This window comes from Synechococcus sp. WH 8109, from assembly GCF_000161795.2.
GTDB lineage: Bacteria > Cyanobacteriota > Cyanobacteriia > PCC-6307 > Cyanobiaceae > Parasynechococcus.
Genome location: NZ_CP006882.1, coordinates 1,688,134 through 1,742,724, shown reverse-complemented (window position 1 = coordinate 1,742,724; position 54,591 = coordinate 1,688,134). Strand labels below are relative to the sequence as shown.

The 54,591-nt window shown below is 58.1% G+C and carries 63 protein-coding genes (2 of these 63 cut by a window edge); 34 read left to right on the top strand and 29 right to left on the bottom strand.

Annotation, left to right across the window (positions count from 1 at the left end; all coding sequences use genetic code 11):
- Positions 1-550: the 5' portion of a thermonuclease family protein gene (locus tag Syncc8109_RS11920; protein ID WP_232202418.1), read on the bottom strand. 134 nt of this gene lie to the left of the window's left edge; only the first 550 of its 684 coding nucleotides appear in the window; its start codon is at positions 548-550; the stop codon falls past the left edge of the window.
- 27 nt (positions 551-577) lie between these two features.
- On the opposite strand from Syncc8109_RS11920, the gene Syncc8109_RS09445 reads away from it, so the two are divergent.
- From Syncc8109_RS09445 to Syncc8109_RS13110, 3 genes are all read left to right on the top strand, one after another.
- Positions 578-1,258: a tyrosine-type recombinase/integrase gene (locus Syncc8109_RS09445; RefSeq protein ID WP_369792012.1), complete on the top strand. Its 681-nt coding sequence runs from the start codon at positions 578-580 to the stop codon at positions 1,256-1,258.
- A gap of 670 nt (positions 1,259-1,928) precedes the next feature.
- Positions 1,929-2,183 (top strand): hypothetical protein, encoded by a 255-nt coding sequence (locus tag Syncc8109_RS12405; RefSeq protein WP_156915526.1) that lies wholly within the window; start codon positions 1,929-1,931, stop codon positions 2,181-2,183.
- A gap of 302 nt (positions 2,184-2,485) precedes the next feature.
- Positions 2,486-2,614, top strand: coding sequence for a hypothetical protein (locus Syncc8109_RS13110; protein WP_006850196.1), 129 nt, complete (start codon positions 2,486-2,488; stop codon positions 2,612-2,614).
- Positions 2,615-2,700: 86 nt separating this feature from the next.
- Here the strand turns inward: Syncc8109_RS13110 and Syncc8109_RS09440 are convergent, their stop codons facing one another.
- Positions 2,701-3,015, bottom strand: a complete 315-nt coding sequence (locus Syncc8109_RS09440) for a hypothetical protein (RefSeq protein ID WP_025362506.1) — start codon at positions 3,013-3,015, stop codon at positions 2,701-2,703.
- A gap of 179 nt (positions 3,016-3,194) precedes the next feature.
- Here Syncc8109_RS09440 and Syncc8109_RS12965 point away from each other — a divergent pair, with 179 nt between their 5' ends.
- Positions 3,195-3,428: a hypothetical protein gene (locus tag Syncc8109_RS12965; protein ID WP_006850116.1), complete on the top strand. Its 234-nt coding sequence runs from the start codon at positions 3,195-3,197 to the stop codon at positions 3,426-3,428.
- A gap of 862 nt (positions 3,429-4,290) precedes the next feature.
- Here Syncc8109_RS12965 and Syncc8109_RS09425 read toward each other — a convergent pair.
- Positions 4,291-4,470, bottom strand: a complete 180-nt coding sequence (locus Syncc8109_RS09425; RefSeq protein WP_006851944.1) for a hypothetical protein — start codon at positions 4,468-4,470, stop codon at positions 4,291-4,293.
- Between the two features lie 35 nt (positions 4,471-4,505).
- On the opposite strand from Syncc8109_RS09425, the gene Syncc8109_RS11915 reads away from it, so the two are divergent.
- Entirely contained in the window at positions 4,506-4,757 is a 252-nt protein-coding gene (locus Syncc8109_RS11915) for a site-specific integrase (protein ID WP_071823085.1), read from the top strand.
- Positions 4,758-5,505: 748 nt separating this feature from the next.
- Here the strand turns inward: Syncc8109_RS11915 and Syncc8109_RS12960 are convergent.
- Complete coding sequence (locus Syncc8109_RS12960; RefSeq protein ID WP_025362504.1) at positions 5,506-5,919, bottom strand: zinc ribbon domain-containing protein; 414 nt, start codon at positions 5,917-5,919, stop codon at positions 5,506-5,508.
- A gap of 338 nt (positions 5,920-6,257) precedes the next feature.
- Complete coding sequence (locus Syncc8109_RS09415) at positions 6,258-6,500, bottom strand: hypothetical protein (protein WP_006849938.1); 243 nt, start codon at positions 6,498-6,500, stop codon at positions 6,258-6,260.
- On the opposite strand from Syncc8109_RS09415, the gene Syncc8109_RS09410 reads away from it, so the two are divergent.
- Positions 6,474-6,863 (top strand): DUF1651 domain-containing protein, encoded by a 390-nt coding sequence (locus Syncc8109_RS09410; RefSeq protein WP_232202416.1) that lies wholly within the window; start codon positions 6,474-6,476, stop codon positions 6,861-6,863. The two genes, Syncc8109_RS09415 and Syncc8109_RS09410, sit on opposite strands and share 27 nt — an antisense overlap.
- 16 nt (positions 6,864-6,879) lie before the next feature.
- On the opposite strand, the gene Syncc8109_RS09405 is transcribed toward Syncc8109_RS09410, so the two are convergent.
- Together Syncc8109_RS09405 and Syncc8109_RS09400 are read right to left on the bottom strand one after the other, a co-directional pair.
- The gene (locus Syncc8109_RS09405; RefSeq protein WP_006850128.1) at positions 6,880-7,107 is read right to left on the bottom strand and encodes a hypothetical protein; all 228 of its coding nucleotides are present in this window, start codon (positions 7,105-7,107) and stop codon (positions 6,880-6,882) included.
- Positions 7,107-7,580: a hypothetical protein gene (locus tag Syncc8109_RS09400; protein ID WP_006850719.1), complete on the bottom strand. Its 474-nt coding sequence runs from the start codon at positions 7,578-7,580 to the stop codon at positions 7,107-7,109. The genes Syncc8109_RS09405 and Syncc8109_RS09400 overlap by 1 nt, the downstream gene beginning before the upstream one ends.
- Before the next feature lie 2,327 nt (positions 7,581-9,907).
- Between Syncc8109_RS09400 and Syncc8109_RS09395 the strand changes: the two genes are divergently transcribed.
- The 6 genes from Syncc8109_RS09395 (at position 9,908) to Syncc8109_RS11900 (ending at position 17,909) form a co-directional block, all read left to right on the top strand.
- Positions 9,908-10,438, top strand: coding sequence for an NfeD family protein (locus Syncc8109_RS09395; protein WP_025362503.1), 531 nt, complete (start codon positions 9,908-9,910; stop codon positions 10,436-10,438).
- Between the two features lie 41 nt (positions 10,439-10,479).
- A complete protein-coding gene (locus Syncc8109_RS09390; protein ID WP_006851384.1) occupies positions 10,480-11,802 on the top strand; it encodes a flotillin family protein in 1,323 nt (440 codons plus the stop codon).
- The gene (locus Syncc8109_RS09385) at positions 11,802-13,073 is read left to right on the top strand and encodes a flotillin family protein (protein ID WP_006852096.1); all 1,272 of its coding nucleotides are present in this window, start codon (positions 11,802-11,804) and stop codon (positions 13,071-13,073) included. Before Syncc8109_RS09390 ends, Syncc8109_RS09385 begins: the two co-directional genes overlap by 1 nt.
- A gap of 226 nt (positions 13,074-13,299) precedes the next feature.
- The gene (locus Syncc8109_RS13185; RefSeq protein ID WP_071823084.1) at positions 13,300-13,686 is read left to right on the top strand and encodes a DUF4189 domain-containing protein; all 387 of its coding nucleotides are present in this window, start codon (positions 13,300-13,302) and stop codon (positions 13,684-13,686) included.
- A 430-nt stretch (positions 13,687-14,116) separates the two neighbouring features.
- Entirely contained in the window at positions 14,117-15,991 is a 1,875-nt protein-coding gene (locus Syncc8109_RS11905; RefSeq protein ID WP_006852113.1) for a S8 family serine peptidase, read from the top strand.
- A 1,312-nt stretch (positions 15,992-17,303) separates the two neighbouring features.
- Complete coding sequence (locus Syncc8109_RS11900) at positions 17,304-17,909, top strand: methyltransferase domain-containing protein (protein WP_006850910.1); 606 nt, start codon at positions 17,304-17,306, stop codon at positions 17,907-17,909.
- A 1,080-nt stretch (positions 17,910-18,989) separates the two neighbouring features.
- Here the strand turns inward: Syncc8109_RS11900 and Syncc8109_RS11895 are convergent.
- Together Syncc8109_RS11895 and Syncc8109_RS12955 are read right to left on the bottom strand one after the other, a co-directional pair.
- Positions 18,990-19,154 carry a DUF4278 domain-containing protein gene (locus tag Syncc8109_RS11895; RefSeq protein WP_006851447.1) on the bottom strand — a complete coding sequence of 55 codons (165 nt, stop codon included), beginning with the start codon at positions 19,152-19,154 and terminating at the stop codon, positions 18,990-18,992.
- A gap of 97 nt (positions 19,155-19,251) precedes the next feature.
- On the bottom strand, positions 19,252-19,599 hold the full coding sequence (locus Syncc8109_RS12955; protein WP_232202415.1) for a hypothetical protein: 348 nt from the start codon (positions 19,597-19,599) through the stop codon (positions 19,252-19,254).
- Positions 19,600-19,868: 269 nt separating this feature from the next.
- Here Syncc8109_RS12955 and Syncc8109_RS09370 point away from each other — a divergent pair, with 269 nt between their 5' ends.
- The gene (locus Syncc8109_RS09370) at positions 19,869-20,078 is read left to right on the top strand and encodes a hypothetical protein (protein WP_025362500.1); all 210 of its coding nucleotides are present in this window, start codon (positions 19,869-19,871) and stop codon (positions 20,076-20,078) included.
- Between the two features lie 418 nt (positions 20,079-20,496).
- Complete coding sequence (locus Syncc8109_RS09365; RefSeq protein WP_232202414.1) at positions 20,497-20,916, top strand: DUF2808 domain-containing protein; 420 nt, start codon at positions 20,497-20,499, stop codon at positions 20,914-20,916.
- Positions 20,917-20,926: 10 nt separating this feature from the next.
- Here the strand turns inward: Syncc8109_RS09365 and Syncc8109_RS13105 are convergent, their stop codons facing one another.
- Both Syncc8109_RS13105 and Syncc8109_RS09360 read right to left on the bottom strand, forming a co-directional pair.
- Positions 20,927-21,061 carry a hypothetical protein gene (locus Syncc8109_RS13105; RefSeq protein ID WP_006851633.1) on the bottom strand — a complete coding sequence of 45 codons (135 nt, stop codon included), beginning with the start codon at positions 21,059-21,061 and terminating at the stop codon, positions 20,927-20,929.
- Between the two features lie 118 nt (positions 21,062-21,179).
- Positions 21,180-21,488 (bottom strand): Nif11-like leader peptide family natural product precursor, encoded by a 309-nt coding sequence (locus Syncc8109_RS09360; RefSeq protein WP_232202413.1) that lies wholly within the window; start codon positions 21,486-21,488, stop codon positions 21,180-21,182.
- Between Syncc8109_RS09360 and Syncc8109_RS09355 the strand changes: the two genes are divergently transcribed.
- Positions 21,480-22,196, top strand: a complete 717-nt coding sequence (locus Syncc8109_RS09355; RefSeq protein ID WP_025362499.1) for an SDR family oxidoreductase — start codon at positions 21,480-21,482, stop codon at positions 22,194-22,196. The genes Syncc8109_RS09360 and Syncc8109_RS09355 overlap by 9 nt on opposite strands.
- Here the strand turns inward: Syncc8109_RS09355 and purB are convergent.
- Both purB and Syncc8109_RS09345 read right to left on the bottom strand, forming a co-directional pair.
- The gene (gene purB, locus Syncc8109_RS09350) at positions 22,154-23,449 is read right to left on the bottom strand and encodes an adenylosuccinate lyase (protein WP_006849688.1); all 1,296 of its coding nucleotides are present in this window, start codon (positions 23,447-23,449) and stop codon (positions 22,154-22,156) included. The genes Syncc8109_RS09355 and purB overlap by 43 nt on opposite strands.
- Before the next feature lie 224 nt (positions 23,450-23,673).
- Positions 23,674-24,012, bottom strand: coding sequence for a P-II family nitrogen regulator (locus tag Syncc8109_RS09345; protein WP_006851285.1), 339 nt, complete (start codon positions 24,010-24,012; stop codon positions 23,674-23,676).
- A gap of 125 nt (positions 24,013-24,137) precedes the next feature.
- On the opposite strand from Syncc8109_RS09345, the gene queF reads away from it, so the two are divergent.
- The gene (gene queF, locus Syncc8109_RS09340; RefSeq protein WP_006851779.1) at positions 24,138-24,527 is read left to right on the top strand and encodes a preQ(1) synthase; all 390 of its coding nucleotides are present in this window, start codon (positions 24,138-24,140) and stop codon (positions 24,525-24,527) included.
- On the opposite strand, the gene Syncc8109_RS09335 is transcribed toward queF, so the two are convergent.
- From Syncc8109_RS09335 to Syncc8109_RS09320, 4 genes are all read right to left on the bottom strand, one after another.
- A complete protein-coding gene (locus Syncc8109_RS09335) occupies positions 24,515-25,798 on the bottom strand; it encodes a cytochrome c biogenesis protein ResB (RefSeq protein ID WP_006850873.1) in 1,284 nt (427 codons plus the stop codon). The two genes, queF and Syncc8109_RS09335, sit on opposite strands and share 13 nt — an antisense overlap.
- A gap of 5 nt (positions 25,799-25,803) precedes the next feature.
- Positions 25,804-26,517, bottom strand: a complete 714-nt coding sequence (locus tag Syncc8109_RS09330) for a cytochrome c biogenesis CcdA family protein (RefSeq protein WP_006849940.1) — start codon at positions 26,515-26,517, stop codon at positions 25,804-25,806.
- 54 nt (positions 26,518-26,571) lie between these two features.
- A complete protein-coding gene (locus tag Syncc8109_RS09325; protein WP_369792011.1) occupies positions 26,572-27,813 on the bottom strand; it encodes an FtsW/RodA/SpoVE family cell cycle protein in 1,242 nt (413 codons plus the stop codon).
- A 109-nt stretch (positions 27,814-27,922) separates the two neighbouring features.
- Positions 27,923-28,123, bottom strand: a complete 201-nt coding sequence (locus Syncc8109_RS09320; RefSeq protein WP_025362497.1) for a hypothetical protein — start codon at positions 28,121-28,123, stop codon at positions 27,923-27,925.
- A gap of 95 nt (positions 28,124-28,218) precedes the next feature.
- Here Syncc8109_RS09320 and Syncc8109_RS09315 point away from each other — a divergent pair, with 95 nt between their 5' ends.
- Complete coding sequence (locus Syncc8109_RS09315) at positions 28,219-29,025, top strand: TlyA family RNA methyltransferase (RefSeq protein ID WP_006850501.1); 807 nt, start codon at positions 28,219-28,221, stop codon at positions 29,023-29,025.
- Between the two features lie 57 nt (positions 29,026-29,082).
- Here Syncc8109_RS09315 and Syncc8109_RS09310 read toward each other — a convergent pair whose 3' ends face one another.
- The 4 genes from Syncc8109_RS09310 to Syncc8109_RS09295 form a co-directional block, all read right to left on the bottom strand.
- Entirely contained in the window at positions 29,083-29,283 is a 201-nt protein-coding gene (locus tag Syncc8109_RS09310) for a phycobilisome linker polypeptide (protein WP_006851140.1), read from the bottom strand.
- A gap of 5 nt (positions 29,284-29,288) precedes the next feature.
- Positions 29,289-29,777, bottom strand: a complete 489-nt coding sequence (apcB, locus tag Syncc8109_RS09305; protein WP_006849956.1) for an allophycocyanin subunit beta — start codon at positions 29,775-29,777, stop codon at positions 29,289-29,291.
- Positions 29,778-29,816: 39 nt separating this feature from the next.
- Positions 29,817-30,302 (bottom strand): allophycocyanin subunit alpha, encoded by a 486-nt coding sequence (locus Syncc8109_RS09300; protein WP_006849995.1) that lies wholly within the window; start codon positions 30,300-30,302, stop codon positions 29,817-29,819.
- A gap of 409 nt (positions 30,303-30,711) precedes the next feature.
- Entirely contained in the window at positions 30,712-33,666 is a 2,955-nt protein-coding gene (locus Syncc8109_RS09295) for a phycobilisome rod-core linker polypeptide (protein ID WP_025362496.1), read from the bottom strand.
- 146 nt (positions 33,667-33,812) lie between these two features.
- Here Syncc8109_RS09295 and Syncc8109_RS09290 point away from each other — a divergent pair, with 146 nt between their 5' ends.
- The 14 genes from Syncc8109_RS09290 (at position 33,813) to Syncc8109_RS09225 (ending at position 43,476) form a co-directional block, all read left to right on the top strand.
- Positions 33,813-34,982: a bifunctional 2-polyprenyl-6-hydroxyphenol methylase/3-demethylubiquinol 3-O-methyltransferase UbiG gene (locus tag Syncc8109_RS09290; RefSeq protein WP_006850277.1), complete on the top strand. Its 1,170-nt coding sequence runs from the start codon at positions 33,813-33,815 to the stop codon at positions 34,980-34,982.
- Between the two features lie 46 nt (positions 34,983-35,028).
- Complete coding sequence (locus Syncc8109_RS09285) at positions 35,029-35,367, top strand: hypothetical protein (RefSeq protein WP_006849693.1); 339 nt, start codon at positions 35,029-35,031, stop codon at positions 35,365-35,367.
- Positions 35,368-35,391: 24 nt separating this feature from the next.
- On the top strand, positions 35,392-36,117 hold the full coding sequence (gene atpB / locus Syncc8109_RS09280; RefSeq protein WP_006852023.1) for a F0F1 ATP synthase subunit A: 726 nt from the start codon (positions 35,392-35,394) through the stop codon (positions 36,115-36,117).
- Positions 36,118-36,287: 170 nt separating this feature from the next.
- On the top strand, positions 36,288-36,536 hold the full coding sequence (atpE, locus tag Syncc8109_RS09275) for an ATP synthase F0 subunit C (protein ID WP_006851467.1): 249 nt from the start codon (positions 36,288-36,290) through the stop codon (positions 36,534-36,536).
- A 69-nt stretch (positions 36,537-36,605) separates the two neighbouring features.
- A complete protein-coding gene (locus tag Syncc8109_RS09270) occupies positions 36,606-37,070 on the top strand; it encodes a F0F1 ATP synthase subunit B' (protein ID WP_006851720.1) in 465 nt (154 codons plus the stop codon).
- Positions 37,070-37,552, top strand: coding sequence for a F0F1 ATP synthase subunit B (locus Syncc8109_RS09265; RefSeq protein WP_025362495.1), 483 nt, complete (start codon positions 37,070-37,072; stop codon positions 37,550-37,552). Before Syncc8109_RS09270 ends, Syncc8109_RS09265 begins: the two co-directional genes overlap by 1 nt.
- The gene (gene atpH, locus Syncc8109_RS09260) at positions 37,552-38,100 is read left to right on the top strand and encodes an ATP synthase F1 subunit delta (protein ID WP_006850267.1); all 549 of its coding nucleotides are present in this window, start codon (positions 37,552-37,554) and stop codon (positions 38,098-38,100) included. The genes Syncc8109_RS09265 and atpH overlap by 1 nt, the downstream gene beginning before the upstream one ends.
- A 57-nt stretch (positions 38,101-38,157) precedes the next feature.
- On the top strand, positions 38,158-39,678 hold the full coding sequence (atpA, locus tag Syncc8109_RS09255) for a F0F1 ATP synthase subunit alpha (protein ID WP_006849812.1): 1,521 nt from the start codon (positions 38,158-38,160) through the stop codon (positions 39,676-39,678).
- A gap of 13 nt (positions 39,679-39,691) precedes the next feature.
- On the top strand, positions 39,692-40,642 hold the full coding sequence (locus Syncc8109_RS09250; protein ID WP_006850398.1) for a F0F1 ATP synthase subunit gamma: 951 nt from the start codon (positions 39,692-39,694) through the stop codon (positions 40,640-40,642).
- Positions 40,643-40,744: 102 nt separating this feature from the next.
- Positions 40,745-41,455, top strand: coding sequence for a TIGR02466 family protein (locus Syncc8109_RS09245; RefSeq protein ID WP_006850972.1), 711 nt, complete (start codon positions 40,745-40,747; stop codon positions 41,453-41,455).
- 32 nt (positions 41,456-41,487) lie between these two features.
- The gene (locus Syncc8109_RS09240) at positions 41,488-41,817 is read left to right on the top strand and encodes a 2Fe-2S iron-sulfur cluster-binding protein (RefSeq protein WP_006850728.1); all 330 of its coding nucleotides are present in this window, start codon (positions 41,488-41,490) and stop codon (positions 41,815-41,817) included.
- Positions 41,818-41,858: 41 nt separating this feature from the next.
- Positions 41,859-41,999, top strand: a complete 141-nt coding sequence (locus tag Syncc8109_RS09235; RefSeq protein WP_232202411.1) for a hypothetical protein — start codon at positions 41,859-41,861, stop codon at positions 41,997-41,999.
- On the top strand, positions 41,996-43,048 hold the full coding sequence (locus Syncc8109_RS09230; RefSeq protein WP_006851684.1) for a DUF3326 domain-containing protein: 1,053 nt from the start codon (positions 41,996-41,998) through the stop codon (positions 43,046-43,048). The genes Syncc8109_RS09235 and Syncc8109_RS09230 overlap by 4 nt, the downstream gene beginning before the upstream one ends.
- A complete protein-coding gene (locus Syncc8109_RS09225; RefSeq protein WP_006851259.1) occupies positions 43,048-43,476 on the top strand; it encodes a YchJ family protein in 429 nt (142 codons plus the stop codon). Before Syncc8109_RS09230 ends, Syncc8109_RS09225 begins: the two co-directional genes overlap by 1 nt.
- Here the strand turns inward: Syncc8109_RS09225 and ald are convergent.
- The 5 genes from ald to Syncc8109_RS09200 all read right to left on the bottom strand — a co-directional run bounded on the left by ald (position 43,473) and on the right by Syncc8109_RS09200 (position 49,232).
- Complete coding sequence (gene ald / locus Syncc8109_RS09220; RefSeq protein ID WP_006849837.1) at positions 43,473-44,612, bottom strand: alanine dehydrogenase; 1,140 nt, start codon at positions 44,610-44,612, stop codon at positions 43,473-43,475. The two genes, Syncc8109_RS09225 and ald, sit on opposite strands and share 4 nt — an antisense overlap.
- Positions 44,613-44,685: 73 nt before the next feature.
- Positions 44,686-46,359 (bottom strand): NAD+ synthase, encoded by a 1,674-nt coding sequence (locus Syncc8109_RS09215; RefSeq protein ID WP_006851990.1) that lies wholly within the window; start codon positions 46,357-46,359, stop codon positions 44,686-44,688.
- On the bottom strand, positions 46,359-46,940 hold the full coding sequence (locus Syncc8109_RS09210) for a nicotinate-nucleotide adenylyltransferase (RefSeq protein ID WP_006850048.1): 582 nt from the start codon (positions 46,938-46,940) through the stop codon (positions 46,359-46,361). The genes Syncc8109_RS09215 and Syncc8109_RS09210 overlap by 1 nt, the downstream gene beginning before the upstream one ends.
- 1 nt (position 46,941) lies before the next feature.
- Positions 46,942-48,237 carry a GTP-binding protein gene (locus Syncc8109_RS09205; protein WP_006849714.1) on the bottom strand — a complete coding sequence of 432 codons (1,296 nt, stop codon included), beginning with the start codon at positions 48,235-48,237 and terminating at the stop codon, positions 46,942-46,944.
- Positions 48,234-49,232: a CNNM domain-containing protein gene (locus tag Syncc8109_RS09200; protein WP_006851287.1), complete on the bottom strand. Its 999-nt coding sequence runs from the start codon at positions 49,230-49,232 to the stop codon at positions 48,234-48,236. The genes Syncc8109_RS09205 and Syncc8109_RS09200 overlap by 4 nt, the downstream gene beginning before the upstream one ends.
- Before the next feature lie 87 nt (positions 49,233-49,319).
- Between Syncc8109_RS09200 and Syncc8109_RS09195 the strand changes: the two genes are divergently transcribed.
- Positions 49,320-50,645, top strand: coding sequence for an aminopeptidase P N-terminal domain-containing protein (locus Syncc8109_RS09195; RefSeq protein ID WP_006850849.1), 1,326 nt, complete (start codon positions 49,320-49,322; stop codon positions 50,643-50,645).
- Positions 50,646-50,686: 41 nt separating this feature from the next.
- Here the strand turns inward: Syncc8109_RS09195 and Syncc8109_RS09190 are convergent, their stop codons facing one another.
- Positions 50,687-51,457: a TIGR01548 family HAD-type hydrolase gene (locus tag Syncc8109_RS09190; protein ID WP_006851361.1), complete on the bottom strand. Its 771-nt coding sequence runs from the start codon at positions 51,455-51,457 to the stop codon at positions 50,687-50,689.
- Positions 51,458-51,511: 54 nt separating this feature from the next.
- Between Syncc8109_RS09190 and Syncc8109_RS09185 the strand changes: the two genes are divergently transcribed.
- Positions 51,512-52,027, top strand: coding sequence for a 30S ribosomal protein PSRP-3 (locus tag Syncc8109_RS09185; protein ID WP_006850782.1), 516 nt, complete (start codon positions 51,512-51,514; stop codon positions 52,025-52,027).
- 169 nt (positions 52,028-52,196) lie between these two features.
- Here the strand turns inward: Syncc8109_RS09185 and atpC are convergent, their stop codons facing one another.
- Together atpC and atpD are read right to left on the bottom strand one after the other, a co-directional pair.
- Entirely contained in the window at positions 52,197-52,607 is a 411-nt protein-coding gene (gene atpC, locus Syncc8109_RS09180) for an ATP synthase F1 subunit epsilon (protein WP_006851608.1), read from the bottom strand.
- 74 nt (positions 52,608-52,681) lie between these two features.
- Positions 52,682-54,145, bottom strand: a complete 1,464-nt coding sequence (gene atpD / locus Syncc8109_RS09175; RefSeq protein WP_006851059.1) for a F0F1 ATP synthase subunit beta — start codon at positions 54,143-54,145, stop codon at positions 52,682-52,684.
- A 222-nt stretch (positions 54,146-54,367) separates the two neighbouring features.
- Here atpD and groES point away from each other — a divergent pair, with 222 nt between their 5' ends.
- Positions 54,368-54,591, top strand: the 5' portion of a protein-coding gene (gene groES / locus Syncc8109_RS09170) for a co-chaperone GroES (protein ID WP_006850452.1). Its footprint extends 88 nt past the window's final position; the window shows 224 of its 312 coding nt (coding positions 1-224); it begins with the start codon at positions 54,368-54,370; its stop codon lies off the right edge, out of view.

Genomic DNA, 54,591 nt, shown 5'->3' with positions numbered 1-54,591 from the left:
CTGAACGTTTGTTTTTTCGATAATCCCACGGTCGTTGGATGCCTGTAGGGCTAGTTGACCAGACTCCTAGGCCAAGTTTTTGAGCCTGACGTTCAAGAGAAAGGTAGCGAGATCCATTGCACTTACTCAGATAACGCCGGTAAACAAACCCGTGCCCTTGCTCAATTATTGACTCATTTATATTTCCGTTTTTGGTGAATACTTCGGCTACAGATCTTCCGTATCGATCTATGGTTTGAATGCGAAGCGTGACTTCTGTTCCAAGTGGAAGCATCTTTTTGAGAAAAGCTCTTGATCTTTCTCCATAAGGATCTTGAGATATTTCTGGTGCATCAATGCATGCTAAACGCACTGTAAGTTTTTCCGATCCGTCACGGATTCGAATTGTGTCGCCATCTCCTACAGAAATGATTGTTGAGCCATATGCAGGTAAAGACCAAAATGCGAGTAGCAAAAGAGCGGTTCTTTTTATCAAGTGACTCACAAAAACTTGAATTAGTCTAAATCCATTGCTACGACTGGGTATAGCTCGAGAAAGCAGGTGTCCCAACTGCGGGAACAAGTCGAGGCAGGACACATGAAGCCTCGAACCTTCAACAGGCGCATCGCTGCCATTAGCTCGCTCTACCGCTGGGCATCAGAACCAAGCCGCTCAGCGGTTACGGGGGTACCGCGTAACCCGATGCCGCCTCGATCGCTTCTCCACGCTGAGAAGAGCACTAGGCCGCTCAGTGAAGAGCAGTTCGGGTTGTTGATGGCAACCATCGCCAGGGCAGCTCATCTCGATCGCAATGCCAAGCGTGATTACGCCTTAATCAGATGTTCATACCTTTTTGGTTGCAGGGTCTCTGAGATCGCAACTATTAGTTGGGAGGACATTGAGGTTCTCGATGACGGAGGCCAAATCCACCTTTTCGGCAAAGGATCCAAGCGCCGAGTGGTCCGCGTTTCAAGCGACACGCTGGCTTTATTCGAGGGCTTGGGCCGCGGCGAAGCTGAGGCTTATGTATTCCCTAGTCCCCGCGGAAGGGGACACCTCACACGGCAAGCCATCGGAGATGTCTGCCGGAAGTGGGGCAGAGCCGCAGGGTTCCACGTTCATCCACACCAGCTGAGGCACAGCCATGCCACACACGCTGTGCAGAGGGGCGTGGACGTATTCACGCTTCAAGCCACCCTCGGTCACTCGTCGAGTGCGACTACTGGGCATTACGTGGTTGCAAATCCTCTGGACAGCAGTTCTCTGCGTCTTGGTTAGTGCATTTCGCTGATGTGTAATCCGGCTGTCATCTCTGCTGGCAAAAGCTCACTGAGGCTCAGCTGATGGCTTATGGAGGCGGGGCAGTGTCAGGAAAGCAGGGAGGTCAGGGATTCAGAGAAATCGTTCCACGGTGTGAGCCAGGCCCGGAATTTGAAGCATGCCGACGTGACCTCCTTATGGAGGGGGCTGGATTAATGCTTTGGGTGGTCGCAACATTCGCAGTTACCGGAGTTGCCTGTTGGCTTGTCCTGTCAGGTAATTGGGCTTTGATGCTGATCAAGCTTGAGCAGAAGATTCGTTCGTTACGTCGCTAGTAACCCCCAGGACAGCAGTTCTCTGCGTCTTGGTTGATGCGGTCATATCTGCCTACTGACGAAGAGCTGGCGAAGCTCTATCGATGGACACTCCACACGAATTGGGGCGTCTCAGGTGTGCCTGGTTCTGGCATCGGTGCCGACGATGACTTCACCTGCATGTGCGACCGCTGTTTAGAGAGCCGCCGAGATCGCTGGACTCGGGCACATTCGTCGTAAACATCCTTACGGCAAGAAAAAGCTCCCGGGCATCACGCGGGAGCTTTTTTAGTGGCACCACACCGATATGCACACAATTGCTAATAACAATTATCGGCTTCGGTTGGCGTGGCTAGTTTGAGAAATGAATCCAGATGAATCGCGAAATGGAAAACAATGGTAAAGAAAATCATGCCGTCGAGAGCGTGCTTATTATTTGCGCAGTAGCCATGGCAGCTTCAATGGTGCAGATTGGCTTTTTGCTGGCCCCAGTATCCGAGCGTGCGGCAGATATAAATCAATGCGTTGAAGAAAGAACAACTTATTGGATGCAAAATGACAAGAGGCCTGGTCCGCATACGAAATCAAGGCTCACATCATGGTGCAATGGTGGAAGGAGCGGTAAATAAAAATTAGCAATCTCTGCTTAGGGACTCGCCGAGATCGTTGGAATCGTGAAAAATCGGCATACATAGTGTTGCCGACAGTTCTAGACAGCAAAGGAAGGTCCTCAATAAATGAGGGAAATTCTTGCTACGATGAGCCACTATTTCACCGTAGAACTGAACTTTTCAGTATAACTAATACACCTATGCTTGTAGAGAATCAAGCGGTTCCCTTTGGTGCCGAAACATCCGCTTCCCCTTGCTGCTGCTGATCTCCGTGATCGCCTGCAGCGGGAACTTGTGGCAAGAGAGGTTGAGCCGAACTGATGGCAAACATCCTCGACGGCATCCCTGGCGGATTAATCCTTGATGGCGTCGATGATTGGCCCGTCACAGAAACGCGGCAGCACTATTGCGAGCTGACCCGAGAGCTGGTTGCCAGCACCATCGCCTAGATGGACTTGCCCCCCCCCCCCCCAACCCCCCCTTATGAGTTGGCTCATGTCGAGGAGGCGTTCATTGGAGTTGGCCTGCTGTGACTTCAGTCGCGATTGGTTTTCAGCAGGGACTCGACCATCTCCCCAAGCATTCCTCCTTCGCCGGAATACTTGGGAGTCGGGGAGTCAAAGGCTTGGAGCTTGTCGCCCGCGCCGCTTTGGCCTTCCGCGATCATTCGCAAGAGTCGACGACTCCGGAGGTCAGGGCAGGCGGCGATTGCCAGCAAGCCGAGAGGGCCGAAAACAAATCCGATAACGCTCCAAGAGGAATCGTTGTATCCCTTGCCTCGTGCGGCGGCCGCTGTGAAGAGGGCACAAGCGGCAGAAGTTACGAGCCAGAAGAACAGGAGCAGACCCATGTCGCGTTGATATCTACCCACCTCTTTTAGCCATGGTCCCCAGACGAGTCATTAAGCAAGAGAAGCAACAGCGCCACGAGTGGGCGATGAAGCAGATCGACAAAGGCGTCGGCTTCTCTGAGCTTGCGTCCCTTGTGGCCCAAACATGGGGGTGCTCACGTCGACAAGCCCGTCGTGTCGTGACTGAAGCCCACAAAGAGTGGATGGATATTGCCTTCGGCGACGACAACGTTGATCAACGTGACTTGTTGTTCCAGTGCATCGCTCGCCTGGAGCGCACGGCGCGAAAGGCGGAGGAGGCATGCAGCTACGCCTGTGTGATTGGTGCCGTCGCGCAGATGAACAGGATGCTCAGCCTGGGTGCTGACACCCGTGGCTTCCGCGGTCACAGGGCGCATCCTTCTCGCAATTGATGTGGATTCCCTAGTCGATATTGCGCGGCGTTCTTAGGCGGAGGTACAAAGAATATGTAGCCACTGCTACCAAACGTTCACCTCGCTTTTGCGGGGCGCAGCTCGATCTAAGCCATGGAACGGGGGCTTGGGCTCTGCAGGAGCTGTGATGACTTCGTTGTATTGGAACGGTTCAGCATTTACACCCGTGAATAAGACAGCTGCAAAAAAAGAAGCAGTTGTTTTGCGTCTAGAGACAGCGTTCAAGGCTGCGGACGCAATCCCTTCTCTGAGATACCGCGGCATCAGGTATCTGCGTCAGAACGGATTTGCTGCATAGCTCTGACCGTCTCAAGGCCCTTTTGGCAAGCGGCATTGGCCTTGGTATCCAAAAAGCGAATAAAAAAGGCGGGTCGTGCATTACCCGCCTTATCTAATTCTCCAGTCGAGCAAACTGGAGAACGCAATTCTCAAGCCATCAAAATGTAGGAAACTCGTTGGCAAGACTGTGGATTCAGTGCACACGATGAGAATTAATACCCAGGGCTGTAGTTAGGCGGTGACGGCTGGACCGGTCTCCACGTGATGCACGGGCTTCCAATTCCGGCAGCCGTCAGTGAGGCGCTGGCTCTCTCAACGCCCCTTATGGCTACTTACAAGCGTCCATTGAAGGAGCGGCGTGTTCTCTTGCGGTAAATGCGCTTAAAGCGGCCACCGCTCTTGCCACGAACGATTGGAAGGATGGGCTTCTTTGTCCACCAATCCAGTGCCTGACGCCGGGAAATAAATCCCCAGAGTGCTCTTAAGGGTTTCCACAAAGCCCCGGCACCAAACACCAGAAGGGCAACGAGCAGAAGAACGCCTATTACGTCCAAGAACATGGCTAGACGAGCGGTTGGCCCTCAGGCAGATAAGTGGCGTCGGCGATGGCTCGCAGCACCATTGAGCAGGCGGCGTCATCTGCCCCGTATTCATCTTTCCAGGTCTTCACCAAGAGCTTCAGGTCGTAGTCGGCTTGGTTCAGAAATTCGTCGGTCGGTTCCCAAAACGTGGGCTCATCCATGGCGGCGGGGTCTCAGTTCTTAGGTTGTAGCCATATTGAAAGAAAGCCCCCGCGGCAAGGGACATCTCACTCGACAAGCGATTGGAGATGTTTGCCGAAAGTGGGGACGAGCCGCCGGTTTTCACGTTCATCCACACCAGCTAAGGCACAGCCATGCCACACATGCTGTGCAGAGGGGCGTGGAGGTATTCACGCTTCAAGCCAACCTCGGTCACTCGTCGAGCGCGACGACTGGTCATTACGTCCCTAGTAATCCTCGGGACAGTTCTTCTCTTTGGCTTGGCTAGTCACTGCCCTGCCGTAATCGACGCCGTGCCGCCTGTTGGTTGATGGGTATTAGAAGTCCTCTGGGGCGGCAACACGAGCACGTCGCGGAACACTTGTTCCGAGAAGTTCAAATCTAGACTGGCTTTGTGGGGGCTAGGCCATCTCCTGTATTGGGAGACGGTCAGGACCCTCATTCCATCCGTTGGTATAGATATTAAGATCCAGAAAGGCAGTCAAAGGATTCGCTCAAAAGCAATCAGTGACTGGAACACAGGAACACAAATTCAAGCAATTGAGGAGGCTTGGTATGACTGGGAATGTCGGTGCGATTATCTAAATAGAGAATCAAAAATGTCACGAACTTCTCTCGAATTATGTGCGACAGGATGAGAAAATGCGACTGCTTTTGTCTGCATAGAAGTGTCGCATTCTACTTGAAGGCTGTAGAGCTTTGAGATGCTAGTACCCCATACTTTTACGACGGTTGAATCCTGTCTTGTTACTGAAGTTTCAAGGCCATGACTGTGCAAGGCTCGAAGCGAAGATCGCTCACATTCACGCAGGCTTTGCCCGTCGAGAGATCCAACGACCAACCGCATATCAGGAACACCGTGTGCTAAAGCACCCGATGCGAAAAACAGGCTCGCAGAAATAGTAGAGACGAGCTTTCTCATAAAAAGATATGTAATGTCTAGAGCATATCATGTTTAACAACTATGAGTAGCGGGATAACGCATTAGCTGTCTCAAATTTCTATCTAGCTCTGTTTCAGTCTGCAAGGAAGTCAAGTATCTTTTCGGTCCTGCTGACAGTTTTTTTGTAGAACTCCGTGTAACCGCACTTTGTGCATGAAACAGAGTCATACCGCTTATTTTCTATATCAAAGGCGCTGGACCAGAAATCACCAGAGACTCTGATCTGACCTATCTCATAGCTAGTGCTCCCGCACTTTGGACACGTATAGGAGGACTTCGTTCCTGCGGTCTTCGTGCTGAGATTGCCTATGCCATCGAAGGTGTCTCCATCCGTTTGAAATTCGGCGACCTTCGCCCCTCTTGGAGTCCTAAGGGTGATCAAACCGCCTTCATCGGTGGATTGGTCGATGTCCGGTGTACTGGGATCTCGGAAGTAGCCCTTTGAAATTGCGTAGGCAATGGCTTTATCGAATTTGTCTTTATCCACGAGAGGGGAGCCGGACTTAGTTGTTTTGTAGCTCCACTAGAGCGATTGAGTTGTTTGTTGTGACACGTGTCTACGGTTGTCCCCGCTGGTGACGGGCACATCGGCTGTGCCGCAGTCGTGTTGATCTTCCGCTGCGACTCACACGCGGACAGGCGCGGACATCCCGCTATGTCTGGACAAACCCGTTGCAGCACAGTGCGTCTACTGACGGCGGTCAGAAAAACACCGCATGCGCGAAACAAGGCGTTTTCGAGCACGCGGCGAGTGGTGTCTGTGTGTCCGTGGCACCGCGATAGCAGTGCCTGACTGGGCTCTAGGCGGACATCTCGCGATGTCCGTCAACGTCCGTATGTCTGTGGTGTGAGCGGTTTCGACTCGGCTATCTCGCCGATGCCTGCATCACGCATCGTCGTGACGATGTTCGTCCACAGCTTCGAAGCCTCTTTGCGGATGGGGTCTTTGCACTTGGTCTTGAACTTGTCCCAGGCCCATTCGACCGGGGCCAGCTCTTTGAACCTGGCAATCGCCTGAGCCTCTAAGTCGTCGGTGTTGGCGTGGAATCGCTCAGCCTCGACGACCAAGCAATCGATGATCGCCAGCGCAAGTCGGCTTACGGCAGCCTCTACCGCGGGGCTGAGAGGCGTTTCCGTAGGGTTGTCGACATGTTTAAGGAAGGCCCCCGCTACAAGGACAGTCCCGTCAAACCTGGCGGCGAGGTGTTGCTCGTGAATGCTCAGCAGCAGAAGGTGGTGCAGTTCACGCCAGACTCATCCACCGTCCATGCCGAATGGGTGGCGGTGCGCACCTACAGCTGGGTTCCGCCTAGCCCACCTGTTCCTCTCACCCGGCGACGGATGCTTCAGCACAACGCCATCGAGGCGTGGAACACCATGAAAAAGACGGGCTGGGGCCATGCCCCCCACCCGTCCGCTGACTTGTCGTAAGCGGATTTACGTCCAGTCAGTAGGAGGAATCCTTGAAGCCGTAGCGATTCATGAGTTCCTCGGTTGAGATAGGTGTGCCCGCCCCCTCCGCGAGCCCGGGGATGCATTTGAACTTGATTTCGCGGTAGAGCTTTTGGAGCGCAGCGCCGTTTTCTTCGCACTGCTCTATCGATGCCTGAGGCACCTGATCGGTAAAAGCAGCCCCCCTCGTAACGAAGAAAAAGATCAGGTAGATGACTTCCATCAACCGGCCATGATTGCGATTCCAACAGCGACAACCACTGCTGCGGCCAAGTACCAGATCCAGCTGGGGAGTTTCACAGTGCTGTCATCATCAGCAGTGCTGCGCCGGTCGGTTTTGATCTGACCGCATCGCACGAAGTCGTAGGGAGACTCCTCCCATGGCTTGAATCCTGCTGTGTCTTCTTCCAGTGCTGTCGTCAAAGCCTTCTTGGTTTTGAACGTGTCGCTGACATCTCCTGTGGGCTCGTAACCCGTGAGCATTTTCTTGAAGTCGGTTTTGTCCGCGACCTGGGGGGAATGACAGCGCCAGGCGAACCACTCCTTGCTTTCGGAATCGCCTCGAATGATGAAAATCTCGCCGTTGTCGGCCAGCGAGTTGTACTCCCCGAAGTGCTTCCCCGACGCCACGAACTGCTTGTAAGCGGGGAATGAGTAGATCTTTTCGGCGGTAACCGTTTTGAGGATCTTCGGCATGGGGAGCCGTCGTCTTCAGTAGCCTTCAGTTTGGCTACGTAACTCAGATTGCGTCGCCAAAGCGCTGCGGAGGCTGTTGCGCTGAGTGTCGAAGCGCAAAGAACGGTGAATTCGGTAGCGACCGTCGCAGACCAGGTCACCCCCTGAGAAATGAGAATCATTCGCGCCTTCAAGCTGTCGTTATGACTGAAGCGCTGAAACTCCCTTATTCGGTTCAAGGGCGCGGAACCGTTGAGTCCATTGGCAATCACTTTTATCGGGTTTGTGGCCCTACGGGCTGCACCGTTGTGATGGGCCTTTCCAATGCTCTTTATCTGAGCCGGAATGTTCCTGAATCAGCCTCCCCAGCTGACCCTTAGTACTCCCTGATGGTTCTGAGCTGACCAACCGCATGCGGGTGGAGCTGGTCAGCTCACAGCACTGGCGTCGCCGTCGTACCCATCATGGTCCCGACGCTAATCACCACAAGCACCAGAACACCGAAGCCACTGCCAAGCGAGTCGATCACCTCTAGGGAATGATCCTGGACGGGCAGTCCAACACAGTTTGTCTCATTGTTATGAGACAAACGTGGGGGGGCTCCAGAGCCCAGGGCTTATTTACTTCCGTAATCATCGTCAGACGGTTGTTCTTGCACTGGAATGACAGCAGTTGCGCGGCCTGTTCTGGCTCGCCATCCGTTGTAGTCAGCGATTATTCCGCTGCTGGACTCCATGATCAGACCGAAAGTCAGCATGAGCACGGCAGCTTGAAGCGTCGGGTCTAAGCGCCAACCCTGAAAAAATAAGATTGCTCCTGCTGCTGGTAAGCCGACTAGTCGTCCGACACCAGTGACGAACCGCAGGATCGTGCTGATAAGTACTTGAGGGGTGGTGTCTGCTCTTCTAGTCAACAGAAACCAAATTTGAAAGGCTGCAGAGGGAACGCTCACTAGCCATAGGACTAAGAGCAATAGTGCGCTTAGTGATGTCCAGTTCAAGGCATAAGCCATAAGTGGCCCTCGGCATGCAACCCATTCTGGCTAGTGCTTTATGTATGCCCAACAAGGACCGCAGCTGCTGGGAGGTGAAACAGAAACGCCAGGCCGTGTCCGACCACCAGCCCCTTGGCGAAAGTCAGAGTTGAGTACTGGTACTCGCTAAGGCCAAAACGCTTCCGCATCCGTTTGTGGAAGGTCCTGTCCCAGGCGATGGCTCTAGGATCAGGTTGGTGGTTTTGCTTTTCCTACCCATGTTTCGAGGGCTAGGGACAAGTGGTTAGGCCATCTAAATGTCCAATAAGAGCCGCTGCTTTCACGAACCGCCAGAAAAGGCTGGCGGTGAAGGTTGGCTGTAATACGAGCAGTAGCAAAATAGATATTGCCACGACACCTGCAATCCTCTGGCCTGGTGTTATCAAGGTGAAGTGACTAGCATCGTCTAGTTCTATCTGCTACATTGTCCTTGGAAAAGGTACCAATGCCAAATTTATTTGCCAAATCGATTATTTGCTATGAAAAAGTTTTATTTCGTTTTTGCCTTGATTGCAGCAGCAGCAGCGCCAGCCCATGCTGCTAGATATGATTTTGGACAGGGAGCAGCAGCTGTTGCATGTGTAATGCTGGAGTCAGGTTATAGCCAGAGCCAAGTGTATGAAATACTGGACAGATTAGATTCTCAAATTAGAAATAGTCCAACCCCCTATCGAGAGGAGATGCAAATGGTGGAGGGATTTAACTTTCAGGCTCGGAACAACCATTATGACTGCCCATTGAGGATTAGATTCTAGGAATTTGCGTTAAAATAGAGCGCAAATTCCTAGAATCAAGGAATCTCTTTCCCTAAATCTACTAATACCTCTTTTAACACTTTAGAGGTGCAACTCAATGAAGCGGAACGTACTTAACTTTCCTTTTATTGGGAGATGAGCTTAAACGCAGGTAGCGAGCCCCATTGACATTTGCCGCTCGATGGGGACTGGAATGTCTGCCAGCTAACGGGTCGCTCCCCCGTGCTGTCGCGATAAGTCACTCAGCCATAAGAGGAGAATCGCAGGTCGCGATGGCTACGAACAATCGACGTTTGAGCTCCTATTGGCTACTGAACTAACGCCATCGGCGAGACATCGCAGAAAGAGATGGTTTGGGCACGAGCTGTCCTTATCCAGCTCAACCATGTTTCGCAGCATCACCCAGTGCAGCTCTATTCACTCTGGTGGTGAATGTGATTATGGCTCCCGAAGGTGCCGGTTAACCTGGCTCCAATACAGAGCTTTGCCCGCGATTTGTTGCTGTAGGACCTCTTTGGTGCGATGTCGCTTCAGGATGGAGTTACTCGCGGGACGCGCCGATGGCGTGGACATATTTTTTCTGCCTCATCGCCGGAGGGGTGTTGATCACCCTTTCGATCGCTAGTGATGCCGATGCCAATTTGAACATCGAAGCTGATGGAATCAGCGAGGGTGGCAACCTCGCGGTGCTTTTCAGCACGTCGTTCTGGTCGTTTGGTTTGGCGGCCTTTGGTCTTTGCGGTCTGCTGCTGCAGTTGTTTCAGGGCTCCAACTCCTCAGCTTTCACGCTGCCATATGCCTTGCTGCTCGGATTGCTAATGGGTTGGGGAGCTGCCTCAACACTGCGGGTTCTGGCCCGCAGAGATCCCAACACGGTGGTGCGATCAGATGATCTGATCGGCAGCGAAGCCATTGTCACCTTGCCCTTGTCGTTTGACGAACGTGGGTTTGTGGAGCTTTCGGTGCGCGGCAGCTTGTTGCGCCGGGCCGCCCGTAGTGCCTCCAGACCTTTGGAGCGCGGTGAGCGGGTGGTCATTCTCAGATCTGATGGCCTAACTCTGATAGTCGATCCACTTGAAATGGCCGACTGAATAAATTCTGGCTATGGGAAGGCAAGTTTCATGCAGTTGGCATGCAAACCAGCCAGTCAACAGACCCGTTGCCCCTCTTAGCTCAGCGTCAATCCAGCAGCGACCCCGCCGGTGCTGTGGTGTCAATCGGCACCACTGTGTTTGTAGTGATCGTGGCGCTCACCCTGATCAGCCGCTGGATGATTCGTATCTGCCGGCCCAACGAAATGTTGGTGGTGACAGGATCGAAATCCAACCAGGGTGGCCAGGGCGTGAAGGGCTACCGGGTGGTAGCCAATGGTGGTTTCACCTTTGTGAAGCCAATTCTGGAAACGGCCCGTCGCATGGATGTGACCCTCCTGCCGGTGCTCGTGGAGGTCAGCAATGCCTACTCCAAGGGTGGTACGCCCCTCAACATTCAGGCGATCGCCAATGTAAAAGTGAGCACCGATACGGCGGTGCGCAACAACGCCATTGAGCGTTTCCTCGGGCGTGACACCAAGGAAATCGTACAAGTGGCGAAGGAAAATCTCGAAGGCAGCCTACGCAGTGTGCTGGCCCAGCTCACGCCTGAGCAGGTGAACGAAGACCGTCTGCGGTTTGCTGAGCAGATCGCCGATGAGGTGGGGGAAGATCTGCGTCGCCTGGGACTGCAGCTCGACACTCTAAAAATTCAGAGCGTGTTCGACGACGTTGACTACCTCAATTCGATAAGCCGCCGGCGCGTCGCCCAGATAGTGCGCGATGCCGAGATTGCTGAAGCCGAGGCGATTGGCCAAGCCGAGCGTATTGAGGCAGAGATGGAAGAAGTGGCTGAGGTGGTGCGCACCGAGGCGGAAACCGTGGTCTTAGCGAAAGACAACGACGTGCGCACCAAGGTGGCGCAAATGGAGAAGGAGGCCCGTTCCGAGGAGGAACGCACCGAGGCGGCCGAACTGGAAGCCCGCGCCAAGGCCGAACAACGACTGCAAAAGGTACGGGCTGAGCTCGAGCGCCTGCGCCTCAAAGCAGAAGCGGTACTGCCATCTCAGGCACAGCAAAAAGCACAGGAATTGCGGGCTCGTGGCCGGGCAGCCGCTACCGCTGAAGATGTGAAAGCCAGCGCTCTGGTGAACGATCTGCTCACCCAGGTTTGGGAAGACGCCGGCAGCACAGCTGAGTTGGTGTTTTTGCTGCAACAGATCGAAATGGTATTGCAGCAGGCCACCCGTTTGCCGGGACAACTGCAGCTCAAGCGCATCACGGCCCTCGATGGCAATGATGCCTCCAGCCTCGCCAGCCTTGTGGCCGTGAACCATAAGGTGGTGCGCCAATTCTTTGAGCAGGTCAAGGAGATTCTTGGCGTAGACCTGCTTGGCACCTTGTCGTCAACCGGAGTGAACTGATGTTTTTCGCCGTTGGAATCACCGGTGCTGCCGGTATCTGGGCATTCGTGACGATGCTCAAGCAGCTTTATTTCATCTGCCAGCCAAGTGAAGTGCTGATCTTTGCTGGTCTCAGTCGCACCACAGGAGATGGCCGCAAGGTGGGATACCGCACCGTGCGTGGTGGCAGTGCCTTGCGCATTCCAGTGTTGGAAGACGTAATGCGTCTCGACCTAAGCAATATGATCATCGAGCTGCGGGTGGATAACGCCTACTCCAAGGGAGGTATCCCTTTGAATGTGGCGGGTGTGGCCAACATCAAGATCTCTGGTGATGAGCCGGGAATCCACAACGCAATCGAAAGGCTGATCGGCAAAACCCAAGACGAAATCCGCCATATCGCCAAAGAAACCCTTGAGGGCAACCTGCGCGGTGTGATGGCCAGCCTCACACCCGAGCAGCTCAATGAAGACAAAATCACCTTCGCTCGCACTTTGCTGGAGGAGGCGGAAGACGATCTGCAGAAGTTGGGACTGGTGCTCGACACCCTGCAGATCCAAAACATTTCTGACGACGTGCGCTACCTCGATTCGATCGGCCGCAAGCAGCTGGTTGAGTTGAAGCGGGATTCGCGCATCGCTGAAGCCGAGGCCACGTCGCAGTCGGCGGTGAAGCAGGCCGAGAACGCTCGCATCACCTCCCTGCGGCGGCTTGATAAGGACCTGGCGGTGGCGACTGCCAACGCTCAGAAACGTATAAAGGATGCCCTCACCCGCCGTGAGGCCCTTGTGGCTGAGGTGGAGGCGGAAATCGGTGCCGAGCTGGCCAGGGCTGAGGCCGAACTGCCTGTGCAGCAGGAACGCATTAAACAGGTCACCAAACAGCTGGAAGCCGATGTAATCGCACCGGCTGAATCGGAGTGCCAAACGATGATGGCTGAGGCCAAAGGTGCCGCCGCCACGATTGTGGAGCAAGGCCGCTCCCAGGCGGAAGGTCTGCAGGACCTGGTTACGTCGTTGAAGCGTTCCGGCTCTGATGCCAAGCGCCTCTTCCTTCTTCAGAAGTTGGAGCCGCTGCTCACCATGCTCAGCGACACTGTCCAGCCCATCGAGGTGGAAGAAGTGGCCCTGATTGGTGAACGGGAGGGGCAAATGAACCTGTCGATAGCCACCCTGTTGCGCCAGCTGCAAAACAGCACCGGACTGCGAATCACCCAGTCGGATGGATCAACGTCAGATCACCCTAAGGCGGTGAACGAAAGGGGCGCTGGCGCTGACGGGCTCAACGACTAGGCCGCCTGCTGCGATTACGACCTGGGCGATCATGGTTGTTGCGCTCATAGCTGCAAGCGGTAGGTCGACCGGTCCGTCTCCGGCAGGTTTCTGCGGCATGCCTCTCTTTAAAATCGCCGGTATAGCCGCTGATCAATATCAACATCGCCACCAACAGCTCTATCAAACTTGTTCTAATACTTAAACGTTGCTTCCGCTAGGATAAGTCAGGACATAATTGAGATGTATGCTTTATAATCTAATGAAGTTTCTAAGCCTTTTTTTCTTGATCACATTGTCTTGCGGGCCGGCTTGGGCTGGTTACAATGCAATATTTTTTGCACCTAGAAACAACATTGTTGGAGCCTCTTATGGACAGGAGACAAAAGAAGAGGCACTAATTAAAGCGAAAAGGCAGTGTAGGAGACGAGGTGGTTTGGGATGCATTCAAGCTACTTGGTCGAATCGCTGCAGCTCACTCTACGTTTCACCACGCAGCGGGAAATATGGATGGGGGGCTAGCTGGGGCAATAGTCGTAAGGAAGCAAACTCAAAAGCCTACACAAGGTGCACGAAGAGAAATTTTATCTGCATTAGAAGAATCGCTGCCTGTGAAGATGCCTATGAAGACTAATTTTCCAAAGCTGATGGTGGCGCCACAATTGAGACGCCTTTCTATTTCAATGGTCGTGGAACTCAACACATCTTTTACTGTACTTAAGCTAACTACATAAGGCCTGCTGAGTTTTCTGCATTCTAAAAATATAGCTTGTAGTTAAATTAGGCGACCGATATACTTGTCCAGTCGAACAATATGACTCCTTGTGCCAGCATAGCGAGTCGTTTATTGACCCGGTATTTAAAAATTCAAGCCTTGATGGAGGCAAACTAAAATCTTGTCATATTTAGGGCAATAGTTTTTGAGAAAGAATGATATCGGGCGAACAAAGATAAAATGGTTGGGCTCGCTTCAGGAATAGGGACTCTTGACCTAAAGTCTTTTGGTAGCTTTTGTGGCGGAGCAAAATTTGCAATCATATAATAGATTAAATATAGATCTTCAAATGACCTCCTCCTCATCTACTCAGATCAATCTGGGTGCGTTTCAATCAAATGAGATTGGAACGATCGACGGGGCGGTTGCAACGGATGGCTTTATTGAATATTCTTTTAGCGTACCCGAGGCGATGGGAATTTATCTCACGCTAGAGGGTTTGTCAGATGACCTAGACTTGTCTCTATATAAGGAGAGCAACGGTTCATACAGCAAAATAAAATCATCAGATAATAGTGGAACAGTAAGCGAATCGTTCTTCAAGTATTTGTCTCCTGGCTCATACAAAGCTTATGTCCATTATTATGCGAGAGTATCTGGTAATGCTAGTAACAGTTATTTTAGCCTGAAATATGATTCAAAAACATTCCAGGACAATACAGTCCTTCCAAATGACCCTAGCTTTACAAATCAGTGGTATTTATTTAATACTGGACAAGGAGATGGATTGGACAATGAGGACATTTTTGCTCCTGAAGCCTGGAAGATTGCTTCAACAAGCCCCAATGTAACGGTAGCAGTCATCGATGGCGGCATTCAGACAACTCATCCGGATCTTAGTGGCAATGTATGGTTAAACCAAGACGAGATTCAGGGGAATGGAATTGACGACGACAATAATGGCTATATTGATGATATAAATGGATGGAATTTTGTTACCAATAACAATCAAGTTTTCCATCACTCGCATGGAACTCATGTGGCTGGGATTATTGGTGCCGACGGAAACAACAGTGTCGGCGTCGCAGGAGTTACATGGGACGTCAATCTGATGTCACTTGATGTCTTCAACACAAATAAAACAACGAGTAGTAGCTTGTACTGGGAAGCAGTTAATTATGCCGTCAATAACAAAGCAAGCGTAATTAATATGTCTCTGGGTGCAACCGCGAACATGACTTACGAACAATATAAAAGTCTATATCCAGAGGCAGATGCATTGGCCAGGCAAGTATTGCAAAATGCTGTCAATAATGGATGTACTGTGGTCATTGCAGCTGGAAACGAGGACAAAAGCTCTGATGGAAATTGGATATCAACACCAGCTATTTACAGTGATTTGTTTGAAGGAGTAATTTCAGTAGCATCAGTTGGAAATACAGGAAAGATCACTCAATACTCGAACTATGGAAGTAAAATTTCAATTGCAGCGCCTGGCGGTGATTTCTCAATTAGCGGTACAACTGGTGGAATCCTCAATACAGATAGCCAGAGCAATTATTCATGGAAACAGGGAGCAAGTATGGCTGCCCCTGTAGTTACAGGAGCTATCTCACTTATGTTGGGGCTTGACCCTGATCTACAGCCGGCCGAAATACAAACCATTCTTCAGAAGAGTGCTAAGCAGTATCGATCATTAAATGGCTTCGTGGAAAATGGTTACTTTTTAGACTTAGAAGGTGCTTTGACAATGGTTAACTCAATCGACTCTCTCTCTAATTCTGTCTACAGATTGTTTAATTCAACAACTGGAAAACATTTATTTTCCTCTAACCAAGGTGAGATTGATATTCTCACTGGACAAGGTGGAGATTGGAAAAATGAAGGCATGTCTTATACATCACCGGGAATAGGTACAGCTAATGTTTATCGGTTTTATGTGGGCAGCCAAAACCGACACTTCTACACAGCCAACGAAAGCGAAAGAGATGCAATTATTGCCAGTGACTCCTTTTCGTCTTGGCTTTACGAAGGCGCTGCATTTAACTGCTTCAGTGTAGACCAAAAGCCTAATTCTTCATTGGCAGTTGTAAGATATTTAGACCGTAATTCTGGATCTCATGTTTACTCAACAAGCCCTGTCGAACAATCAATTTTAGACAACTCCTCGAATTATTTAAATGAAGGAATTGCTTGGTATGGCGACCTGGCAAGCCTTGCATAGACAATATCGTTCGGTGATAAATGGGGAAAAATAAATTCACTGCGAATTGATGTATTGATTTTTTTATTGCCATGGCTTTTCTAAAAGGTTACCGGGAAAGCATTAAAAACTAGTCGCGGTTTGGTACTATTGTCATGCGTTCAGAGTTGCGCTATTTTCTAGATAGTGAAGGCATATCGATGTGGCTTCGCCAGCTTTTGCATCGAAGTCACTTCATTCCATAGTGTCCAACTTTTGGCAAACCCCCTAATGACCGAATCTACTTCTCAACATTAATCGCTATCAAATTCTATTTGCCCGACTGGGGTACTAGAAGTCAACTCCGATAAATGCAAATGACATGACTACTTAAAGTGAGATTTTATGTATTTGAAAAGAAAGCCCCGTCGTGGCTTTTTGGATTTGAGGCTTACTATTTAAATTAAAAGGGTTTATTGCAATCGTTTATTCATTGGACGAATATCCAATGAATGGTCGCCGTCTCAGCCACATTGCGAACCTGTCATCGGAACCAGCAGTTGGCTCAATGTATTGAGTCAACAATTTTGTCGTGGGCAGCCTCCACAGCCCTTTCAATCGCATCGCTAACCAAGCCACAATCGCGTTTTGCCGCAATATCAACCGCCGGGCCATCGGCCTAGGAGGGCGGGTCGGCACTTGCCTGTACATCCTGATGACTACGCACTGTACGTTCGTGTTCGCACTGTCAAGCTTGAAGTGAAAGAGCTTCTGCTGCTGCTCGAAATAGATCCAGCCATTACAACCAGCATTTTCTAGAGCTCCATAAAAGCCGCGGTCCTTGTTGGACAAAAGTCAAGTCCTCGCCAGAATGTGTGGCATACCTACGATTTTGCTAATGAAACGCCTTCTGCTGGTTATTTCGGCCTTGGTAGTTTCGTCAATCCCTGCCATTGCTTGGGAGCCTGGCGATGATTGGCGGGATGACCAATGCGAATCGGTTCTAGATGATGCTAATAGGGTGGCCGAGGTATGTAGGGGGGTTTTCAATGGAGGTGAGGTGTTTCTGGGTGTTTATTGGATGGACGGAGCTGAAGTTGTAGGTCCTTGTAAAGCCACTTCGAGTTGGCCAGTTGAATATCGTGGGCTTTCCAAAGCCGATGCAATTACCTGGCTTGAGGATTATTGTGGATGGTAATTTGTCAGATTATTTGACTTTGGCACTAACGTTCTTGTCTGCAAGTCCATGCGGTATATCGATGTTTGAGACCCTAAGTCCCTGTCTATAGATCTTTAGGTTCCGTCGCCGGGGGTTTATCAATGGCTATATTGAGCATCTTCTGCAACTGAAGTGGTGAGAAAATTCCTGCATGTCGGGTGTGGTCCACAGTCAAAAGAAAGCACGACTGCTGGTTTTAATACTGATGAATGGGCTGAGATTCGGTTTGATATTGATAAATCTGTGACTCCTGACTTGGTTGGAACCATGACTGACATGGGCTCAGTCATGGATGGTGAAGTCGATGCGATTTTTTCTAGTCATAATATCGAGCATTTGTACCCACATGAAGTTTTGCCTGCGCTGCATGAATTTCTACGAGTTTTAAGTTCAGGAGGATTTGCTGTTATTACCTGCCCTGATCTCAAGTCTATAAGTGCATTAATAGTTGAGGATAAATTAACTGATTCGGCGTATTCTTCTCCTGCCGGTGACGTTGCTCCTATCGACGTCCTGTACGGCTGGAGGAAAAGCCTTGCAAAAGGTAATTTATACATGGCACATAGATGTGGTTTTACAGAGAAAGTGCTCAGGGCTGAGTTGACATTGGCTGGATTTGAATCTGTAGCGACTGCTTCTCGTGGCGCGCCATTTTTTGATTTATGGGCAGTTGCTGTTAAAGAGAAAGTTTCTGACGACTTTCTTCGTGAATTGGCTTTGTCTCATTTCCCTCTGGGCTAGGATAAAGAAAAAATTCGTCAATTATTTTCTAATTTGGTTGGGCTGAAGTAAAATTTTTCTCCCAAAAATGCGACGATGTTTGCTGTTTGGCTTTTTGGGGATAAAGGGAGCTGGAGTAAGTTTGTGATGCGAAAAGAGAGTTTCGAGATCACTTGTGAGCTGGTCGCCAGCGGCATCGCTGACTGAACTTTACCCCTCACGACTTAGGTCGGGTCGAGGCGGCGGATCTTGCGGCACAACTCCATTGAGGCTTGGTAGACGATGCAGAAGACGGGCTGGAGACGCTGCCCCCCGCCCGTCAGGTAAGGACTCAACAATCGTTGTCGACCTTGTTTGCTTCGTCGAGATTGATGCAAGCTTATTTGTTTGCATGGAACAGCAGTGAGCTGTGCCATCAGGTTTTTTCGCTCTAAAGCTGAAAGCTCACCATTGATTTCCCACTTCAAGCAGGTTCGACGTTTGCAGCTACCTGTATGACCTTTGAGGACTTCAAGTATGCAGCCTCCTGTTGGCTGATTAACTGATGGTTGTGACGAACAAGACTTCCGAGTCCAGAGTCGAGTTGCCTAATTTTTTTGGTGGTGCTTTCTCAGTCCCCAATGTTGCAACGTCTCGGCTTTCGCGCCAACTACTGCTGGAATCGGTATTAGTTGAGCCAATTTCTATCCCTGGCCCAGGGAGAGAACCAATGTGCCGTCTGTGGGTTCTAGGGCACAACGGTGGCTGAGTCGTAACCTTCATCGCGCGACGCTAGGCGTCTCCGTCCATGCGCTGAAGAGTGAGGGAGACGCGAGCGAGGGAACCCGCTGGATTTCATCTCCTAAGGCGTGGCAGTGGTGCTCGCGCCAAGCCCATTTTCAGTAGGCCCTAAATCGCGCTCAATGAGGCTTAATACCTGATTGGTGTTTATGGGGTTATATATCGGCATCTGATGGACGACGGTTGACGAGACGCAGTGGTGCCTTAAATGCGTCGAGCATTTTCATGAGGGGGGATGGCTGAGGGGCATACCCCCTTTTTTTGTTGCCGCATGTGCGTTGATGCCATTAAGAGCGGAAGCATCCGCCCCATCCACTTGACTTAGTTTGAGTAGCTCACCCCGCGGTATGTAAGAGCGGTCACAGCGCGTGAGGTGCTGCTAATTGATGCCTGGTAAGCCTTGCCCATGTACTTGAGCTGAACAACGGTCTTCTCCTTTGGCTCGTTGCTCGTGGTGTACTTATTGCCGAGGAAATTGAGTTCCATTAGGGGATGGATGCAAACGCTGTGATCTCAGCGCAAGGCGCTTGCCAAAACAATGTTCCATCCGATACTTAATTATTTAGTGATAATTGCTTGTTGCTCAGCGGCTACAGTGAACGGCTTGAGTGTGTTTCGGCAAACAGTTTTTGATAGCAATTTTCAGTTGCTTGTCACAATTCACAGATGAAGAGCAGTAACTGCTGCTGTTGTTGCATCTGCTGTGATGCTTCACGAGGGACGCCATCTCATTGCCGCCTGCCCGTGCAAAAGCAGTCCGCAGGCTCCTCCACTTTGTTGTCCGGTAGCTGCAGTGATGCACTTCAACGGTGTGGCCCATGGCCGCGGTGATCAGGGTGTCGTCCTTCACGATTCCGTGCGCTCGAACGCCGAAGGTGTCTCGCAATGAGTAAGGCCGCAGCCACTCGCATTGGGCTTTGTATTCGGCCATCAGCCTCTGCCAGTGAGGCATGCGTCGCAGGACGTTCCCGAGAGTCTTCCCGGTCATTGGAGCTGCTTCAGTCCCATCACCCAAATGACTCGTGGGGGCTGGAAGGCTCCTTCAAAGATTTCAGGACAATTGATCTCCAAGTCCGCCTTGATTTGACCAGCCGCTTGGTGAAATCCCTAGCCGCCCTTGCAGTACCTGACCCTCTCGGGAGACAACGGTGGATCCCAACCAGTCCTGGGGGTCAACACGCAGATCGCTGAAGGGATGGTTTGAAGCAGCAAGCAAAACGCAATGACCAGCAAAGCGAAGCCTGTGCCGGGGGCGTGGATGTTGGCTTGGAACCAGGGTTTATGAGCCATGAGATCAGTTTGTCGCTGACATGGAACCGCGTCCTGCCAGATGCGCTCCAGAGTGTGACGCATCCTGATGGTGATATCGGTTGGGCGACAGAGGATCAGCTGATGTTGGCTTCTGGCTGAAAGCTCGGTTTATTGGGGCAACAGCTGATGCAACGTGGTTCGCACCCTCAAAGATCAATGGTTCGCGTTGGCGTTGGGAGCCACTGCGCTCATCGCATTGTTCTGGCTTGAGTTGCTGGCCACCTAACAAGGATTCTTGAAACCAGAAGTTGTCCTCATGCTGCTCTGTTGGGTTGATTGCTGTTGGGCTGCTGGTGACTTGTGTTCCGGCTGCTCGTTCTGGAGAGTGGGTGAGTTGCAAGCGCGATGCTTCCGCTTGAGATGTTGGTCTGTTTGGGATCGCTAGCGTTGGTTGATTCGTCGTAACAATCGGGTGAAGCACCAGTGGATTGTGATGTTGTTGTGGGCTCCAGTGGTGTTGTTGCAGGTGCCCTCATCGTTTGCGCATGCGTTGTTTGATCGACCCCCAACGCGGGTGATGATTCACAGCCCCGAATCAACCGAAGGCTTGCGCAATCGCACCACAATTACGGTTGTGGTTCCTGAGGATGCGGGTAATGCTTTGGGATCGATTGTTTTGCGGCAATTACCCAATCCAGATCAGTGGGACTGGGGGCGGTTGGAACCTCGTCTTTATCTCGGTGACTATTCCCTGCGCGGAAAAGGAACAATCGGATTGGCCTCCGCTGTTGTCTCAGAGGCTGAAGAGGATTTGACCATCCAATTCAATCCAGCGATTGAGCCGGGGCAAACCGTGAATGTTGTCTTCCGAGGCTTTAATCCTCAGGCCAGCATTTATCAATGGTCAACGGAACTCCGGGCGGATGGTGAAGATCCCATTCGTTATCTGGGACCCACCCTTCGTTTGGCCGTGTACGAGCAAGACCCATTTCGTTAGATATTGGCGCTCACAGCAAGTTCGGATAGGCGTTGAGAAGGCCCCAGATCACCAGTGCGGTGATTGAGGCAAAGATCACGGCTGTCCATGCCGCAAGATCGGCGTTGCTGCTGGACCCCTGCAGAAGCTGAAGAAGGCGTGCCATCAGAAGGAATGCGAGCCCTTCGGTTCTGGCTCAGCGGGAAGCCAAATTCCAGCCTTGTTTGCGCTTCCGCATACGTCTGATCCATCTCGCCGACTCAGGACGAACAGCTTCAGCAGTTTTAGTGGTACTCACCGGGGTGCTGAATTTTGGTGACGCTTACGCCTGAGGAGCTCTTGCCGGAGAACCGCAGCAGTTCATCTCCGGAGACCTCGTAGCCCAGCTGCTGGGCAATCAGGGCTGCAGCATCGGCGCTCACGGCCTGAAGTAGCTGCTCCCTGAGGGAAGGATCTCTGGAGATGTGGGCAAAAAATTGCCGGAGTTGGTCCGTGCTCATCCCGCTGGCGATGTTGTGCTGATTCTGATGGCTCTGTTGTTGCCCCTTGGCCTGTTGACTGGTGCGCAGATCAGGTCTGATGGGATGACGCAACTGGCGGTGTCAGGCGCTTCCGGCAAAACCGGATGGCGTGTGGTCGAGGAGGCGCTCCAGCGCGGTCAAGCGGTGCGAGCCATCGTTCGTCCCGCCTCCGTGTTGCCCTCTGCCCTGGCCCAGGCCGAGCAGGAGGGACGCCTGGAGGTGCGCCGCCTGGAGCTGGACTCAGCGGAAGCGTTGCTCCATGCGTTGCAGGGCTGCACGGCCTTGGTGATCGCCACGGGTGCTCGCCCTTCGATCAATCTGGCCGGTCCCTTGCAGGTGGATGCATGGGGAGTGCAGGTGCAGGTGCAGGCCTGCCGCTCTCTGGGGCTGAAGCGCGTGGTGCTGGTGAGCTCCCTCTGCGCTGGCCGTTGGCTGCATCCCCTCAATCTGTTTGGCCTGATCTTGGTTTGGAAGCGGCTGGGGGAGTGCTACCTGGAACGCAGCGGTCTTGATTGGACCGTGATCCGGCCTGGGGGGCTGAGTGAAGACGACAGCCGCAGCACCACGGAGGGAGTGCTGGTGACCGGCGCCGATCAACAACTGAGCAACAGCATTCCTCGCCGCCTTGTGGCACAGGTCTGCCTGGATGCTCTGGAGCAGCCTCAGGCCTGTGGTCGCATCCTGGAAATCACCAGCTCCCCAGCCCAGCCCCAGAAGACGCTGGCCCAGTGTCTGGATCAGATTCCCAGCCGCTCCCAGATCACGCCCAGATTCTCCTGATGTAGTGCGGTGCTGAAGCAGTCCGCCAGCTCCGCCGCGGAGAGGCGGCTGGTGACATCACCATCCGCTTCGAGGTTGGCGCGGAAGTCCCCGCCGGGGGTGTTCCAGGCGGTGTGGGCATTGCGTTGAACGACCCGGTATGCCTCCTCACGGCTCATGCCAGTGCCCACAAGAGCAAGCAGCACGCGCTGGCTGAACACCACGCCGCCATACACATTCATGTTGCGGTGCATGTTCTCGGGGTAGATCCCAAGACCCTTCACCACGCTGGTCATTTCCCGCAGCATGAAATGCAGGGTCACTGAGCAATCGGGAAGCATCATTCGCTCCGTGGAGCTGTGGCTGATGTCGCGCTCATGCCAGAGGGCCACGTTCTCAAGGGCAGCAATGGTGTAGCTGCGCAGTACCCGTGCCAGACCGCTGATCCGCTCGCTGCGGATCGGGTTGCGTTTGTGGGGCATGGCGGAGCTGCCCTTCTGCCCCTTGGCGAAGTTCTCCTCCACTTCCAGCACGTCGGTGCGTTGGAGGTTGCGAATTTCGGTGGAGAAGCGCTCCAGGGAGGCGCCCACCAGGGCGAGGGTCTGCACGTAGTCGGCATGGCGATCGCGGGAGATCACCTGGGTGCTGGCGGTGTCGGGGGTGAGCCCAAGGATCTCGCAGGTGATCGCCTCCACCTGGGGATCGGTGTTGGCGTAGGTGCCCATGGCGCCGCTGATTTGGCCCACGGCGACATCCTGCTCGAGGCGTTTCAGACGCAGCCGGTTGCGCTCGGTTTCGGCGAGCCAGCCGGCCACCTTGAACCCGAAGGTGATCGGTTCGCCGTGGATGGCATGGGAGCGGCCGATCATTTCGGTGCCCTTATGGGCCCGGGCCAGTTCGCGCAGGGCATCGGCCAGGGCATCGAGTTCGGTGCGCAGTAGGGACACGGAACGTTTCAGCTGCAGGGCCACGCCCGTGTCGAGCACGTCGCTGCTGGTCATGCCCACATGGATGTGACGTCCGGCATTACCAACGTGCTCATTCACGTTGGTGAGGAAGGCGATCACGTCGTGGCGCACCTCGGCTTCGATTTCGAGGATGCGCTCTACCTCGAAGCTGGCCTTGGCTTTGATGGTGTCGAGGGCCTCTTGGGGCACGCGGCCGAGCCTGCAGTTGGCTTCGGTGGCAGCGATCTCCACATCAAGCCAGCTCTGGAATTTCGCCTGCTCACTCCAGACGGCTCCCATCTCAGGAAGGGTGTAACGCTCAATCACCGGCGCGCTCGGTTGAACAACACAACAAATCTATGGGGCCGCCTCCGCGCGAGTTGATCTCAGCGCTGGACCTCAACGAGTCGCGATCCTCTCGGAATCTGACTTGTCTTGGTACCCGCCCCTGGATGTTCAGCGTTTAGCTCTCAAAAATGCTCTAAAGCATTCATCGGCCCCGAACCGATGGGGACCGGGCCAATCCTGAGCAATGATCTGGCGTTCTGAGCTCAGAGAGCCGTGCTGTCGCGGTCGCCGGTGCGGATGCGAACCACTGATTCCACAGGGCTGATGAAGATCTTGCCGTCACCGATTTCACCGGTGCGGGCGGCATCGGCGATCGACTTAACCACCTCTTCGACCCGGTCGTCCTCGACCACCACTTCAATCTTCAGTTTCTGCAGAAATTCAACGGTGAATTCCGAGCCGCGGTAGCGCTCCACCTGCCCTTTCTGGCGGCCGAAGCCCCGCACCTCGCTCACGGTCATGCCGATGATGCCAGCCTCAACCAGCGCCACCTTGACGTCTTCCAACTTGAAAGGACGAATGATTGCTTCGACCTTTTTCATGGGGGGAGTACGGATCTGGTTTCAAGGATGCCGCGGTTCTCAGAGCCGTGAGTGGCTACCGTTACAGAACGCTGTTGAAGCTTGACTTCCTAGGGTCGCTGATCAGAACTGGCCCCTACAGCCCTTTGACCCAGACCCCCCTCTATGGCGAACGCGCCATCGCCGAAGCTGAGCTGATCTGCTTCGACAACCCCCGGCCTGGGCGCCCCTACGAGGTGTCGATCGAGCTGCCGGAATTCACTTGCAAATGCCCCTTTTCCGGCTATCCCGATTTCGCGGTGCTGCGCCTGATCTATCAACCCGGGCCGCGGGTGGTGGAGCTGAAGGCGATCAAGCTATATGTGAACAGCTACCGCGACCAGTCGATCTCCCATGAGGAGGTCACCAATCGCATCCTTGATGATCTGGTGGCGGCTACCGATCCGGTGTGGATGCAGCTGGAAGCCGATTTCAACCCCCGCGGCAATGTGCACACCGTGGTGCGGGTGAGTCACGGCACCCGTCAGCCCTGCTGATCGACCACCTGCTGCATCAACTGAGGCAATTCAGTTGCGAAGGCGGCGAGGTTGCGATTGCAGAGGCCACCCACGCTGAGGGTTCCATCGGCTGCGATGGCCCACAGCTGCCGGGTGGCCACGAGGCTCAACCCACCGCCCACCAGCAGCACTGCGAAGCCCAGGTACACCAGCGGTACTCCGGGATCCCGTTTGAGCAGCAGTCCGCTGGCCGGCAGCACTGCATCCACCCGCATAGGCAAGCCCTTCACCTCAGCGGCGGGACCACCCGGTCGCAGTCGGGCGAGCTGCTGGCCGTCGGCATCAAACACTGTGGCGGGTCCCTGTTCGCTCTCCAGGCTCAGAAACACCGGTTCGGTTCCATCGGGGCGTGTGGGCAGTACCAGGCCCCAGATCTGATCACCCAGCTCCGGATATGTCTGAAGCGGCAGCTCCAGCACGGGGCTGCGCCCGATCTGCAAGCTGATCGTCGCCAGTGACCAATCGGCCTGGTAAATGGTGATGCCCCGGTGCCGAAGTGGGTGATTGACGCTGATCTCGGCATCTAAGCTTTGGTTGGGTCCCTGCAACTGCAGAGCGGAGCGGAACTGTTCCGTGCGGCCCGCCGGGTCCCGATCAATGGCGAAGCGGTTCAGGGTGATCGTCAGCTGACTGGTGCCATCGCGATCCAGCAGATCGAGGCTGCGGCCGGGGGCCAGGAAGCGCTCCAAGCGGTTCCCCGATAATGCCCCCCAGGCCGCGCCAAGCATCAGCAGCACCAGGCCCGTGTGAACCAATAGGGGCCCCACCCTGCCGATGGCGCCGCGTCGGGCCGCCAGCCGTTGTGGCTTGCGTTGCACTTCCCATCCGCCGGCTCGCAGCACCGTCTCCAGCTGCGTCAGAGCCTGGCTGGGGTCAGCGCAGGGCTCGCTTTCGGCGATGGCCAATTTGCTCAGCTGGCGTGTGGTGCGGTAGTCGATCCAGCGCCGGGCCGCTATTAGTGCTGGCCACTGACGACGCCAACTGCAAAGGATGAGGGCGAGACCTAGCCAGGCCAGCAGGGCCAGAAACCAGCCGCTGGAATACACATGATCGAGCTGCAACTGCAGCACTTGTTCGCCGTTAAGCAGGCCCAGCCAGGGGGTATCGGCATAGGCATCGATGTAGCTGGAGGGAGGGTCCCCCTGGGGGATGCCGGTGCCCACGGCACTGGCCAGGGCAATCAGCAGCAGCAGCACGATGGCCAGCCGCAGATCGCTGAGCCAGGCTGCCAGGCGTTTCAGTCGTGCCATTCCCATCAGCTCCAGCGGGCCAGCAGGGTGAGTAGGCCGCTAATGAGCAGCACCACTCCACTGGCTGGCGGCACCCAGCGACTGATGCCCCGCAGAGCGAGCAGCTTGGGAATGGCAGCTGCAAAGGTGCCCGCCAGCAGCAGGGGCAGCACCTGGCCGATACCGAAGCTGCTGAGCAGGGCCACCCCTGCTAGGGGACGTCCGCTCTGGGCAATCCAGCCCAGCAGCACCGCCAACACGGGGGTGGTGCAGGGTGAGGCAGCCAGCCCGAAGGCCAGTCCTGCTGCAACCGGCGCCAGCGGGGCCGGTACCTTCTGACGCCATTGCTCCGGGTCTGGACCGCTGGGCAGTGGAATTCGCAGCACACCCAGCAGGTTGAGCCCCATCGCTACCGCCAGGATCGCCACCAAGGTGGGGATCAGTGCCGGCACCTGGCCGTAGATCCGGCCCAGCAGTCCGCTGATGCTTCCCAGCACCACTAGGGCGCCGACGATGCCGCCGCAGAAGGCGAGGCTGCGCTGCCAGGCCGGTTGGCCATCGTCAAAGCCCGCCAGGTAGGCCAGCGTTACCGGCAGTAATGACAGGGAACACGGCCCAAGACTGGTAAGGGCGCCGCCACCAAACACAAGTGCCAGCGTCAGTGGACCTGGATCCGCCAGGGCGCGCTGAAGCAGCTGTTCGCCGCTCTGGGCCAAATCGGAGAGCAGCAGCAGGTCCACAGGTGCCCTTGAGTGTGGAAAGCCTATCCAGGCAAGCTGCTCACCAGACCAGGCTCAGCGTTGAAGCAACGACCGTTGGCGCCCCTTGGATCGTCGTCCCCCGATCAAGCCGGTGGATTCCAGTGAACAGCGGATCAGCAGGCCCAGGATCACCAGGCTCGACATAAGCGAGTTGCCGCCGTAGCTGATCAAGGGCAGTGGCAGACCGGTGGTGGGCATCGCCCCAGAGGCCACTGCGATGTTCAGGATCGATTGGCCCACCAGGATCGTGGTGCAGCCGATGGCCACGAGCCGGGCCTGGTTGCTTCGGCAGCGCAGGGCCACCCGCAGCCCCACCCAGGCCACCAGCATCAGGAACAGCAGCAGCAGCACTGAACCCACGAATCCAAATTCCTCGGCGAACACCGCGTAGATGAAGTCGGTGCTTTGGATGGGCAGATATTGGAGCTTCTGGGTGGAGAGGCCATAGCCCTGCCCCATCCAACCGCCTGATCCGATCGCCAGCAGGCTCTGCACCAGCTGATAGCCATCTCCCATCGGGTCGTTCCAGGGATCCAGAAACGACACCACCCGGATCCGCTGGTATTCATTGATCAGAATGCTTGCAGTGCCCATCAGCGATCCCGCCAGGGCGGTGCCCAACAGGCTGCGCCAGCGCAGCCCAGCCGCCAGGGCCACCATCCAGAGGGTGAGTCCCATCAGGGCCGCTGTGGAGAGGTTGGGTTGCTTGAGGATCAGCAGCAGGAGCCCGCCGAAGCTCCCCAGCCAGAGAAGCTTCTGGTCGAGGCTCATGCGGTTCCAGGGGGCGAACAGGTTGGAGGCCTGCAGCACCACGAAGGGTTTCACCAGCTCCGAGGGCTGCATCTGCAGCGGGCCCAGCACAAGCCAGCGGCTGGCGCCGTTCACCGTGGTGCCCATCACAAGGGTGGCGGCGATCAGCAGGCAGCCCATCCACAGCCCCGGGCCTGACCAGCGCAGCCATCGCCGCAGGTTGGTGGAGATCGTGATGCCCAGCAAACTCCAGCTGGCCAAGAGCCAGATCGCCTGCCGTTTCAAATAAAAACCGCCATCGCCCATTTCCCGTAGGGCCACCCACCAACTGGCGGACGCCAACACCACCAGCCCTGCCACACTCCAGAATCCCGCCAGCCCCATCAGCAGGCGAGCTTCTGCCGGCCAGAGCTGCCACGGCAAGGGAAGCAGCCGCTGAACCAGAGCCGACGTTTGAGTCTCTTGCTTACCCCGTCGTCTCGAAGCTCTTTGTAGGGCTGTCGCGTGACTCAAACGTTTGCTCAAACAGCATCAATGCTCCATTGAGCCGTGAAATGGTTGCTTTGCCAAGGCACTGATTGAACAGAATTGTTGGCTGGGAGTCTTTGCAGGACTTGGTGAGCAGCGGTTTCGCTTATGCAACGTTCAACCGCTCATGCTCGACTTCCCATTGCACGTGGGATCCCCAGGATTGCTGGCGCACCCAGCAGCGTCCGCCGCGGCAGTGAAGCACCTGGAAGGGCGGCAGGTCGCAGGGCTGGTTGTCGAGTCGCACAAAGCTGCCCGGCTGCAACAGCGGCACCACCTTGGCGGGTTGGGAGTGGTGGTTGGACACGTCCCTCGACGCGAATTGGGAAATCCTCCAGGCAGAACACGTTCCAGCAGCTGGATCGCCGGTTTTCTTCGGGATCGGTCTGCTTTTATGTCGCAATGGCGTCCAAACAGCGTCTTGATCTGGAACTCCTGACCCGTGGATTGGTCAGCTCACGCCAACAGGCGCAGCAATTGATTCGTGCTGGAAAGGTGCGGGATGGCTCCGGCACCCTGTTGGACAAGCCCGGAACGGAGGTGACGCCGGAGCGAGAACTGCGGGTGGAGCAGCCCCCCCGCTTTGTCTCTCGAGGGGGCGAAAAACTTCTGGCGGGCTTGAAGGCTTTCGCTGTGCCGGTGGAGGGGCGCGTCTGCCTGGACGGCGGCATCTCTACAGGGGGATTCACCGATTGCCTGTTGCAGCATGGTGCTACTCGTGTTTATGGCGTTGATGTGGGTTACGGCCAGACGGCCTGGAGCTTGCGTACCGACGAACGGGTGGTGCTGCGGGAACGCACCAACTTGCGCCATCTGCAGCCCGATGATCTCTATGGGGCTGACGATCCCTGGCCCAGTTTGGCGGTCACCGATGTGTCGTTCATTTCCCTGCGGCTGATTCTTCCGGCGTTGCGCCGGTTGTTGCGGGGTCCCGACACCGACGCGCTGGTGCTGGTGAAGCCGCAGTTTGAGGTGGGCAAGAGCCGCGTTGGCAAGGGCGGCGTGGTGCGTGACCCCGCGGCCCATCGGGATGCCATTCAATCTGTGATTGCAGCGGCAGCAGAATCGGGTTGGCAGCCCCAGGGCTTGGTGGCTTCGCCGATCACTGGACCGGCCGGCAACCACGAGTACGTGCTTTGGTTGGGGGAGGGAGATGCCGCTGTTCTTCCGGATTTCGATGCTTTGGTGGCGCAGACCCTCAAAGGTTGATGGCCAACAAGAAAGCCCGGTGTTGAACCGGGCTAGAAACTTGCTTTGGAGCGGAGTTCAGTTGCCGACGTTGACCTGCTGACCCCCGGTGCAGAGCTCCACCTTGATGATACGGCCACCCTGTTTTTGGATGCGCTGCTGTTCAGCGAACCAGCTGTCGTAGGGGACCCACTTGGTGAAGAAGGTGTTCTGCAATTCGCGCTGCGTCCGAACCTTTTCAGGGCTGGGAATGCAGGCGGTGACTTTGAACAACCGCATGGGGCTCAGTTGCCGAGACCGGAGCAGATGTAGTCGAAGTAGACACCCATTTCCTTACCTGCATCAGGACCGACCAGTCCGGCGGTGACTTCCTTCATTGCCTGGATGGCCTGAACGGTGGCGCCGATTGGCACACCCAGGGAGTTGTAGGTCTCCTTGAGGCCGTTCAGAACTCGCTCATCAAGGATTGAGGTGTCGCCAGCGAGCATGGCGTAGGTGGAATAACGCAGGTAGTAATCCAGGTCGCGGATGCAGGCTGCGTAGCGGCGGGTGGTGTACATGTTGCCGCCGGGACGGGTGATGTCCGAGTAGAGCAGGGCCTTGGCTACGGCATCGCGGATGATCGCCGAAGCATTGGCGCTGATGGTGGCAGCAGCGCGGACGCGCAGTTCACCGCTGGCGAAATACGACTCGAGGCTGCCCATCGAAGCCGTGTCCAGGTAGAGGCCCTGGACGTCCGACTTGTTGATGACGTTGGTGATGGCGTCTTGCATGGATCCGTGAGGAGGCGAGGGAGAAAATCAGCGTGCGGTTCAGGCGAGGGCGCCAACCACGTAGTCGAAGTAAGTGCCGGCTTCCTCTGCATCGGCTCCGGTGAGGAGGCCCATGGCGACGATCTTCATTTCGCGCACGGATTCAGCCAATGCTTCGAGGGGAGTGCCCAGGGAGCGGTAGAGCTCTTTCGCGCCAATCACGCCGATCTCTTCGATCGGAGTGACGTCACCGGCAACGATGCCGTAGGTGACGAGGCGGAGGTAATAATCCATGTCGCGCAGACATGTGGCAGTCATCTCTTCGCCGTAGGCATTGCCGCCGGGGGAGATGACGTCGGGACGCTTCTGGAACAGCTGACCACCAGCCTGCTTGACGATGCGCTCGCGGCTCTCGCACAGGACCTGGGCCACGCGCAGACGGCGTTGACCGCCGGTGACGAAGGCTTTGATCTGGTCGAGTTCGCCAGGGCTGAGGTAGCGGGCTTCGGCGTCCGCGTTGATGATCGAGTTGGAGACGATGCTCATGCAGTTCTGCCTCGAAACAAGCGGCCGCCCGTAGGAGACCGGTATCCGGTGAATAAGGGGTGATCCCGAGGGATCGCGTCCCAGACTATAAGGCTGGGACAGGGGGTCGAAGCGTTGGGAGTGAGACTTGTTCACATCGGTCAACACTGACCGGGGTGAGCTCGCTCCCTTGGATTCGGCTGATGCATTCTGCGCTGGCGATGGCCAGGGAAATTTGGCTGGGTAACAGTTCTTCACGGCGCGTCTGTTTTGCGGAGAAGCCTTGGCATCATTGCGATCTGCGAGATCGCCCCTGAGTGCTTGCAACACACAAAAATGATCCCGATGAAGCCTTACTTCACCGGGATCGGATCACAAAAACAAACGTAATTTGTGGAGGCTGTTTGTCAGCGAAATGGAGACCTGAGGATCAGATCGCGTCGCCCGTGGGGGGATTCAGGCCGGCATTGCCGCGATAGAGCGAGGCCGTGCGCTGGATGGTGGCTTGGTTGACCCCTGATGCGGTCGCCATGCCGTCGATGCGGGGCACCGTCGTGCTGATACGTTCCGCCAGTAGTTCAGTCACGGCAGCCCCATGACCCGCTTGAGCGCGGGTGATCAGGAAGCGGCTGGTTTCTGCTGGGGTGGTGGCCCGTCCCAGCAGAGCCAAACCTGCCGCAGACGCGGCCCGAAGGGGTGCCATCGTGGCGATGCGCTTCTGGAACGCTTCGCTCATCGCTACCTCAGCAATGAACTCGGTCAGGTCAATGTCCTGATTGCGCAGCCGTGATTCCGCGCTGATGAGACGCTCATTCCCTGTGGGGACACGGTTGAGAAGCTGCTTGTAGGTTGCATTTACAGCAGTCTGGAGTTCATCTTCGCTGCACGGCTGTTTCAGCTCCAGCGTCGCGGGAAGTCCACCCCGCAAGCGGAATCCTTCAGCGCCTTCTGTGACAAGAGCCATCCCCATGCGTGGGAGTGCTTGCCCGCTCCGAGCATTAGAAGAAATCAGCTCAACGCTCCATGACCGGCCACCAATGCTGGTTGGCGTTGAGTTGCTTGCTCGCCGCATCGGGAAGCCAGTCCTGTTGGACGCAAGACGTTGTTGACGCACTACCGACAGCCAACTGGGCGCAGCGGCGTTTCCGCTCGTCGTTGTCGTGAAATCTTGGGTGGCTGTCTTTTGAGTGTCCGGCAGGTTGCGTGGCGTTACATCGCCACTGCTGCGGAATGCTTCGGACCGCTGTTGTGTTTCAGGACGGCTGCTGAGGGTGAGGTCAGCGGGAGCCTCAAGATTGAGAGCACGTGACCAGCCTGGAGTGCGGCGTGCAGTCACATCACCGGGTGTGATGAAACGTTCGTAGGGGACTGTGTCGGCCCCAAAAGCTTCGCTGTAGTCCTTGCTGTCGATCAGAGCGTCAACCACTCCGTAGAAGCCGTGGCGGGCAGCGGTGTCGAACAGGGCATCGATTTCCCAGCGGCCGAAGGTGGGGCGTCCCAGCAGACGGCGGTGCATGACTTCGATCGCCTTCACGATGTAAAGACCACTCCAGTAGCGGCGTCGAAAAGCATCGGATTTGGCGACTGCCCGAACAAAATCCTTGAGTGAGATGTCTCCGTTTTCGAGGCGGGCTTCATCAGAGCTCATCCGCTCTCCCGCATAGCCGCCGTTGCCGAGCACTTGCACGTAAACAGCCTTAATTACGGCTTGGGTGCTGGCCTCAGTCGTACGGACGCTGGGCTGACCACCTCGCCCTGGATTCACAGTGCCACCCGTGGCGATCTGCTGAAGTCGCATCACACGTGGACCACCCTTGCGGGGGCGGCTCTTGCGGAAGCTGGCGCTGTCCAGTTGCCCGGGGCTGTTTAGACCGTTGCTCACCAGCAGCCGGCGGCTGTCGTAGCCGTAAGGCGCTGGCCGTGTGGCCACCGAGGCGGTTCCGCTCGGGAAGATGGCGCCGAATTTGTTCGCCACCGGATCATTGCCACCGCCGTAGACGTGCTGGTCGGCAAAGGGCTGGCGGTAGGAGGCGTAAAGGGTGACGTACTGCGGTGCGCCATCGAACGGGGCGCTGAAGTTGAAGAGCTTGCGGTTGGAGCCCCAGCCGGCACTTTCCTGAGCTTCCGTGCCGAGATCCCGGAGGTAGGGAACGGTTTCCTCTCCGAAGGCCTGGGCGTATTCGGAAGAGTTCACCAGCACATCAACCAGGCCATTGAGGCCCTGGTCGCTGAGGATCGCGAATGACTTGCGGAATTCCTCGAGGGAGCTGATGCCCCGGCCGAGGAAGTGGCGGTAAGCCAGTTCCACCACGCGGCTGTTGACGAAACCGTCGTGGAACTGCTGGCGATATTCCTTGCTGCGGCCGAGGGCACGAACGAATTCGCGCATTGAGATCTGGCCTTGGGCGACGGCGCTGGCTTTGTCTGCACAGGGGGTCTGGGAGTAGCCCTTGGCGATGTCTCGCTCAAAAACCTGGCGGTAGGCGGCACGGATTATTTCTGCCTTCTCGGCACCCGACAGACCCGGCCGCATTTCAAACAGCTGACGTCCCTCGGAGGCCAGGGCATAGATCGCGGGCAGCTGCAGGCCCTGTTGCACCGCACTTCCCTGGCGTTGCTTGGTGCTGGGGGTGGGGATGGCCAGCTCCTGCAACAGCACGTTGAAGCAGTCGATGGTCATCTGACGGGCTTCAGGACGATCCCGCAGCAGTTCCGCTGAGGCGGCACGCATTTCCTGAAGAGCCACATTGGTGGCGGCCAGGGAGCAGTTCTCAAGAAGGATGTCGCGCAGGCCGCGGGTGTTGACCGCAAGGATGCTTGGGTCTCCGGCCACCAGTGCGTATCCCACGTAGCGCAGGAACCAACCCATGTCGCGCACTGACTTGCGCATGAAGGCCGGGCCGTATTTGGCCACGCTGATGGCGTTGAAGCCTGTGGGAAGCACCACACGAATATCAGCATCCCCACCGGCCCCTTCGAGAAGACGGGTCAGGAAGTTGCCTCTTTTCTTGGTGCCGCTATCGCCAGTGAACGTGCGCACCGACTGCTCAAACGCGGCTTGGTCTGCTGCCAGCGGAGTGCCTCCCTGAACGGTTGAACGGCCGGTTTCGCCCGTTGTTAGAGGTGATTCAAGGAAGGATAGGGGCGTTCCTCCCACAAAAATTCTGTTGGCGGCGCGGGCCACGATGGCCTCGGCGTTGGCCGCAATGATCCGGGACGCTTCGATCCGGTCCTGACCGGTTCGGAAGAAGGTCACAAGACTGTCTAGTTCCCCGTTGTCAGGGAAACGGTCCTGCTGCTCTGCCTGACGGACGCTGGAGAGCGGCAGCGTGTCGAACAGTTGGGGAGACACGCGCGGGCTGCCGCTGCTGGCGGTCACTGTCATCGACGAAAGCAAGCCGGATCGCGCCACGTTACGGCTGTTGGGATGGCCCTCCGTGGCCCCATGAACAAATGTTTGCAGGCCTTGCGGTGCTGCAGGGGATCCACGGGTCTGACGTGAAAAGCTCGCAGGCGCGAAATCTGTGCTGCATGACCCACCCCAAGCCCAGTGATGCTGCGACTCCTGTGGTTAGTGCGTTTTATGACCGCTTCCCCTTCCCGGGGGATCCACTGCAGGACGGACCGCCCCCGGGATACAACTGGCGTTGGTGTCACCGCAGCGTTCTGGCCGCCGTGCTCGGATCAATCCCTGCAAAGATGGAGGCGCCGCGGATCCTCGATGCCGGCTGCGGAACCGGGGTGAGCACCGATTACCTCTGCCATCTCAACCCGGGCGCTGATGTGCTCGGGGTAGACATTAGTGATGGGGCTCTGGCGGTGGCGCGGGAACGCTGCCAGCGCTCCGGGGCGGCTGAACAAGTGGCCTCCCTGCGTCAGGAGCAGCGCAGTCTTCTTGATCTCAGCGACGAAGGCTCTTTCGACTACATCAATTCGGTTGGGGTGTTGCATCACCTGGATCAGCCGGAAGCGGGGCTGCGCTCCCTAGCGGATCGCCTGGTTCCTTCGGGTCTGCTGCATCTCTTTCTTTATGCCGATGCCGGTCGCTGGGAGATCCATCGGACCCAGAAAGCGCTGAGCATTTTGAATGCCGGCACAGGGTCGGAAGGCCTGCGTCTAGGGCGGGAACTCTTCGAGAGCCTGCCCGAGGGCAACCGCCTTGCCCGTCATCACCGTGAACGCTGGGCTGTGGATTGCGCACCTGACGCGAATTTCGCGGACATGTACCTGCACCCACAGGAAACCAGTTACAACCTCGTGCGCCTCTTCGCGTTCATCGAAACGGCGGGTCTGCATTTCGCCGGCTTCTCCAATCCGGAGGTCTGGGATCCAGCACGCCTTCTGCACGGAGAGCTGCTGGAACGAGCCCAGGCCTTGCCACCGCTTCAGCAGTGGGAGCTTGTGGAGCAGCTGGATCCCGACATCAGCCACTTCGAGTTCTTTCTCTCCGCGGCACCGGTGGAACGACCTCGCTGGAGTGATGAGGCCCTTGGTCGGGCCAGGGGTTTGGTGCAGCCCTGCCTCTGGGGGGAACCCGATCCAATTCTTGGTCGCAACATGGAGCCCATTCAGCTCAGTGATGCCGACCGCTCCTTGCTGCGGACTGTCGCCGAGCAGCCGCAACAGACGCTGGGGACCCTTGCGTCTCCTGATCAGATCCGCGATCTTGTGAACCGCCAGCTGCTTCTGTTGCAGGAATAACAGCAGCGAACGCGTGATAGATTCCGCGCGCCATTTCAGGCAGCGCTTGGAAGATTTTTATCGTCTTCAACGTCGCCTGCTGTTGGCCACCGTTCTGGTGTCACTCGTCACGGTTCCGATCGTGGCTCTCACCATGAATCTTTCGGTGGCCGGCAGTGTTTTTGTGGGCTCCTGCGCCGGACTTCTGTACGTGCGCTTGCTGGCTCGCAGTGTGGCCCGGCTCAGTGACCAGTCCCGTGGACTGGGGCGTTTTCAGCTCATCGTTCCAACCCTGCTTGTGGTTGGTTCGGCCAAGCTGCCTCAGCTCGATCTGCTGCCGGCCTTCCTGGGATTCCTTCTCTACAAGCCCGCCCTGATTCTTCAGCACGTCTTTGACGACCGCTGAGTCTGAGCACTTTTCTCTGCACCCATGGCTTTGTTGCCCTTACCACTCCCGTTCGCTGAACTGGAAGTGGGTCATCACCTGTACTGGCAGATCGGCGATCTGTATCTGCACGGCCAGGTGTTCCTGAGCTCCTGGATCCTGATCGGCATCCTCCTTGCTGTGGTGCTTGTTGGCACCCGCGGGATGAAGCGTGACCCGATCGGTCTGCAGAATCTGCTCGAATTCCTTTGGAACTTCATCCGCGACATCGCCCGCGACAACATCGGCGAGAAGTACTACCGCGACTGGCTGCCGTTCATCGGCACATTGTTCCTGTTCATTTTCGTGAGCAATTGGGGCGGAGCTCTGATCCCCTGGAAGATCTTCGAACTCCCTGAGGGTGAGCTCGGCGCTCCCACCGCAGACATCAACACCACCGTGGCGATGGCTCTGCTGGTGTCCCTGGCGTACTTCTATGCCGGCCTGAGCCGTAAGGGTTTGCGCTTCTTCGAGCTGTACGTGGAGCCAACCCCGATCATGCTCCCGTTCAAGATCATCGAGGAATTCACCAAGCCTCTCTCCCTCTCCTTCCGTCTGTTCGGAAACATCCTTGCCGACGAATTGGCTGTGGGGGTGCTGGTGTACCTGGTTCCGCTGATCGTGCCCCTTCCTGTGATGCTTCTGGGTCTGTTCACCAGTGCCATTCAGGCTCTGATCTTCGCGACCCTGGCGTCCTTCTACATCGGTGAAGGCCTCCACGAGGCCCACTAAAACCCGATCCCCTCTATCGCCTGAGAACGGCGATCTGCTAAACACATCCGCGCGCAGGTCCGGCATTGCACCCGGGCCCGTTCCTTCGGGAATGTCCCTGCGCGGGGGGAACCGATCCCCAAGTCCATTCCGTACAGCGCTCCCCAGCGCTTCCCCTTACACCACCCAACATGGATTCCATCACCTCCGCCGCTTCCGTTGTGGCTGCTGGCCTGGCAGTCGGCCTCGCCGCCATCGGCCCTGGTATCGGTCAGGGCACCGCGTCTGGCGGCGCTGTTGAGGGCATCGCCCGTCAGCCCGAAGCCGAAGGCAAGATCCGCGGCACCCTGCTGCTGTCCCTGGCGTTCATGGAATCGCTGACCATCTACGGCCTGGTGGTGGCTCTGGTGCTTCTGTTCGCCAACCCCTTCGCCGGCTGATCAGTCCAGGGGGGTCGTTGATCCCCCTTCTGAACTTCTTGTTTCGATTCCTTCCCAGCGCACCTTTCCATGACCTGGCTTCTGCTCGCTGAAGCAGGTGTTCCGGAGGGAGGTCTTTTTGACCTCGATGCCACCCTTCCGCTGATGGCGGTTCAGGTGGTTCTCCTCACCTTCCTGCTCAATGTCCTCTTCTTCCGTCCGGTCGGCAAGGTCGTGGAAGATCGTGAGGGCTATATCTCCACCAGTCGTGCTGATGCCAAGCAGAAGCTTGCCCAGGTTGAACGCCTGGAAGCTGATCTGGCTGAACAGCTGAAAGGTGCCCGCCAGGCCGCTCAGGCAGTAATCGTTGAGGCGGAACAAGAAGTTGATCGGCTTTACCGCGAAGCGCTGGCCCAGGCGGAAGCTGAAGCCAACCGCACCAAAGAGGAAAGCCGTCGTGCCATCGAGGCCGAGCGTGAGTCCGCCCGCACCCAGCTCAAGGGTCAGGTGGATCAGCTGAGCACCACGATCATCAACCGTTTGCTGGCAGCGTGATGACCCTTAATCTCAATCCGCTCGAGACCAATCTGGTCAACCTGGTCATCGTTATCGGGCTCCTGTTTTGGTTCCTGCGCGGTTTCCTTGGAGGAATCCTGGAACGCCGCCGCGCCGCCATCCTTCAGGAATTACAGGACGCAGACTCCCGCTTGAAGACCGCCACCGAAAATCTGAGCCAGGCCCAGTCCGAGTTGGCTGCTGCCCAGCAGAAAGCCGAGAAGATTCGTGCTGATGGCCAGGCCCGTGCCGCAGGCATCCGGGCTGAAGGCGAAAAGCGCACCATCTCCGTGATGGCTGCGATCAAGGCCGGTGCCGATGCCGATGCCGAAGCCGATGCTGCTCGGATCAAGGACAGCCTGCGACGTGAGGCCGCCCTGGCGGCAATCGACAATGTTCTTGCCGAACTTCCGTCTCGTCTCGACGCTAGTGCTCAGGCCAAGTTGATCGATTCCACCATCAAAAATCTGGAGAACGCCTGATGCCTCTCCTCAATTCTCTGGCTACCCCCTACGCCGAAGCGTTGCTTCAGGTCACCGAAGCCCGCGGCGAGTCTGAAACCGTTGCCGATCAATGCAAGCAATTGCTTGCGATCTGGAACGACTCGGAAGATTTCCGCGACGCCATGGTGTCCCCGGTTCTTGAGCCGGATGCCAAGAAGAAAGCCCTCAAGGCGTTGGTTGGTGAGGATGTCACTCCTTCAGTTTTCAATTTGCTGAAGGTGTTGGCTGACCGTCAACGACTCATCGCTTTTGATGCGGTGATGCTTCGCTATCTCGAGCTTTATCGGGAACAGCAGGGCATCACGCTGGCCCAGGTCCGTTCTGCTCAAAGCCTCAATGAGGATCAACAGGCGGCACTGTCCAAAAAGGTGCAGGCCATGGCCGGCACCAACAAGGTCGACATCGACCTCAGTGTGGATCCGTCCCTAATCGGCGGTTTCGTCGTGAGTCTCGGATCTCAGGTGATCGACGCCAGCCTGTCTGGCCAGGTTCGTCGCCTCGGTCTGGCACTCGCCAAGGCGAGCTGACCTCACTCTTTCCTCCACCGCTCCTTCCTCCCCAACTCCCAGCAGGGATCACACGCCATGGTTTCCATCCGTCCCGACGAGATCAGCGCCATCCTCAAAAAGCAGATTGAGGACTACGACAAGTCGGTTTCCGTCAGCAATGTCGGCACCGTTCTGACCGTGGGCGATGGCATCGCCCGTGTTTACGGCCTGCAGCAAGCCATGGCCGGCGAACTTATTGAATTTGAGGACGGCACTGAAGGCATCGCCCTGAACCTCGAAGACGACAACGTCGGCGCAGTGCTGATGGGTGAGGGTTACGGCATTCAGGAAGGCAGCACGGTGAAGGCCACCGGCAAGATCGCCGCTGTGCCCGTGGGTGAAGCCATGCTGGGCCGCGTGGTGAACTCCCTGGGCCGCGCCATCGATGGCAAGGGCGAAATCGCCACCAGCGAGACGCGCCTCATCGAATCCATGGCGCCCGGCATCATTCAGCGCAAGTCGGTGCACGAGCCGATGCAGACCGGCATCACCGCCATCGACGCGATGATCCCCGTTGGCCGTGGCCAGCGCGAACTGATCATTGGTGACCGCCAGACCGGCAAGACCGCCATCGCGATCGACACGATCCTGAACCAGGCGGATCAGGACATGATTTGCGTCTACGTCGCTGTTGGTCAGAAGGCTGCTTCCGTGGCCAACGTCGTTGAAGTGCTGCGTGAGCGCGGTGCCCTCGATTACACCGTGATCGTGGCGGCCAACGCCTCCGAGCCCGCTGCGCTGCAGTACCTGGCTCCCTACACCGGCGCCACTATCGCCGAGTACTTCATGTACAAGGGCAAAGCCACCCTGGTGATCTACGACGATCTTTCCAAGCAGGCTGCTGCTTACCGCCAGATGTCGCTTCTGCTGCGTCGTCCGCCCGGTCGTGAGGCCTATCCCGGAGACGTCTTCTATTGCCACAGCCGTCTGCTTGAGCGTGCAGCCAAGTTGTCTGACGCCATGGGTAAGGGTTCCATGACCGCCCTGCCGATCATCGAGACTCAGGCCGGAGACGTTTCGGCTTACATCCCCACCAACGTGATTTCGATCACGGATGGTCAGATCTTCCTCAGCTCCGACCTGTTCAACTCAGGTCTGCGTCCTGCGATCAACGTGGGCATCTCTGTGAGCCGGGTGGGTGGTGCTGCCCAGACCAAGGCCATCAAGAAGATTGCCGGTACCTTGAAACTGGAGCTGGCCCAGTTTGACGAACTGGCCGCCTTCTCCCAGTTCGCTTCTGACCTGGATGCTTCCACCCAGCAGCAGCTGGAGCGCGGCAAGCGCCTGCGTGAGCTGCTCAAGCAGCCTCAGTTCAGCCCCCTGATCCTTGCTGAACAGGTCGCCATTGTTTACGCAGGTGTGAAGGGCCTTATCGACGACGTCCCCGTCGAAAAGGTTGTCGACTTCTCCCGTGAATTGCGTGAGTACCTCAAGTCCAATAAGGCGGAGTTCATCACCGAAATTCAGGAAAAGAAAGTGATGAGTCCTGAGGCTGAGGCGATCCTCAAGGACGCCATCACCGAAGTCGTGTCCACCATGGTCGCTTCCGCGGCCTGAAGGAGCTGCCGAAATGGCGAATCTCAAGGAAATCCGAGACCGAATTAAGTCGGTCAAAAACACCCGCAAGATCACCGAGGCCATGCGCCTCGTGGCTGCGGCCAAGGTGCGCCGCGCCCAGGAGCAAGTGCTCCGCAGTCGTCCCTTCGCGGATCGGCTGGCCCGGATTCTGGAAAACCTCCAGTCCCGCATGGGCTTCGAAGATGCTGCTTCTCCCCTGATGCAGCAGCGCAATGTGGAGACCATCACCCTGGTAGCGGTTACCGGTGATCGAGGCCTGTGTGGTGGCTACAACGCCAACATCATCAAGCGCACTGAACAGCGTTTTGCTGAGCTGAAGGGCAAGGGCTTCGATGTGAAGCTGCTGCTGATCGGTACCAAAGCCATCGGCTACTTCACCCGTCGCGACTACCCAATCCAGGCCACCTTCTCCGGTCTCGAACAGGTGCCCACCGCCGATGAGGCCAATACGATCTCCACAGATCTGCTGGCTGAATTCCTGGCCGAAAGCACTGACCGCGTTGAGCTGATCTTCACCAAGTTCATCAATCTGGTGAGCTGCAAGCCCGTGGTTCAGACCCTGCTGCCCTTGGATCCTCAGGACATCGCTGATCCTGATGATGAGATCTTCCGTCTCACCACCAAAGATGGCCTTCTGACGGTGGAGCCTGGTGCAGGCCCTGCCAACACTGAGCCGAAGATTCCTTCGGACATCGTGTTTGAGCAGACCCCTGAACAGTTGCTGAATGCACTGCTTCCGCTGTATCTGCAGAACCAGATGCTGCGTTCCCTTCAGGAATCGGCAGCCTCCGAGCTGGCCAGCCGGATGACGGCCATGAACAACGCCAGCGATAACGCCAAGGAGTTGGCCAAGACCCTCACCCTTGACTACAACAAGGCCCGTCAGGCTGCGATTACTCAGGAGATCCTGGAAGTTGCAGGTGGTGCTGCCGCTGTTGGCTAACCATTTCGGCTGATCTTTTCGCTCGATTGATTCAGCCAACGCCGGTCCTTCGGGGCCGGTTTTTTTGTGCCGTGTTAACGATGAAGCTGAGCGGTTTGAGAAGTGGGCGTGCTTCAGCTTCATCAGCTCTTCCCCACCGTCGTGGCAACAACGCAACTTCCTCTCGACCCTCTGCAGCAGGCGACCTGCATTCAGGCTCTGCTGGAGCTTCGCGGCGAGGCCGATGGCAACCCCAGTGAAGGCTGCGCCTGGACGGGCGACCTGCATGAGGTGTGGCAGCTGCATCAACAGCAGCCCTTTCAGGCCTTGGCTCAGCTGGTGGTTGAGCAGGCCTGGAATTATCTCGATTCGCTTGGGTTTGAGCGAAGCCAAGTGGCCCTGCATCTGCAGCGTTGCTGGCCGGTGATCAGTGATTGGGATCAAGCGGTTGGCCGCCACCATCACCCCAATGCCCATCTCAGCGCTGTTCTCTACCTCACCGGTAACGGCTCGGGAGAAGAAGGCGTGTTGCGGCTGCATACCTCCCATCAACCCAATGAGTTGGTGGCGGGTTTGGCCGTTGGTTATGGCGGCCCAATTGCTGAAGGCCACCCGTTCAATCAGTCCCACTGGGATCTGGCCCCACGCCAGGGTTTGCTGCTGCTGTTTCCGTCGAGCCTGCACCACAGCGTTCTGCCCAATGACGCCCCAGACGAGCTGCGCTGTTCCATCAGTTTTGATTTCGTGCTGACAGCACCAATGCAGGGTGGTTCGCCGGAATTTCTGGCGCCCCACCCCCGCCATTGGGACTCGCTGGAGGAGCCCATTGCCTGAGAGAATGCGGCATCTTCCTTGTTGAGCCCGGCATGTCCGACGTGGCCACCTACACCGTCCGTGCCGAGTTCGAAGGCGAAACCCACAGCTTTCCCTGCCGCGCTGACCAGACGGTGCTGAATGCTGCTGAGGCCGCTGGCATTACCCTTCCCAGCTCCTGCTGCTCCGGGGTATGCACCACTTGTGCTGCGGTGATCAGCGAGGGCAGTGTTGAACAGCCCGATGCAATGGGCGTGAAGGGTGAGCTTCAGCAGCAGGGCTACAGCCTGCTGTGTGTGGCTTTCCCGCGGGCCGATCTCACCCTCAAGGCGGCGCAAGAGGATGCGCTCTACGAAGCCCAGTTCGGTCAATACCAGAAGTGAGGCTCACTAGCCTGCAACGCCAGTTTCCTTGGCCCGCTGATGTGCCATTGGTTGAGCTGCGCAGCTGGATCCGTCAGCAGTTGGCTCAGGAGGGTCATGTGCTGCGTTGGGCTCTTACCGCAGTCCACTCCAGCGCCGATGGTGCTCGAACCCTTCAATTGGAGGCAGTGATCAGCGCGTGAGCTCGGCACCGATGCCAACGCTGATGCTGGTGCCGACAGGCATCGGTTGTGACATCGGTGGCTACGCCGGTGACGCCCTGCCGTCTGCACGGTTGCTGGCTGCAGCGAGCGGCTGCCTGATCACCCATCCCAATGTGATGAACGGGGCTTCGCTGTATTGGAGCGATTCCCGCGTGCTCTATGTGGAGGGCTATGGCCTCGATCGGTTTGCCGTGGGTGATTGGGCCCTGCGGCCGGTGCGAAGGCAACGGATCGGCTTGCTGCTGGATGCCGGCATCGAGCCCGAGCTGGCCCAGCGCCAGATTCAGGTGGCTGAGGGCTGTCGCGCCAGCCTGGGTTTAGAGATCGGCCCGGTCATTACAACGGATGCGCCCCTTGAGGTGACGCTTGAGTGCGGTGCCAGTGGCGCCAGCTGGGGGCGATTGGGGTGTCCTGATGCCTTGTTGCGGGCTGGTGAACGCTTGAAGCAAGCCGGGGCGACGGCGATTTCGGTGGTGGCCCGCTTTCCGGAGGATTCGAAGAGTGAGGAGTTGGCGGCTTATCGCCAGGGCAGTGGCGTGGATGCTCTGGCCGGTGCTGAAGCGGTGATCAGCCACCTGCTGGTGCAGCACCTGCAGATTCCCTGTGCCCATGCGCCCGCTTTGGACCCTTTGCCCCTGGATCCGCAGCTGGATCCAAGGGCGGCGGGTGAGGAGCTCGGCTACACCTTCCTGGCCTGCGTGTTGGTGGGGCTGAGCCGAGCACCGGATCTGGTGAGCGCCCCCCGACAGCCTGGCGATCTTGATGCGGCGCAATTGGGGGCAGTTGTGGTGCCCGAAGGTGCCCTGGGGGGGGAGGCGGTGTTGGCCTGTGTGGAGCGCAATTTGCCCGTGGTCTGCGTGGCCAATCCATCGGTGCTGTCGGTTACGGCCGACGCCATTGGTTTGAGCCAAGGCGTTCTTCATGCCAGCAGTTACAGCGAGGCAGCAGGGTTGGTGCTGGCGCTGCGGGAGGGATTGAGTCCGGCGTCCCTGGGCCGGCCACTACCAGCGCTGCAACGGTTGGATTGATGCCTGGCGGTTTCGGTGCAGCCTCCGATCAGAGCTCTTGCCCCTGTGGGGGTGGTGTTTATCGCAACTGCTGCGGGCCCTTGCATCGCGGCGATCAGCGTGCCGAAACGGCTGAACAGTTGATGCGCTCCAGATATTCAGCTTTTGCGCGCGGCGAGATCGACTATCTGCTGGCCACCCATCCCGAGCCGGATGTTCCAGCACAGCAGCGGCGTCGTTCCCTGGAGCGGAGTTGCCGGCAGACCCGTTGGTTCGGCTTGACTGTGCTGGGTGTCAGCGCCGGCGGCCCGCGTGATCTAGATGGAACGGTGCAGTTTGAAGCCCGTTATCGCGGTGGGGTGCTGAAGGAAACCTCCCTGTTTCAGCGTCGCGATGGCGCGGAGGATGGCCCTTGGCTCTATGTGGGTGCACTCCACTTGGAGGGCTAACGCAGGCAGGCCATCGGATGCCGCGGCGGTACCCCCAGTGCTTTGGCCACGCCGGGGTGGCAGACCGATCCCTGCACCGTGTTTAGGCCGGAGATGAGTTCCGGTCGTTCCGTCACCGCTTCCTCAAGACCTCGTCCGGCGATGCCCAGGATGTACGGGAGTGTCACGCTCACCAGGGCTTCGGTGGAGGTGAACGGAACCGCACCAGGCATGTTGCCCACGGCGTAGTGCTGCACGCCGTGGATGGTCACGGTGGGATCGCGGTGGGTCGTCTCCTGGCTTGTGGCGATGCAGCCGCCTTGGTCGATGGCCACATCCACGATCACCGAACCGGGCCGCATCTGCTTCACCATCTCCTCGTCCACCAGGGTGGGGGCGCGCCCGCCGGGAGTGAGCACGGCTCCGATCACCAGATCCGCCGTTGGCACCAACCGTTCCAGAAGCCCGCGGCTGCTCACCACACTCATCAAGCGACCGCGCCGGTCGGCCTCCAGGCTGCGCAACCGCTGGGGTGAGCGGTCGAGCAGCAATACCTCGGCATCCATGGCGGCGGCCGTTCGTGCGGCATTCCATCCCACGGTGCCGGCGCCAAGCACCACCACCCGGGCCGGCTGCACGCCGGTGCAGCCCCCCATCAGCACGCCGCGGCCGCCGTGGGGTTTCTCCAGCAGGTGAGCTCCAACCTGGGCCGCCAAGCGTCCCGCGATTTCGCTCATAGGCGCCAGCAGCGGCAGGCTGCCGTTCTCCAGCTGCACGGTTTCGTAGGCGATGGCGGCGGTGCCTGCCTCCAGCAGGGCCTCGCCAACGCTGGGATAGGCGGCCAGGTGCAGGTAGGTGAACAGCACCATGTCCTTCCGCAGGTAGGCAAATTCCTCCGCCTGCGGTTCCTTCACCTTCACCACCAAATGAGCGCCCCAGGCCTCGTCGCGGCTCACCATTTGGGCACCGGCGGCGGCGAAGGCTTCGTCACCGATTCCCGCTCCAGCCCCGGCACCGGTTTCGATGCGCACCTCCAAGCCTTGGCTGACCAGCTCCCGCACCGCATCGGGAGTCAGCGCCACGCGCTGCTCATCGAGCTTGATCTCCTTCGGCACACCGATGCTGGCCATCGGGGCCGAGAGAACGGAGGCTGCCATGGCGGCTTCAAGGGGATCCCTTCAATCTGGCTCCGCTGCGCGCAACCCGCCACATCTCAAGGGTGGGACTGCTTTAGGCCGCTGCAATGGGCAACCGCCAGCCGCTGCCGAAGGCCTGGGGGCTCACCTTGAGCAACGGTGCTGCCTGGCGTCGCTTGAACTCGGCCTTTTTCAGCAACCGTTCCACCCGTTGAACAAGGGCGGGATCGTGGCCGGCCTCCACCAGGGTTGGTCCAGACTGGCGCTCCTGGATCAGCGCTTTGAGCAGGGCGTCCAGAGCGTGGTAGTCGGGCAGGGAGTCGCTGTCTTTCTGGTTGGGCCTGAGCTCGGCGCTGGGGGGTTTGCGTCGAATCGCCTCCCCCACCAGCTCCCCGTGGGTCGGGAGTCCCAGCGCCTGGCGGCAGCCCAGGGCTGCGTCGCTGTCGAGCCAGTCGCACAGGGCAAACACGCTGGTTTTGTAGAGATCGCCAATCACCGCAAGCCCGCCGTTCATGTCGCCGTAGAGGGTGCAGTACCCCACGGCCAGCTCGGATTTGTTGCCGGTGGTGAGCAGAAGTTGGCCCTGCTGGTTGGCCACGGCCATTAGCAGGGTGCCGCGAATGCGTGATTGCAGATTTTCCGCCGTCACGCCCTGGGGCGTTGCCCCTAGCGGTGCGGTCAGGGCCTGGTCGTAGCCCTCCATCAGGCCGGCGATCGGTACTGTGTTGGTCTGCAGCCCCAACCGTTCGGCTAAGGCCAAGGCGTCGTCGATGGATCCAGCCGAGCTCCAGGGGGAGGGCATCAACAGCGCTGAGACCGCCTCGTTCCCAAGGGCTGCGCTGGCGATCACGGCCACCAGCGCTGAGTCGATGCCGCCGCTCAACCCCAGCAATGCCTTGTTGAACCCGCATTTCCTGGCGTAGTCACGCACCCCAAGCACCAGGGCGCGGAACAGTCGCTCGAGGGGGGGCATGGGTTGAATCTGGATCGAGGTGGGATGGTCGCTGTCCCACACCGCCAGGTGCTCCTCACAGACGGGGAGCTCCAGCTGCATGGCGCCATCGGCTCCCATCACAAAACTGGCCCCGTCGAACACCAGCTCGTCGTTGCCACCCACTTGATTGAGGTAGATCAGAGGGCAATTGAGGCGTTGCGCCGCCGCCGCCGCCAGCTGTTGGCGCAAGGCTGGCTTGGAGGCATCGAAGGGGGAAGCCGCCAGATTGATCACCAGATCCGGCTGTTCGGGGATCAGTTGATCGATGGGATCCGGTCCGTCCAGGCGCTCGCGCTGCAGGCCGTCATCCACCCAGAGGTCTTCGCAGATGGTGAGGCCCACTCGCTTCCCGTTGGGCAGCCTGAGCAGGCAGGGCCCATCGCCGGGGCGGAAATAGCGACGCTCATCAAAGACGTCGTAACTGGGCAGCAGCTGTTTCTGGGCAATCGGACGCCAGCCCAGACGATTCACCAGAACCACACCATTGTGCAGCCGTGGACTGCGAGCATCTGTTGCGGGCAGCGCAGCTCCCACCAACAGGGTGACGCTGCTGTTGAGTTGGTTCACCAGCCACTGCAGCACCATGTCCTGCTGTTTGAGGCGGCTGGGCTCGAGCAACTGGTCCCGAGGGGGATACCCCCAGAGGGAGAGTTCAGGGGTGAGCACCAGCTCAACAGCCTGCTCTTCTGCCCTGAGCACGGCCTCCAGAATCCGCTTCGCGTTGCCCTCGAAGTCGCCGATCACAGGGTTGAGTTGCGCCAGTGCGATACGCATCAGCAGAGGCTCCCAGAGAGGCCATAAAGATTGTGCTGGAGCAACAGCGGCCACACCGCTTCAGGGATCTGAGCTTCATTCGGTTGCTGGCGCAGTTGCGAACTGGCGGTGGCGGGAACCTCCAGATCCAGCAGCTCCACCCGTCCGCCCAGATCGCGCAGTGCCTGCAGCGTCGCGTCCTCGAGGGGCCAACCCTTACGTGGGGCTATGGCCAGGCGGCACTGCGGCAGCCAGCAATCGCTCTGTTTCCAGCGGGGAACCTGGCCGGCGAGATCGCTTCCCACCACAAACACCAGGTCGCGATCAGGCCAATGCTGGGCGGCCCGTTGCAAGGTGATCAAGGTGTAAGGGCTGCTCAGATGCTGGACCAGCTCCAGCCGTTCATCCTGCAGTTGCTGCACCAGCTGGCCGAGCAGCATCGCCCGCAACGCCAGGGGGGCATCGTGCTGTTTCAGGGGGTTGTCACTGGCCCAGGTCGCAACCTGGCCATAGCGGCTCAACAGACCCTCCAGCAGCACCTGGTGGCCGCGGGTGGGTGGATCGGCGCTGGTGCCCAGCAAAGCGATGGCAGCAGCGGTCATCTCAGGGCAGCAGTGGTTGCAGATCCTGCTCCAGGGCTTTGGGCCAGCGCAACAGCCAATGGTGCACCACGGGATCACGTTCGGCCAGGCGGCGCAACAGTGCACCTGGTTGTCCACCGCGCCGTCGCAGCAACTGCTGAGCCACCAGACGCCCCGTTCGGCGGCTGGCATGCACTGCCAGGGCGGCCTGGGCCAGGGCCACCGGCGCTGCAGGGGCCAAGCTGCCGCCGCCGCTCACCGGCACCAGCAGCAGCAGTACCTGCTTGAGGGCCGCCAGCCCCAACTGCACTCCGCCCAACAAGGCGTTGTGGCTGGAGAGTCGGGTGAGCAGCAGCCTTGCCGCCGCAGGTGTCATCGGCAGGTTGTAGAGACGGCTGAGCTGCAGCACCAGGGCGGTGTCGCAGGCCATGCCTCCCGCCATATCCAGTGCCATCACAGGGTTGACGGCCACGCCGGTGGCCTTGGCGGCTGCATAGCGACCGATCAGGCTCTGGGCCGTGCGGCGGTGCTGTTGCAGCCGCAGTTCTTGGCAGGCCTTCTGGAAGCGGTCGGCCTGGCGCAGCGACTGAATCGCCAGCAGCAGGGTGGCTTCGTTCTCCAGCTGCCGGCAAAGCTGCTTCTGAAGATCTTGTACCTGCGGCGCCGTGATCCTGCTGCGCACCCGTCCATCTGCCTGGATCTGGGGGCTGCGGGGCGCTGCCGCTGCCGCGGTGATCGGTAGATCCACCGGCAGCCGGGCGCGGATGCTGCGCAGCAGTTCGGCACGTTCCTGCTTTGGCCAGCGGTCGCTCCGGTTCAGCACCAGCTGCAGGGGTTTGCCGCTCTCCAGCAGCGTGCGTAAGGCCTCCAGGTCGGCCCGGGTCAGGTCGCTGTCCACCACCAGCAGCACCAGATCAGCCCCCATGGCCACGCGGGAGGCCAAGCGAGCCCGCCCAGCGGCATCAATTTCATCAATGCCGGGGGTGTCCACCAGTTCCACCCTGGTCAGTCCGGCAATCTCCACGGGCCAGTCCACCGCCTGCTGATGGCGGGTGCTGCCGTGGGCGACATCCGTTGCCAGCAGTGGCTGGCGGATCAATGCATTGATCAGGCTGGATTTGCCGACCCCCACCCGACCAAACAGAGCAATGCGCAGGCGCCGTTGCTGCAGCCGTTGCAGCTGACGATCCAGCAGCTGCAATTCACCCCCCAGCAGTCCCTGGTCCCGTGGGCTCAGCTGAAGCTGACTGCGCCAGTGTTCCAGCAGCAGCTGGCAGCGCTCAACGGTATCGGGCGGGGTGGGTTGCATCCCTTTCATGCTGCCGGCTTACGCCACCAGCCGGCCAGCACGGCCAGCACTGATTCGGCACCGATCACGCCGACAAAGCCGCCGAATTCATCCACCACAACGCGTACGCCACCGCTATCGCGCCGGAAGCCTGTCAGTAGCCGATCGGCCCGGATCATCTCGGGCACGTATTCCACCGGTTCGCAGAGGTCAACGGGTGTGAGCAGGCCGCGGTTCTCCAACAGAGCGGTGAGCACCCGTTCGCGGCTGGCCACGCCAAGCACCTTGTCCACTTGATCACCCAGCACCACCCACCAGGGATCGTTCGTGCTCATCAGCTTGGCCCGCTGGGCTTCGATGCTGAGGCTGCCGTCCAGGGTGGGCGCCGCCACCCGCGGCGTCATGAGGTCGCGGGCGGTGAGGTCGTTGAGTTGGAACACCTTGCCGATCATCGCGGCTTCATCGGCTTCGATCTCTCCCTTCTGGGAGCCCAGACGAGCCAGCAGACGGATCTCCTCTTCATTGGTGCTGAGTTCCGCTTCGGCGGTAATGGCCGGCAGCATCCGTTCCAGCAGCAGCACCAGCGGCCGTAGCGCCAGGCCGAGCCAATGCAACAGGGGTGCGCTGGCCAGGGCCACCGGCAGGGCCAGACGGCTTCCGAGGGCTTTGGGCAGGATTTCCCCCAGCAGGATCACCAGGACGGTGAGTCCCACCGAGAAAACTGGCAGGGCTGCACCGCTGATATTGCGCTGCTCGAACACCCAGGCGGCATAACCACCAAGCATCAGGCTGCCGAAAATGTTGAAGCCGTTGTTGGCGATCACCAGAGCCGATAAGGTGCGCCCCAGTCGTTGACGCAACTGCGCTAGCCGCCGGGCCCCGGCCACGGGGCGTTCCCGGGCAGCCAGCTCGTGCACCCGGATCGGACTCACGGTCAGCAGGGCGGCCTCCACGCCGGAACAGAGGGCCGAACCCAGCAGCACCACCAAAACCAGCAGCAACAGCACCAGGAGATCGGAGCTCATTGCCGTCTGAAACTCCTTGCATCGTAGAGGCCCTGGCCAGTTCGGCCTTGCCAACTGCCATCCTGTTCCCCTGAACGCTCTGCTGCTGTGAACGGTTTCGACTCCGGCATCCACGCGCGTCGTCGCGCCTTGTTCATGGAGCAACTCGGCGCTGCCGCCGCTGTGATCCCGGCCGCGGCGTTGGCGACCCATCACGCCGACTGTGAATGGCCTTTCCGGCAGGAAAGCGATTTCTTTTATCTCACCGGTTTTGATGAACCGGACGCGGTGGCTCTACTGCTGCCGCATCGACCGGAAGGCGAGCGCTACGTACTGTTCGTGCAGCCCAAGGACCCGGCTGCTGAGGTGTGGACTGGCTTCCGCTGGGGCACCGAAGGAGCGGTGGAGCGCTATGGGGCGGACCTGGCCCATCCGCTGGATCAGCTGAGCGAAAAACTGCCCGAGTACCTCGCCGGTGCCGAAGCCATCGCCTTCCGGGTGGGCCGCCATACATCGGTGGAATCGATGGTGCTTTCGGCCTGGGGGCGGCAACTGGATACCTATGCCCGCACAGGGACGGCGGCCCTGGGCCTGGTGGCACCAACGCCGATCCTGCATCGCCTGCGCCTGCGCAAGGAGCCCCATGAGTTGGAGCGTCTACGAGAGGCCTGTCGCATCTCCTCAGAAGCCCACGAGCTGGCCCGATCGATCACCCGCCCTGGCATGAACGAAGCCGAGGTGCAGGCGGCGATGGAGGCCCACTTCCGCAGCAACGGGGCCCGCGGTCCTGCCTACGGATCCATCGTCGCCGGCGGTGATAACGCCTGCGTGCTGCACTACACCGCCAACACGGCCCCCCTTCAGGACGGTGACCTGCTGCTGATCGATGCCGGTTGTTCGCTGGAGGATTACTACAACGGCGACATCACCCGTACCTTCCCGGTGAATGGCCGCTTCACGGCGGAACAGCGGGAGCTCTATAGCGTGGTGTTGGAGGCTCAGGAAGCTGCGGTTGCCGTTGTGGCTCCCGGCGGCACGGCGGAGGCGGTGCACGACACCGCCCTGCGAATTTTGGTGGAGGGCCTGGTGGACCTGGGCCTGCTGATCGGGGATGTGAATGGCATCATCGAGCGAGGCGACTACCGCCACCTGTACATGCACCGCACCGGCCATTGGCTGGGTCTGGATGTGCATGACGTGGGGGCCTACAGGCTCGGTGAGCAACCTGCGCCGCTGGAGCCAGGCATGGTGCTCACCGTTGAGCCCGGTCTTTACGTCAGCGATCGCCTCAGCGTGCCGGAAGGACAGCCTGAGATTGACGATCGCTGGAAAGGTATCGGCATCCGCATCGAAGACGATGTTGCCGTCACCGAGACCGGCCATGAGGTGCTCACCGCCGGCGCCCTCAAGAGCGTTGCTGCGATGGAGCGCTGATCGCCTCGATCAGCGGGGAGTTTCGCGGAGCACAGTCTCCCTCATCCCGCGGCTCCTTCCCAGTGCAAGACCGCTTCGGTGGTCTTCAGCACTTGATCGGCGCCCGCCTCCTCTAGCCGTTGCTCATAGATTTCGCGCGCCGCAGCCTGCTCTACGGTTTGCAGGTGAGGAGGTGCCACCGCCAGGCTCACGAATGATTGTTCCGGCCAGCGTTCCCGGGCTTGGATCACGGTGTGAACATCGGCCACGGTGTCGCCGAGATAAGCCACCTGAACTCCCTCGGCACTGGCTCCCAGTGCTTTGGCCAGGCGGATCAAGCCTGTGGGGTCCGGTTTGTCTGGGGCATCTCCCATCGCGATCAGGGGCGGGTCCTGGAGCCCCAGGCGCTGCTGCAGCACGAAGCGGGCTGAGGGCGGTTCAGCTCCACTCACAAATCCCCATCGCAACTTGCGCTTCGACAGCGTCGCGAAAAAGCTGTCGTCCACCAGAAGAGGCTCATCACCGATAAAGCCCGTCCATTGGCTGGGGTCTCCGTCCGGATCTCCGCCGAAGTAAAAGCCGCTGAACACATCGATCAGCGCGGCGCGATCCGGCAGCTCAGCACCATGGCGCCGCAGCAGTTCAAGGCTGGCGTCCCAGTCGTTGTTCCAGGCTCCCTCCGACTTCAACGCATCAATGACATCAACGCTGGGCTGCCAATCGCAGTAGTGCTGCACAGTGCATTGAAGGGCCCGTCGATAGCTGCCCGCTACATCGCGGATCACACCATCGATGTCGAACAGCAGGATGGTTGGGGGTCCCAGAACGTCCAATGGGGAGCGGCTGGTAGGTTAGTTGTTTGTATTTCTGTCTTGAGCGCTGACACCATGACGGTCACCGAAGGCGCTGCCCCTACCGACCAGGAGGTCGCGACTCCGTCCGCCGAAGCGGCAGAAGGCGCCACCCAGGCAGCTGAAACCACTGAAAAGCCTGCAACCAGCGAAGGCGAAGGCCGTCCTGTGCTGAAGGGCGCCGCCGCGGCTTTGGCCACGGCCACCATCGATGCTGATGGTGTTCCTTCCGGTTACACCCCCAAAGCCGATGAGGGTCGCTTCCTGCTGAAGATTCTCTGGCTTCCCGACAACGTGGCCCTTGCGGTTGATCAGATCGTTGGCGGTGGCCCCAGCCCCCTCACCTCCTACTTCTTTTGGCCCCGTGAGGATGCCTGGGAAAGCCTGAAGACCGAGCTGGAAGGCAAGAGCTGGATCACCGACAACGAGCGGGTTGAAGTGCTCAACCAGGCCACTGAGGTGATCAACTACTGGCAGGAAGAGGGCAAAGGCAAGAGCCTCGATGAGGCCAAGGCCAAGTTCCCCGATGTCACCTTTTGCGGTACCGCCTGATTACGCTCTTCAATTTGATGATGCAAACCTGCTTTCGGGCAGGTTTTTTTATGCCTTCCCGTTGCTTGCGTGGTGTTGGGATGACTAACGGACAAACGACACCACTAAAAAGGCCAGGGGTAGGAGCCCCTGGCCTTTCACAACGTCATCCTTGAAACAGGGGGATGAATCAGTCGGTGGTTTTGCTGGCCTGAAGGCGAGCACGGGCTTCGTTCAGCTGTTGCTGCGCCTTGAGTTTTTCCGGCGAAGTAGGTTGGCCTTCCATGCCAGCCACCACGGTGGAGGCCTTCTGGAAAGCGGCTTCGGCTGCAGCGGCATCGATGGAGCTGCCCAGTTCGGCCTTGTTCACCAGAACGGTGACTTCATCAGCATCTACTTCGGCAAAACCACCCATCAGAGCGATGGAGTTCCAGGCACCGTTGGCACGCACCCGCAGCACACCAATGTCGATGGCGGTGAGCAGGGAGATGTGGCCGGGCAGGATGCCGAGTTGACCGGTGGTACTGGGCAGGATCACCTCGTCGGCGCTGCCATCAAAGACGTTCTGGTCTGTTGCCAGCACGCGGAGGGTGAGGGACATGAACCTTGGTTCGGAAAGAGAACGGACTGTCGAGAAACACGTGATCGGGGGTGTGAATAACACCCCCGCAGGGATCACTTGGTTTCGGCGGCGATCTTCTCGGCCTTGGCTTTCACTTCCTCGATGTTGCCCACCAGGTAGAAGGCGGCTTCGGGGAGGCTGTCCAGCTCACCGGAAAGGATCTGGTTGAAACCAGCGATGGTCTCCTCCAACTTCACGTACTTTCCGGGCATGCCGGTGAAGATTTCAGCCACGAAGAAAGGCTGGGAGAGGAATTTCTCCACCTTGCGGGCACGATCCACGGTGCGACGGTCGTCTTCCGACAGTTCGTCGAGACCCAGAATCGCAATGATGTCCTGCAGTTCCTTGTAGCGCTGCAGGGTGGACTGCACGGCGCGGGCGGTGCGGTAGTGCTCGTCACCCACCACAGCTGGCTGGAGCATGGTGCTGGTGGAATCCAGAGGATCCACAGCGGGGTAGATGCCCTTGGAAGCCAGGGCACGGTTCAGCACCGTGGTGGCGTCGAGGTGGGCAAATGTGGTGGCCGGCGCGGGGTCGGTCAGGTCGTCAGCAGGAACGTAAACAGCTTGGATCGAGGTGATCGAACCTTCAACGGTGGAAGCAACACGCTCCTGCAGGGCACCCACATCGGTGCCCAGGGTGGGCTGGTAGCCCACAGCGGAAGGCATGCGGCCAAGCAGTGCGGACACCTCGGAACCGGCCTGCACGAAACGGAAGATGTTGTCGACGAACAGCAGCACGTCCTGCTTGTTCACGTCGCGGAAGTGCTCAGCCATGGTCAGAGCGGAGAGGCCCACGCGCATCCGGGCGCCGGGGGGCTCGTTCATCTGGCCATAGCAGAGAGCCACTTTCGACTTGGACAGGTCGTCGGCGTTGATCACGCCGGACTCCTTGAATTCCTCGTAGAGGTCGTTGCCTTCACGGGTGCGCTCACCCACACCACCAAACACAGACACACCGCCGTGCTCCTTGGCGATGTTGTTGATCAGCTCCTGAATCAGCACAGTCTTGCCCACACCGGCGCCGCCGAACAGGCCGACCTTGCCGCCCTGACGATAGGGAGCCAGGAGGTCGATCACCTTGATACCGGTCTCGAACACCTTGGGCTTGGTCTCAAGCTCGGTGATGTTGGGGGCATCCCGATGGATGGGAGCAGTGGCCGAGGTGTTGACGGGGCCCTGCTCGTCTACGGGCTCGCCCAGCACGTTGAAGATGCGGCCTAGGGTGGCTTCACCCACGGGCACGGAGATCGGTGCACCGGTGTCAAGGGCTTCCATGCCGCGCACCAGACCGTCGGTGCCACTCATGGCAACGGCACGAACCCGGTGATCACCCAGAAGTTGTTGAACTTCAGCGGTCAGGGCGACGTCGTCACCTGCGGGGTTTTTCCCCTCGATGCGGAGGGCGTTATAGATCTTGGGCAGTTTCCCGGCGGGAAATTCCACGTCCAGAACCGGGCCGATCACCTGACGGATCACACCCTTGGTGCCAGCAGATGCAGGAGCAGAAGCGACCATAGGAAGGAGAGTTGCGGGAACAGGCGCTGCGCGCTCGGACCCATTCAGAGCGGCGCAACCATACCACTGCTGTGGTTGCAGCCCCTCCGGTTCGGTCACCCGCACAGCTTGGGGTATGGCCCGAGGGATGGTGGATTGAATACGTTGGCACTCATCGGCATCGAGTGCCAACTCGCGTCGATGCGTGCGCATTGCGCCCTGTCCCTGCTCCTGCAAGTACCCATGGCTGCTGTTTCTCTCAGCGTCTCGACCGTTAAACCCCTCGGCGACCGCGTGTTCGTCAAGGTCTCTGAATCAGAAGAGAAGACTGCCGGCGGCATCCTTCTCCCTGACACCGCCAAAGAAAAGCCCCAGGTGGGTGAAGTGGTTCAGGTGGGCCCCGGCAAGCGCAACGACGACGGCAGCCGTCAGGCTCCCGAAGTTGGTGTAGGCGACAAGGTTCTCTA

Excerpts from the sequence above, each read along its gene's own strand:
- atpB (WP_006852023.1), top strand. The coding sequence starts at position 35,392 with ATGGCTTTGTTGCCCTTACCACTCCCGTTCGCTGAACTGGAAGTGGGT.
- Syncc8109_RS09440 (WP_025362506.1), bottom strand. The coding sequence starts at position 3,015 with ATGGGTCTGCTCCTGTTCTTCTGGCTCGTAACTTCTGCCGCTTGTGCC.
- Syncc8109_RS09425 (WP_006851944.1), bottom strand. The coding sequence starts at position 4,470 with ATGGATGAGCCCACGTTTTGGGAACCGACCGACGAATTTCTGAACCAA.
- apcB (WP_006849956.1), bottom strand. The coding sequence starts at position 29,777 with ATGCAAGACGCCATCACCAACGTCATCAACAAGTCGGACGTCCAGGGC.
- atpH (WP_006850267.1), top strand. The coding sequence starts at position 37,552 with ATGCCTCTCCTCAATTCTCTGGCTACCCCCTACGCCGAAGCGTTGCTT.
- Syncc8109_RS09315 (WP_006850501.1), top strand. The coding sequence starts at position 28,219 with ATGGCGTCCAAACAGCGTCTTGATCTGGAACTCCTGACCCGTGGATTG.
- Syncc8109_RS09185 (WP_006850782.1), top strand. The coding sequence starts at position 51,512 with ATGACGGTCACCGAAGGCGCTGCCCCTACCGACCAGGAGGTCGCGACT.
- Syncc8109_RS09300 (WP_006849995.1), bottom strand. The coding sequence starts at position 30,302 with ATGAGCATCGTCTCCAACTCGATCATCAACGCGGACGCCGAAGCCCGC.
- Syncc8109_RS09290 (WP_006850277.1), top strand. The coding sequence starts at position 33,813 with ATGACCCACCCCAAGCCCAGTGATGCTGCGACTCCTGTGGTTAGTGCG.
- Syncc8109_RS09200 (WP_006851287.1), bottom strand. The coding sequence starts at position 49,232 with ATGAGCTCCGATCTCCTGGTGCTGTTGCTGCTGGTTTTGGTGGTGCTG.
- Syncc8109_RS09365 (WP_232202414.1), top strand. The coding sequence starts at position 20,497 with ATGATTCACAGCCCCGAATCAACCGAAGGCTTGCGCAATCGCACCACA.
- Syncc8109_RS09240 (WP_006850728.1), top strand. The coding sequence starts at position 41,488 with ATGTCCGACGTGGCCACCTACACCGTCCGTGCCGAGTTCGAAGGCGAA.
- Syncc8109_RS11895 (WP_006851447.1), bottom strand. The coding sequence starts at position 19,154 with ATGGAACTCAATTTCCTCGGCAATAAGTACACCACGAGCAACGAGCCA.
- Syncc8109_RS09395 (WP_025362503.1), top strand. The coding sequence starts at position 9,908 with ATGGCGTGGACATATTTTTTCTGCCTCATCGCCGGAGGGGTGTTGATC.
- Syncc8109_RS09295 (WP_025362496.1), bottom strand. The coding sequence starts at position 33,666 with ATGACAGTGACCGCCAGCAGCGGCAGCCCGCGCGTGTCTCCCCAACTG.
- Syncc8109_RS09215 (WP_006851990.1), bottom strand. The coding sequence starts at position 46,359 with ATGCGTATCGCACTGGCGCAACTCAACCCTGTGATCGGCGACTTCGAG.
- ald (WP_006849837.1), bottom strand. The coding sequence starts at position 44,612 with ATGGCAGCCTCCGTTCTCTCGGCCCCGATGGCCAGCATCGGTGTGCCG.
- Syncc8109_RS09210 (WP_006850048.1), bottom strand. The coding sequence starts at position 46,940 with ATGACCGCTGCTGCCATCGCTTTGCTGGGCACCAGCGCCGATCCACCC.
- Syncc8109_RS09355 (WP_025362499.1), top strand. The coding sequence starts at position 21,480 with ATGACGCAACTGGCGGTGTCAGGCGCTTCCGGCAAAACCGGATGGCGT.
- Syncc8109_RS09390 (WP_006851384.1), top strand. The coding sequence starts at position 10,480 with ATGCAAACCAGCCAGTCAACAGACCCGTTGCCCCTCTTAGCTCAGCGT.
- Syncc8109_RS11905 (WP_006852113.1), top strand. The coding sequence starts at position 14,117 with ATGACCTCCTCCTCATCTACTCAGATCAATCTGGGTGCGTTTCAATCA.
- Syncc8109_RS09310 (WP_006851140.1), bottom strand. The coding sequence starts at position 29,283 with ATGCGGTTGTTCAAAGTCACCGCCTGCATTCCCAGCCCTGAAAAGGTT.
- Syncc8109_RS09445 (WP_369792012.1), top strand. The coding sequence starts at position 578 with ATGAAGCCTCGAACCTTCAACAGGCGCATCGCTGCCATTAGCTCGCTC.
- Syncc8109_RS13185 (WP_071823084.1), top strand. The coding sequence starts at position 13,300 with ATGCTTTATAATCTAATGAAGTTTCTAAGCCTTTTTTTCTTGATCACA.
- Syncc8109_RS09270 (WP_006851720.1), top strand. The coding sequence starts at position 36,606 with ATGACCTGGCTTCTGCTCGCTGAAGCAGGTGTTCCGGAGGGAGGTCTT.
- Syncc8109_RS13110 (WP_006850196.1), top strand. The coding sequence starts at position 2,486 with ATGGCAAACATCCTCGACGGCATCCCTGGCGGATTAATCCTTGATGGC.
- atpA (WP_006849812.1), top strand. The coding sequence starts at position 38,158 with ATGGTTTCCATCCGTCCCGACGAGATCAGCGCCATCCTCAAAAAGCAG.
- atpE (WP_006851467.1), top strand. The coding sequence starts at position 36,288 with ATGGATTCCATCACCTCCGCCGCTTCCGTTGTGGCTGCTGGCCTGGCA.
- Syncc8109_RS13105 (WP_006851633.1), bottom strand. The coding sequence starts at position 21,061 with ATGGCACGCCTTCTTCAGCTTCTGCAGGGGTCCAGCAGCAACGCCGAT.
- Syncc8109_RS09385 (WP_006852096.1), top strand. The coding sequence starts at position 11,802 with ATGTTTTTCGCCGTTGGAATCACCGGTGCTGCCGGTATCTGGGCATTC.
- atpC (WP_006851608.1), bottom strand. The coding sequence starts at position 52,607 with ATGTCCCTCACCCTCCGCGTGCTGGCAACAGACCAGAACGTCTTTGAT.
- Syncc8109_RS09345 (WP_006851285.1), bottom strand. The coding sequence starts at position 24,012 with ATGAAAAAGGTCGAAGCAATCATTCGTCCTTTCAAGTTGGAAGACGTC.
- Syncc8109_RS09225 (WP_006851259.1), top strand. The coding sequence starts at position 43,048 with ATGCCTGGCGGTTTCGGTGCAGCCTCCGATCAGAGCTCTTGCCCCTGT.
- Syncc8109_RS09400 (WP_006850719.1), bottom strand. The coding sequence starts at position 7,580 with ATGCCGAAGATCCTCAAAACGGTTACCGCCGAAAAGATCTACTCATTC.
- Syncc8109_RS09250 (WP_006850398.1), top strand. The coding sequence starts at position 39,692 with ATGGCGAATCTCAAGGAAATCCGAGACCGAATTAAGTCGGTCAAAAAC.
- Syncc8109_RS12955 (WP_232202415.1), bottom strand. The coding sequence starts at position 19,599 with ATGGCCGAATACAAAGCCCAATGCGAGTGGCTGCGGCCTTACTCATTG.
- Syncc8109_RS09205 (WP_006849714.1), bottom strand. The coding sequence starts at position 48,237 with ATGAAAGGGATGCAACCCACCCCGCCCGATACCGTTGAGCGCTGCCAG.
- Syncc8109_RS09405 (WP_006850128.1), bottom strand. The coding sequence starts at position 7,107 with ATGGAAGTCATCTACCTGATCTTTTTCTTCGTTACGAGGGGGGCTGCT.
- Syncc8109_RS09335 (WP_006850873.1), bottom strand. The coding sequence starts at position 25,798 with ATGGCACGACTGAAACGCCTGGCAGCCTGGCTCAGCGATCTGCGGCTG.
- atpD (WP_006851059.1), bottom strand. The coding sequence starts at position 54,145 with ATGGTCGCTTCTGCTCCTGCATCTGCTGGCACCAAGGGTGTGATCCGT.
- Syncc8109_RS12405 (WP_156915526.1), top strand. The coding sequence starts at position 1,929 with ATGAATCGCGAAATGGAAAACAATGGTAAAGAAAATCATGCCGTCGAG.
- Syncc8109_RS09265 (WP_025362495.1), top strand. The coding sequence starts at position 37,070 with ATGACCCTTAATCTCAATCCGCTCGAGACCAATCTGGTCAACCTGGTC.